Source organism: Luteimonas salinisoli (assembly GCF_013425525.1).
Taxonomy (GTDB): Bacteria; Pseudomonadota; Gammaproteobacteria; order Xanthomonadales; family Xanthomonadaceae; genus Luteimonas; species Luteimonas salinisoli.
Window position 1 is genome coordinate 1 of sequence record NZ_JACCKA010000062.1, and the last position, 55462, is coordinate 55462.

The 55462-nt window shown below is 71.0% G+C and carries 53 protein-coding genes and 1 pseudogene (1 of these 54 cut by a window edge); 27 read left to right on the forward strand and 27 right to left on the reverse strand.

The window, feature by feature from the left end:
* The 4 genes and pseudogenes from H0E84_RS10310 to H0E84_RS10325 all read right to left on the reverse strand — a co-directional run.
* Window positions 1-300: pseudogene (locus H0E84_RS10310) on the reverse strand (hypothetical protein); the annotation flags it as partial.
* Between the two features lie 13 nt (window positions 301-313).
* The gene (gene sctQ / locus H0E84_RS10315) at window positions 314-1435 is read right to left on the reverse strand and encodes a type III secretion system cytoplasmic ring protein SctQ (RefSeq protein WP_180678566.1); all 1122 of its coding nucleotides are present in this window, start codon (window positions 1433-1435) and stop codon (window positions 314-316) included.
* Window positions 1428-2030: a response regulator transcription factor gene (locus H0E84_RS20670; RefSeq protein WP_180678567.1), complete on the reverse strand. Its 603-nt coding sequence runs from the start codon at window positions 2028-2030 to the stop codon at window positions 1428-1430. The genes sctQ and H0E84_RS20670 overlap by 8 nt, the downstream gene beginning before the upstream one ends.
* Before the next feature lies 1 nt (window position 2031).
* The gene (locus tag H0E84_RS10325; protein WP_180678568.1) at window positions 2032-3129 is read right to left on the reverse strand and encodes a sensor histidine kinase; all 1098 of its coding nucleotides are present in this window, start codon (window positions 3127-3129) and stop codon (window positions 2032-2034) included.
* A 218-nt stretch (window positions 3130-3347) separates the two neighbouring features.
* Here H0E84_RS10325 and H0E84_RS10330 point away from each other — a divergent pair, with 218 nt between their 5' ends.
* The 16 genes from H0E84_RS10330 (at window position 3348) to H0E84_RS10405 (ending at window position 15478) form a co-directional block, all read left to right on the forward strand.
* Window positions 3348-3719, forward strand: a complete 372-nt coding sequence (locus H0E84_RS10330; RefSeq protein WP_180678569.1) for a flagellar biosynthetic protein FliO — start codon at window positions 3348-3350, stop codon at window positions 3717-3719.
* Window positions 3720-3992: 273 nt separating this feature from the next.
* Complete coding sequence (sctV, locus tag H0E84_RS10335; RefSeq protein WP_219339690.1) at window positions 3993-6044, forward strand: type III secretion system export apparatus subunit SctV; 2052 nt, start codon at window positions 3993-3995, stop codon at window positions 6042-6044.
* A 73-nt stretch (window positions 6045-6117) separates the two neighbouring features.
* The gene (locus H0E84_RS10340; RefSeq protein WP_180678570.1) at window positions 6118-7350 is read left to right on the forward strand and encodes an FHA domain-containing protein; all 1233 of its coding nucleotides are present in this window, start codon (window positions 6118-6120) and stop codon (window positions 7348-7350) included.
* 119 nt (window positions 7351-7469) lie between these two features.
* On the forward strand, window positions 7470-7799 hold the full coding sequence (locus H0E84_RS10345; protein WP_219339691.1) for a hypothetical protein: 330 nt from the start codon (window positions 7470-7472) through the stop codon (window positions 7797-7799).
* A gap of 90 nt (window positions 7800-7889) precedes the next feature.
* Window positions 7890-8318, forward strand: a complete 429-nt coding sequence (locus H0E84_RS10350) for a hypothetical protein (protein WP_180678571.1) — start codon at window positions 7890-7892, stop codon at window positions 8316-8318.
* Between the two features lie 16 nt (window positions 8319-8334).
* A complete protein-coding gene (sctJ, locus tag H0E84_RS10355; protein ID WP_180678572.1) occupies window positions 8335-9123 on the forward strand; it encodes a type III secretion system inner membrane ring lipoprotein SctJ in 789 nt (262 codons plus the stop codon).
* Window positions 9124-9132: 9 nt separating this feature from the next.
* Window positions 9133-9759, forward strand: a complete 627-nt coding sequence (locus H0E84_RS10360; protein ID WP_180678573.1) for a hypothetical protein — start codon at window positions 9133-9135, stop codon at window positions 9757-9759.
* A 19-nt stretch (window positions 9760-9778) separates the two neighbouring features.
* Window positions 9779-10456, forward strand: coding sequence for a FliH/SctL family protein (locus tag H0E84_RS10365; RefSeq protein WP_180678574.1), 678 nt, complete (start codon window positions 9779-9781; stop codon window positions 10454-10456).
* A complete protein-coding gene (locus H0E84_RS10370) occupies window positions 10453-11778 on the forward strand; it encodes a FliI/YscN family ATPase (RefSeq protein ID WP_180678575.1) in 1326 nt (441 codons plus the stop codon). Before H0E84_RS10365 ends, H0E84_RS10370 begins: the two co-directional genes overlap by 4 nt.
* Window positions 11775-12263, forward strand: a complete 489-nt coding sequence (locus H0E84_RS10375; protein ID WP_180678576.1) for a hypothetical protein — start codon at window positions 11775-11777, stop codon at window positions 12261-12263. Before H0E84_RS10370 ends, H0E84_RS10375 begins: the two co-directional genes overlap by 4 nt.
* A 9-nt stretch (window positions 12264-12272) precedes the next feature.
* Window positions 12273-12959 (forward strand): hypothetical protein, encoded by a 687-nt coding sequence (locus H0E84_RS10380; protein ID WP_180678577.1) that lies wholly within the window; start codon window positions 12273-12275, stop codon window positions 12957-12959.
* A gap of 126 nt (window positions 12960-13085) precedes the next feature.
* Window positions 13086-13313, forward strand: a complete 228-nt coding sequence (locus H0E84_RS10385; protein ID WP_180678578.1) for a hypothetical protein — start codon at window positions 13086-13088, stop codon at window positions 13311-13313.
* A 12-nt stretch (window positions 13314-13325) separates the two neighbouring features.
* Entirely contained in the window at window positions 13326-13616 is a 291-nt protein-coding gene (locus H0E84_RS10390) for a hypothetical protein (protein ID WP_180678579.1), read from the forward strand.
* Between the two features lie 199 nt (window positions 13617-13815).
* Entirely contained in the window at window positions 13816-14337 is a 522-nt protein-coding gene (locus tag H0E84_RS10395) for a hypothetical protein (RefSeq protein ID WP_180678580.1), read from the forward strand.
* 69 nt (window positions 14338-14406) lie between these two features.
* On the forward strand, window positions 14407-14763 hold the full coding sequence (locus tag H0E84_RS10400) for a hypothetical protein (protein WP_180678581.1): 357 nt from the start codon (window positions 14407-14409) through the stop codon (window positions 14761-14763).
* Window positions 14764-14839: 76 nt separating this feature from the next.
* Window positions 14840-15478 carry a hypothetical protein gene (locus H0E84_RS10405; RefSeq protein ID WP_180678582.1) on the forward strand — a complete coding sequence of 213 codons (639 nt, stop codon included), beginning with the start codon at window positions 14840-14842 and terminating at the stop codon, window positions 15476-15478.
* Window positions 15479-15571: 93 nt separating this feature from the next.
* Here the strand turns inward: H0E84_RS10405 and H0E84_RS10410 are convergent, their stop codons facing one another.
* The 3 genes from H0E84_RS10410 to H0E84_RS10420 all read right to left on the reverse strand — a co-directional run bounded on the left by H0E84_RS10410 (window position 15572) and on the right by H0E84_RS10420 (window position 20300).
* On the reverse strand, window positions 15572-16426 hold the full coding sequence (locus tag H0E84_RS10410) for a hypothetical protein (RefSeq protein ID WP_180678583.1): 855 nt from the start codon (window positions 16424-16426) through the stop codon (window positions 15572-15574).
* Between the two features lie 858 nt (window positions 16427-17284).
* The gene (locus H0E84_RS10415) at window positions 17285-18163 is read right to left on the reverse strand and encodes a 5'-nucleotidase, lipoprotein e(P4) family (RefSeq protein WP_180678584.1); all 879 of its coding nucleotides are present in this window, start codon (window positions 18161-18163) and stop codon (window positions 17285-17287) included.
* A gap of 160 nt (window positions 18164-18323) precedes the next feature.
* Window positions 18324-20300 carry a UvrD-helicase domain-containing protein gene (locus H0E84_RS10420; protein WP_180678585.1) on the reverse strand — a complete coding sequence of 659 codons (1977 nt, stop codon included), beginning with the start codon at window positions 20298-20300 and terminating at the stop codon, window positions 18324-18326.
* Between the two features lie 154 nt (window positions 20301-20454).
* On the opposite strand from H0E84_RS10420, the gene H0E84_RS10425 reads away from it, so the two are divergent.
* On the forward strand, window positions 20455-21078 hold the full coding sequence (locus H0E84_RS10425) for a thymidine kinase (RefSeq protein WP_180678586.1): 624 nt from the start codon (window positions 20455-20457) through the stop codon (window positions 21076-21078).
* A 94-nt stretch (window positions 21079-21172) separates the two neighbouring features.
* Here H0E84_RS10425 and H0E84_RS10430 read toward each other — a convergent pair whose 3' ends face one another.
* The 3 genes from H0E84_RS10430 to mutM all read right to left on the reverse strand — a co-directional run bounded on the left by H0E84_RS10430 (window position 21173) and on the right by mutM (window position 25512).
* On the reverse strand, window positions 21173-23983 hold the full coding sequence (locus H0E84_RS10430) for a serine/threonine-protein kinase (protein WP_180678587.1): 2811 nt from the start codon (window positions 23981-23983) through the stop codon (window positions 21173-21175).
* 106 nt (window positions 23984-24089) lie between these two features.
* On the reverse strand, window positions 24090-24662 hold the full coding sequence (locus tag H0E84_RS10435; RefSeq protein ID WP_180678588.1) for an ECF-type sigma factor: 573 nt from the start codon (window positions 24660-24662) through the stop codon (window positions 24090-24092).
* A gap of 37 nt (window positions 24663-24699) precedes the next feature.
* The gene (mutM, locus tag H0E84_RS10440) at window positions 24700-25512 is read right to left on the reverse strand and encodes a bifunctional DNA-formamidopyrimidine glycosylase/DNA-(apurinic or apyrimidinic site) lyase (protein WP_180678589.1); all 813 of its coding nucleotides are present in this window, start codon (window positions 25510-25512) and stop codon (window positions 24700-24702) included.
* 137 nt (window positions 25513-25649) lie between these two features.
* Here mutM and H0E84_RS10445 point away from each other — a divergent pair, with 137 nt between their 5' ends.
* Entirely contained in the window at window positions 25650-26858 is a 1209-nt protein-coding gene (locus H0E84_RS10445; RefSeq protein WP_180678590.1) for a DesA family fatty acid desaturase, read from the forward strand.
* A 22-nt stretch (window positions 26859-26880) separates the two neighbouring features.
* Entirely contained in the window at window positions 26881-27255 is a 375-nt protein-coding gene (locus tag H0E84_RS10450) for an EF-hand domain-containing protein (protein ID WP_425600480.1), read from the forward strand.
* A 66-nt stretch (window positions 27256-27321) separates the two neighbouring features.
* Here the strand turns inward: H0E84_RS10450 and H0E84_RS10455 are convergent, their stop codons facing one another.
* The 6 genes from H0E84_RS10455 to H0E84_RS10480 form a co-directional block, all read right to left on the reverse strand.
* Complete coding sequence (locus H0E84_RS10455) at window positions 27322-27948, reverse strand: exonuclease domain-containing protein (RefSeq protein WP_180678591.1); 627 nt, start codon at window positions 27946-27948, stop codon at window positions 27322-27324.
* An 8-nt stretch (window positions 27949-27956) separates the two neighbouring features.
* Window positions 27957-29777, reverse strand: coding sequence for a putative nucleotidyltransferase substrate binding domain-containing protein (locus H0E84_RS10460; protein WP_180678592.1), 1821 nt, complete (start codon window positions 29775-29777; stop codon window positions 27957-27959).
* 111 nt (window positions 29778-29888) lie between these two features.
* The gene (locus H0E84_RS10465) at window positions 29889-30407 is read right to left on the reverse strand and encodes a hypothetical protein (RefSeq protein ID WP_180678593.1); all 519 of its coding nucleotides are present in this window, start codon (window positions 30405-30407) and stop codon (window positions 29889-29891) included.
* Between the two features lie 273 nt (window positions 30408-30680).
* Window positions 30681-32459 (reverse strand): sodium:solute symporter family protein, encoded by a 1779-nt coding sequence (locus H0E84_RS10470; RefSeq protein ID WP_180678594.1) that lies wholly within the window; start codon window positions 32457-32459, stop codon window positions 30681-30683.
* Window positions 32460-32469: 10 nt separating this feature from the next.
* Window positions 32470-32730 carry a DUF4212 domain-containing protein gene (locus H0E84_RS10475; RefSeq protein WP_180678595.1) on the reverse strand — a complete coding sequence of 87 codons (261 nt, stop codon included), beginning with the start codon at window positions 32728-32730 and terminating at the stop codon, window positions 32470-32472.
* A gap of 127 nt (window positions 32731-32857) precedes the next feature.
* Entirely contained in the window at window positions 32858-34261 is a 1404-nt protein-coding gene (locus tag H0E84_RS10480; RefSeq protein WP_180678596.1) for a DcaP family trimeric outer membrane transporter, read from the reverse strand.
* A 193-nt stretch (window positions 34262-34454) separates the two neighbouring features.
* Here H0E84_RS10480 and acs point away from each other — a divergent pair, with 193 nt between their 5' ends.
* Together acs and H0E84_RS10490 are read left to right on the forward strand one after the other, a co-directional pair.
* On the forward strand, window positions 34455-36413 hold the full coding sequence (gene acs / locus H0E84_RS10485) for an acetate--CoA ligase (protein WP_257644172.1): 1959 nt from the start codon (window positions 34455-34457) through the stop codon (window positions 36411-36413).
* Between the two features lie 357 nt (window positions 36414-36770).
* Entirely contained in the window at window positions 36771-37445 is a 675-nt protein-coding gene (locus tag H0E84_RS10490) for a response regulator transcription factor (protein WP_180678597.1), read from the forward strand.
* A gap of 162 nt (window positions 37446-37607) precedes the next feature.
* Here the strand turns inward: H0E84_RS10490 and H0E84_RS10495 are convergent, their stop codons facing one another.
* Window positions 37608-41072: a hybrid sensor histidine kinase/response regulator gene (locus tag H0E84_RS10495; RefSeq protein ID WP_180678598.1), complete on the reverse strand. Its 3465-nt coding sequence runs from the start codon at window positions 41070-41072 to the stop codon at window positions 37608-37610.
* A gap of 302 nt (window positions 41073-41374) precedes the next feature.
* Here H0E84_RS10495 and H0E84_RS10500 point away from each other — a divergent pair, with 302 nt between their 5' ends.
* Together H0E84_RS10500 and H0E84_RS10505 are read left to right on the forward strand one after the other, a co-directional pair.
* Window positions 41375-43519, forward strand: coding sequence for a TonB-dependent siderophore receptor (locus H0E84_RS10500; protein WP_180678599.1), 2145 nt, complete (start codon window positions 41375-41377; stop codon window positions 43517-43519).
* A gap of 8 nt (window positions 43520-43527) precedes the next feature.
* Window positions 43528-44817, forward strand: a complete 1290-nt coding sequence (locus H0E84_RS10505) for a PepSY-associated TM helix domain-containing protein (protein WP_180678600.1) — start codon at window positions 43528-43530, stop codon at window positions 44815-44817.
* A 47-nt stretch (window positions 44818-44864) separates the two neighbouring features.
* Here the strand turns inward: H0E84_RS10505 and H0E84_RS10510 are convergent, their stop codons facing one another.
* The 4 genes from H0E84_RS10510 to H0E84_RS10525 form a co-directional block, all read right to left on the reverse strand.
* Entirely contained in the window at window positions 44865-45323 is a 459-nt protein-coding gene (locus H0E84_RS10510) for a hypothetical protein (protein ID WP_180678601.1), read from the reverse strand.
* Between the two features lie 171 nt (window positions 45324-45494).
* Window positions 45495-45878, reverse strand: coding sequence for a hypothetical protein (locus H0E84_RS10515; RefSeq protein ID WP_180678602.1), 384 nt, complete (start codon window positions 45876-45878; stop codon window positions 45495-45497).
* Between the two features lie 28 nt (window positions 45879-45906).
* The gene (locus tag H0E84_RS10520) at window positions 45907-46332 is read right to left on the reverse strand and encodes a hypothetical protein (RefSeq protein ID WP_180678603.1); all 426 of its coding nucleotides are present in this window, start codon (window positions 46330-46332) and stop codon (window positions 45907-45909) included.
* Window positions 46333-46519: 187 nt separating this feature from the next.
* Window positions 46520-47452, reverse strand: coding sequence for a LysR family transcriptional regulator (locus H0E84_RS10525; protein ID WP_180678604.1), 933 nt, complete (start codon window positions 47450-47452; stop codon window positions 46520-46522).
* Between the two features lie 93 nt (window positions 47453-47545).
* Here H0E84_RS10525 and H0E84_RS10530 point away from each other — a divergent pair, with 93 nt between their 5' ends.
* The gene (locus tag H0E84_RS10530) at window positions 47546-48343 is read left to right on the forward strand and encodes an NAD(P)H-dependent oxidoreductase (RefSeq protein ID WP_180678605.1); all 798 of its coding nucleotides are present in this window, start codon (window positions 47546-47548) and stop codon (window positions 48341-48343) included.
* A 57-nt stretch (window positions 48344-48400) separates the two neighbouring features.
* Here the strand turns inward: H0E84_RS10530 and H0E84_RS10535 are convergent, their stop codons facing one another.
* Window positions 48401-48889: a GNAT family N-acetyltransferase gene (locus tag H0E84_RS10535; protein WP_180678606.1), complete on the reverse strand. Its 489-nt coding sequence runs from the start codon at window positions 48887-48889 to the stop codon at window positions 48401-48403.
* Window positions 48886-49275, reverse strand: a complete 390-nt coding sequence (locus tag H0E84_RS10540; RefSeq protein WP_180678607.1) for a VOC family protein — start codon at window positions 49273-49275, stop codon at window positions 48886-48888. Before H0E84_RS10540 ends, H0E84_RS10535 begins: the two co-directional genes overlap by 4 nt.
* A gap of 331 nt (window positions 49276-49606) precedes the next feature.
* On the opposite strand from H0E84_RS10540, the gene H0E84_RS10545 reads away from it, so the two are divergent.
* Genes H0E84_RS10545 through H0E84_RS10555 form a run of 3 tightly spaced genes read left to right on the forward strand, consistent with a single transcriptional unit; the run spans window position 49607 to window position 53797 of the window.
* Window positions 49607-50281 (forward strand): ABC transporter ATP-binding protein, encoded by a 675-nt coding sequence (locus H0E84_RS10545; RefSeq protein WP_180678608.1) that lies wholly within the window; start codon window positions 49607-49609, stop codon window positions 50279-50281.
* The gene (locus H0E84_RS10550; protein WP_180678609.1) at window positions 50278-52740 is read left to right on the forward strand and encodes an FtsX-like permease family protein; all 2463 of its coding nucleotides are present in this window, start codon (window positions 50278-50280) and stop codon (window positions 52738-52740) included. The genes H0E84_RS10545 and H0E84_RS10550 overlap by 4 nt, the downstream gene beginning before the upstream one ends.
* Window positions 52730-53797 (forward strand): lipocalin-like domain-containing protein, encoded by a 1068-nt coding sequence (locus H0E84_RS10555; RefSeq protein ID WP_180678610.1) that lies wholly within the window; start codon window positions 52730-52732, stop codon window positions 53795-53797. The genes H0E84_RS10550 and H0E84_RS10555 overlap by 11 nt, the downstream gene beginning before the upstream one ends.
* Here the strand turns inward: H0E84_RS10555 and H0E84_RS10560 are convergent.
* From H0E84_RS10560 to H0E84_RS10575, 4 genes are all read right to left on the reverse strand, one after another.
* Window positions 53791-54267, reverse strand: a complete 477-nt coding sequence (locus H0E84_RS10560; RefSeq protein WP_219339692.1) for a DUF305 domain-containing protein — start codon at window positions 54265-54267, stop codon at window positions 53791-53793. The genes H0E84_RS10555 and H0E84_RS10560 overlap by 7 nt on opposite strands.
* Window positions 54268-54506: 239 nt before the next feature.
* Window positions 54507-54974, reverse strand: coding sequence for a hypothetical protein (locus H0E84_RS10565; RefSeq protein ID WP_180678612.1), 468 nt, complete (start codon window positions 54972-54974; stop codon window positions 54507-54509).
* Between the two features lie 23 nt (window positions 54975-54997).
* A complete protein-coding gene (locus H0E84_RS10570; RefSeq protein ID WP_180678613.1) occupies window positions 54998-55189 on the reverse strand; it encodes a hypothetical protein in 192 nt (63 codons plus the stop codon).
* A gap of 245 nt (window positions 55190-55434) precedes the next feature.
* A protein-coding gene (locus H0E84_RS10575) for a class I SAM-dependent methyltransferase (protein WP_180678614.1) crosses the window boundary here: on the reverse strand, window positions 55435-55462 show its final stretch. It continues 584 nt past the right edge of the window; only the last 28 of its 612 coding nucleotides appear in the window; the start codon falls outside the window, past its right edge — the gene reads right to left on this strand; its stop codon occupies window positions 55435-55437.

A 55462-nucleotide genomic window follows, 5' to 3' on the forward strand; every position in this document is an offset into this window, starting at 1 on the left:
GGCACGCGCGTCGATCTGCGCCTGCACCGACGCCGGCGGCGGCCGGCCTTCCAGGCGGGCGTTGATCGAGTCGTGGGTATCCAGGATCACCGGGTACATCACGTAGATCGACAGCACGATCGCCAGGCCGTTGATGACCACGTTCGGCGGCACCTGCTGCAGGCCGAGCGCATTGCGCAACAGGCTCAGCACCACCACGATCTTGGTGAACGAGGTCACCATCACCGCCACGAACGGCGCCAGCGCCAGGCTGACGACGATGACGAGGACGAGGGCCGGGGAATAGTTGCTGAAATCCATCGCGCCCGCGCTCCTATTTCCAGTTCAGCAGCCGCACGCCAAGGGTGTCGCCGACCGCGACCACTTCGCCCTGCCCGACCGCCTCGCCGTTGGCCCGGATGAGGACGTTGGCGCCCTCCAGGTGCGCAGGCAACCCGAACACGTAGCCCGGCTGCAGCGCCGAGAGCTCGCCCACGGGCATTTCCAGCTGGCCGATCTCGAAGGCCACCTGCACCGGCAGCCGGCGCGCGCCGGCGTCCGGGTCGCTGTCCGTGCGGCCGGCTTCGGCGACGGCTTCGGCTGGGGTTTCGCTCATGGCGGCTGTCTCCTGGGGACGGGGGTGATGTTGCGGCGGGCCCTCGACGCGCCAGCCCTTGGCGGTGGCGGCCAGCGGCCAGAGCCGGCCGCAGGCGTGGGCCTGGAACTGCGGGGGACGGGTGCGCCGCCCGGCGACGATCACGTCGCCGGGGCGCAGCGCGGCCCACTGTTCGGCGCCCATGGGCGGCAACGCCAGGCGCAGCGCGACCGTGGCGGGGAGCTCGCGCCAGCGTCCCAGCGGCGGCGGCGGTTCGCCCTCGACCGGCGGTTCGGCACGCGCGAGCAGGCGCTCCAGCCAGGCGGCGGGGAGCCGCAACGAGCCTTGCGTGGCGGGAGGGAGGCGGGCGGCGTCGCCGTCGGCGCCGTCGTCGACCACGAAGTCCAGCCACAGCGGATCGCCATCGTCCGGGTCGGCGGGGTCGGACTCGGCCAGCGGCGCCAGCGCGACGCCGAGCACCTCGCTCAGCCGGACCAGGTGGCGTTCGTGGGCGAGGCTCCAGGCCAGCACGCGCGCGCGTCCGGTGTAGTCGCTCCAGTGCAGCCCGTCGGCGGCCAGCACCTCGCCCACCTGCAGGCGCAGGCCGAGCCGCGACCCCTCGGCCTCGATCTCGAAGGTGGCCGCCTCGGTCGCGGCGCCGCCGCGCATGAAATGCAGCAGCCCTCCGTCCTGCAGATACCAGTTCTGCGGCGCCGAGAAGAACGCGCGCAGCGCTTCGGCCTGGGCCGGCCGCAGTGCTTCGATTCGTCCGCGCAGCGGCGCCGCTTCCAGCGGCGCCGGCGAGCCGGTCGCGATCCGGCGCCTGGCCGGGCGTTTCGCCCGCTTCGCTGTTTCAGCCATGCCCGAGCGCCACCTTCATCAGTTCGGGCAGCGAGCGTACACCGAGTTTGTTCATCATGTTCGCGCGATGCAGTTCGACGGTCTTGATGCTGATGCCGAGGATGTCGGCGATGATCTTGTTCGGTTTGCTGGCCACCACCAGGTCCAGCACCTGCCGCTCGCGCGGGCTCAGCCGCGCCAGCGCCTGGCTGTTGACGGCGCCCTCGCCGCGGTTGCGGGCGCTGGCCAGGGCGGCGCGGATCGCCTCGACGAGGGTCTCGTCGCCGAAGGGCTTCTCCAGGAAGTTCGACGCACCCTTGCGCATCGCCTCGACCGCCAGCGGCACGTCGCCATGCGCGGTGACGAACACGATCGGCAGGGTGCTGCCGCGCCGCAGCAGCTCCTCCTGCAGCTGCAGGCCGCTCATCTGCGGCATGCGGATGTCCGAAATCAGGCATTCCTCGACCGCGCCGTGGCGCTGCGCCGCGTAGGCGTCGAGGAACTCGCGCCCGGAGGCGTGCGCCAGCACTTCGAATCCGGCGGTCTCCAGCAGCCAGGCGGTGGAGTCGCGGAAACCGTCGTTGTCGTCCACCAGCCAGACCCGGGTCCGTTCCATGTCACACCCTCCCTTCGGCGCGGGGCAGGGTGAAGCCGAACACGCTGCCGCCGCCGTCGCGCGGCTCGAAGAACAGCCGCCCCTCGTGGTACTCGATGATCGAGCGGCAGATCGCCAGGCCGATCCCCAGGCCATCGGCCTTGGTGGTGTAGAAGGGCGAGAACAGCTGCTCGCTCTCGGCCTGGCTCAGGCCCTTGCCGCGATCGCAGACCCGCACCTCGATTTCGTCGTCCAGGTTCACCCGCGCCTCTATCCGCAGCCCGCGCTGCGCCGGCGGCACCTCGCGCATCGCCTCGATCGCGTTCTTGACCAGGTTCAGCAACACCTGTTCGACCATGACCCGGTCGGCGTAGACCTCCGGCAGCAACGACGCCAGCGCCACGTCGATGCGCAGCTGCTGGCGCTCGGCTTCCAGGCGCAGCAGCTCCAGCACCGTCGCCGAAATCGCCGCCAGGTCCTGGGCGTCGCGGCGCGGCTCGCGGGCGCGAACGAACTCGCGCACGCGCGAGATCACCGCGGCGGCGTGCTCGGCCTGGGTCCGCGCGGCGTGCAGCGCGCGCTCCACCTGCACCGGCCCGCCGGCCTGGTCGACCAGGCGCAGGCTGCCGTTGAGGTAGTTGACGATCGCTGCCAGGGGCTGATTGAGTTCGTGCGCGAGGGTCGCCGCCATCTCGCCCACCGACATCAGCCGCGAGGTGAACAGCAGCTTCTCCTGGCGGCTCTTGTGCGAATCGAGCGCCTCGATGCGTTCGCTGATGTCGACCGCGGTGAGCAGCGACAGCGCCCGCCCCTCGTGTTCGGTGTCGCGCCAGTACAGGGAGTACCAGCGCTGGTTGTGCGGGGCGCGGACCTCGCTGCCCGGATCGATGTCGACGTCGCTGCCGTGCAAGGCCTGCAGCAGGCTCTCGCGGCGGTCGTGGCCCGCGAGCGCGGCGAACTCCTCGTGGTAGAGGCAGTTGGCCGCCAGCAGCGCGCCGTCGCTGCGCGCGAACGCCGCGCAGGCGAACGGCAGCGCCTGCAGCAGCGTCTGCAGCGCCGGCATGGGATCGGCTGGGTGGGGTGGAGCGGCGGCCGGGGCGCGGCGGCGGGCGGCGCTCATCGGGGTCCTCCGGATCCGCGGCGTGCGGGCGGCAAGACGGACATTGGCGCGGTCCCGTGACAGCTCCGCGGCAGCAGCGGCGCATGCACCCCCGCGGCCTTGCGGTACCCTGCAGCGGTGCCCGCCGGCCCGCGCGCGGCCCTCATCCGAAGCCCTTGCATATGCGATTCCGCCTCCCCGTCGTTGCCCCGCCAGCCGCGTCGCCGCTGGTCGCGGGCGTGTCGCTGCTGCTCTGTTGCGGTGCCGCAGCGGCGGCGGCCGCCGATCCAGTGCCGGTCGCGCCCTCGGCCTGGCGCGAACTGCTGGGGATCGTGGTACCGCTGGCTTTCGTCATCTTTGCGCTGTTCCTGGTGTGGCGGCTGGCGCGCCGTCGCTACGGCCTGACCGGCAAGGACGCGCCGCTCTCGGTCCTGCAGATCCTTCCGGTCGGGCCGCGCGAGCGCGTGGTGCTGCTGCGAACCCGGGCCGGGAGGATCTTCGCCGTCGGCGTCAGCACTCAATCTGTGAACCTGATCACAAATCTCGACCAGGCCGACATTGAAGGAAGCGCTGAACTTCCAACCGAGGCGGCGGCGCCCCGCCGCCATTGATACCGTCCGGCTGCGTTAACCGACTGTGAGCCCGCCAGGGCCGGAATGTGAACTGATTCACACGCCCCGGTGGAACGATGACGGCGTTCGCATGGTTGAAACATTATTTTTACCTGCGAATCACTTTACATCGCTATCGTAACTTGGCACAAAGTGACGCATGAGGTCAGGGGCGATGCGGCGAACGGCTCGAGCAGGGCGCCAGGGAACAGCGGTTGACGCTTGGGTGCCGAAGGCTGCGTGCCAGCCGGCACGAGCCGCAGGAGGCCCGGCGTGCGCGCCCTGATCGGTAATCTCTTCGCCGCCCCCGCCGGCATGGCGCCGCGGCGCGGGCTCGGCTACAGCGACGTCCTGCTGGCGTTCGGCGCGGTGACGATCATCAGCGTGATGATCCTGCCGCTGCCGCTGGTGCTGATCGATTCGCTGGTGGCGGTCAACATCTCGATCGGTTTCGGCCTGCTGCTGCTCGGCATCTACATCCCCAATCCCGTCGCCTTCTCCAGCTTCCCCAGCGTGCTGCTGCTGACCACGCTGTTCCGGCTGGCGATCTCGATCGCCATCACCCGCTCGATCCTGCTCAACGCCGAGGGCGGCCACATCGTCGAGACCTTCGGATCGCTGGTGGCGGGCGGCAACCTGGTGGTGGGCCTGGTGGTGTTCCTGATCATCACCGTGGTCCAGTTCATCGTCATCGCCAAGGGCGCCGAGCGGGTGGCCGAGGTGGCCGCGCGTTTCACCCTCGACGCGATGCCGGGCAAGCAGCTGTCGATCGATTCCGATCTGCGCGCCGGCCTGATCGACAAGGACGAGGCGCGCAAGAAGCGCCGCCTGCTCGAGACCGAAAGCCAGCTGCACGGCTCGCTCGACGGCGCGATGAAGTTCGTCAAGGGCGACGCCATCGCCGGCATCGTCATCATCATCATCAACCTGCTCGGCGGCCTGGCCATCGGCGTGCTGCAGAAGGGCATGGAGCTGGGCGAAGCCACCCGCGTCTACAGCATCCTCACCATCGGCGATGGCCTGGTGTCGCAGATCCCGGCGATCCTGGGCACCATCGCCGCAGGTCTGGTAGTGACCCGCACCACCGGCGAGATCGAGGACCGCCACCTGGGCGATGCCATCACCCGCCAGGTCTCGGGACAGCCGCGGGTGTTGCTGATCACCGGGCTGCTGGCGCTGCTGATGATGCTGGTACCGGGCTTCCCGGCCGGGGTGTTCGGGGTGCTCGGACTCACCCTGCTGGGCATCAGCGCCTGGCGCTATCGCCACAGCTTCGAGACCTTGCGCCGCCTGTTCCGCATTTCCGACGAAGAGATGGCCGCCAGCCAGACGCAGGTCGACACCGACGATCTGGCGCCGCCGCCGCCGCTGCAGCTGGACCTGGCGCCCTCCCTGGCCGATCGGCTGGGCCAGGAGCCGGTGCGCGCGCGCATCGGCGAGCTGTCGCAGCAGCTGCGCGAGGAATATGGCGTACCGGTACCGGCGCCGACGCTGCGCATCAACCCGGCGTTGGGCGAGGGCGAGTACCGGCTCAGCGCGTTCGGCGCCCGGGTCGCCTCGGGCCGCCTGCGCGCCGATGCGCAGCTGCGTCCGGCCTCGCCGGGCGCGGACGCCAGCGCCCGGCTGCCCGGGTTCTTCCCGCCGCTGTCGGGCGAGTGGGTGACCGCGCCGGCCGACGACGCGCGCGCGCCGCTGGACGTGATCGACGCCCATTGCCGCGCCGCGCTGCAGCGCCGGCTCGGCGGCTTCCTCGGCATCCAGGAAACCTCCAACCTGTTCGGGCGCATGCAGCGCGACTATCCGGACCTGGTCAAGGAAATGCTGCGAGTGGTGGCGCCGCAACGGGTCGCCGACGTGCTGCGGCGGCTGGCCGAGGAAGGCGTGCCGATCCGCAACCTGCGCGACGCGTTCGAGGCGATCACCGACGTCGGCGGACGCGAGAAGGACGTGGTGCTCTTGACCGAGTACGTGCGCGTGGCGCTCAAGCGCGAGATCGCCGACCGCTACTCCGACGCCGAGCGCACCCTGCACGTGCTGCTGATCCATCCCGAGCTGGAGGACAAGCTGCGCCAGTCCGTGCGCGTGGCCGGCGGCGCCAGCCAGCTGGCGATCTCGCCGGAACTGGCCGCCCGGCTCGGCAACGAGGTGCGCGGACATCTGGGCCGCCAGCAACCCGGCGTGCGTCCGGTCCTGCTGTGCTCGCTGGATGTGCGCCGCCATCTGCGCAAGCTGATGGAGGTGGACTTCTTCGAGCTGCCCGTCCTCTCCTACCAGGAACTCGCTCCCGACCTGCGGATCGTGCAGGCGGGCCAGATCAACGCCTGACCGATCCGACCCAAGATCCAAGAAGACCCAAAACGCAAAACGCAAACGCCAGCCGTTCGCAAGGAGCCAACCGATGTCTTCCGCCAAAACCACCAGTCACGCCCCCGGCAGCGGCCAGCTGCTGCGCATCGTCGCGGGCCTGCACGCCGGCGCCAGCCGCGAACTCGCCGAGCGCGAGATGATCCTGGTCGGCAGCGGCGACGATTGCGACATCGTGCTGGCCGACAGCGGCGTCGCCAGCCACCACGCCCTGATCAGCCTGGTCGATGGCCATTTCAACCTGCGCGCGCTCGACGCGCCGCTGCGGCTGGAGGGCAGGATCCTGCACCCGGGCGATCCGGTCGAGCTGGGCAAGGTCGAGCGCGTGGGCCTGGGCGATGCCGCGCTGGCGTTCGGCCACGTCGACGATCCGGCCTGGCTGGCGCTGGCGCCCGAGGGCTCCGGGTTCGCGCACGCGCCGGTGCGCCCGGGCGTGCCGTTCGCGCGTCGCCTGCCGATGATCGCCGCCATCGCCGTGCTCTCGCTGGCCTCGCTGGCGATCTTCGCCGCGGTGATGCCGGCCGACGAGGCCCCCTTCGACGTCGAGGCGCGGCTGCAGAGCCTGGCGCGGGAATACCGCGTGGCGGAGGCGCGCGTCGAGCGCGACGTGGAGGGCGTGGCGGTGCTGTCCGGCACGGTGAAGGACGTCGTCACCCGCCAGCGCATGCGCCAGCAGCTCGACAGCGAGCGCATCGACGCCAGTCTGTCGCTGCGCACCGGCGAGGACATGGCGCAGGACGTCGCCGACGTGCTGCGCGGACACTTCCCCGCCGAGAAGACCCGGTACCTGGGCAACAACGACGTCGAGGTGACCGGTTATTTCGACGACATGGCGGCGCTGGAGGCCTTCGCCACGTCGCGGGCCATGCGCGAGACCGGCGTGCGCCGCGTCATCCCGATCAATCTGGCGACGCCGGCCGATGACGCCGCCGCCGCGGCCGACGTCGAGGAGGTGCGCATCGTCGCCATCGAGCGCGGCGAGAACGCCCACGTGGTCGACGCCGACGGCGTCCGCTACGCGGTCGGCGCCGAGCTTCCCGGCAAGGGCACGCTGCTGGCGATCGGCGAGCACGCCCAGGTGCTGCGCGAGGACGGGTCGTTGGCCAAGCTGCGAGCGGAGCCGCTGGAAGCGGGCGACACCGCCACCGCCGAGAGCCCAGGCGAGGCCGAGGCGGAGGGCGCAGACGCGCTGAGCGCGGTGGCGAGCGCGCCGAAATCCCGCGCCTACGCGACTGAACAGGCGCGGGCGGCGGCGCAACGCAAATGAACGGGCGCTTCGGGACATTTCCTGTCCTGGGGCGTACCCGAGGTTTCGCAATTCCGACGTACGAATGCATTAGAGTCGATCGATCAGGCACCACCCACCAAGGTTGAGGAGGAGACATCATGAGCACCGTCGACGGTTCCGGCTTGAACAACTACATCGGCATGGCAGCGTTCGCGAACGGGCCGGGCCCCAATCGCGGCGGCAGCGTCTCGTCGGGCAGCAGCAGCAGCTGGTACGAGGCCATGTCGCGCGCCTGGGGCCAGACCCTGGACGGCCAGGCCGCCAGGATCACCACCATGTCCGATGCGATCAGCACCGGCAGCGACAAGCCCTCGGACATGGTCCAGCTGACCGCCGCCAGCCTGAAGATGCAGTTCATGTCCAACAACGCCGCGACCTCGCAGAACAGCGTGGGCCAGGCGCTGGAAACGCTGGGCAAGCGCAACTGATCGCGGTGAACCGCGAAGGCCGGGGCCGTTGCGCATCCTCGCCGGATGCGCCGCGCCTCGTCCATGACATCACCGTTCGGGAGACCAGACATGATTGAAGCCATCCAGGTTGCCGCCATGGAGCCGCAGGCCGCCACCGGCGCCGGCGCCAGCGCCGCGGCGCAGCCCCAGGCATCGGCCATCGAGGTGCGGGACTTCGCGCAGGCGATGCAGCGCACCGGAGGCGCGAACCAGGGGCAGCAGGCGGCGGCGCCCGAGGCGGTCGCCGGCACCAGCGCCACGGACCCGTCGCAGGGCACTCGCATGATGATCTCGGCATTCGACAGCCTCAACGGCAGCGCCAAGAACATCGAGGCCATGTCTCAGGCGATGAGCGGCAGCGTCGCGGACCTGTCGCCCGGGCAGATGCTGGAAATGACCATGAAGTGCCATGAGTTCCTGTTCCAGTCGCAGCTCACCTCCAACGTGGCCAACCGCACTTCCGACGGCGTGCAGCAGCTGTTCCGCCAGCAGTCCTGAGGAACGGGGGATCGTGATGAGCACCTCGAAAGCCAACCGCGGCATCCTGCGGATCGCGCTGGTCCTGGCGGCGGCGCTGCTGCTCGCCGCCTGTGGCCGGACCACGCTCTATAGCAACCTCGACGAGCGCCAGGCCAACGAGGTTCTGGCCGCGCTGCTGTCGACCGGGGTCAACGCCGACAAGCGGCTGGCGGTCAGCAAGAGCGGTTGGGAGATCCGCGTCGACGACGCCGACTTCCCCTACGCGATGCAGGTGCTGCAATCGCGCGGGCTGCCGCGCCAGCAATACAGTTCGCTCGGCGACATCTTCAAGAAGGAAGGATTCGCCTCCTCCTCGCTCGAGGAAATGGCGCGGCTGAAGCATGGCCTGCAGCAGGAGATGGCGCGCACCCTGTCGAGCTACCCCGGGGTGGTCGACGCGCGGGTGCACATCAACCTGCCCGAGCGCGATCCGCTCGGCGGCACGTCCAGCGACGCCTCGGCGTCCGTGGTCATCTTCGAACAGTCGGGCGCCAATCTGCGCGACAAGGAAACGGAGATGAAGGTCGTCGTGAAGGACGGCGTGCCCGGCCTGAACGACGTCAACAAGGTCACGGTGAAGTTCACCACCGTGCCGGGGCCGTCCGAGAACCGCCAGGGCCAGCGCGGGACCACCGCGATCGCGATGTCCGCCGTCAGCCCGATGGCGATCGCCCTCGTGGCGGCTGTGGTCGGGCTGATCGGACTGCTGCTGGCTTTTGGCGGTCGCCTGCGCCAGCGCCTGCAGGGCCAGCCCAAGCAGACTCCGCGGGTCTGGAACGGGTAACCCGCCGGCATGCCGCTGCAGGCGCTGCTCGCCGAGGTGCATCCGAGCTGGTACGCCGCCGAGGGCGAACCCGCGCCATCTCCGGGCCTGCTCGAGGCCGCGTTGCGCAGCGGACTGGGCCGGCGCATGCTCGCCCGCGTCCTGCTGCAGGGCGGCATCGGCGATGCGCTGCTGGCGCCCCGCCCCGGCAGCGGCCCGCCGACCGCGGTGACCCGTTGGCCGCGCGCACGTCTGGCGCTGCTGGTCCGCGATCTCGGGGTGCTGGCGTACGCGCCGGCCATCCGCGGCGAAGTGCGCCGGGAGCCGGTGCGGCGCCTGCGCCGGGCGCTCGGCAACAGCTATCTGCTGGCGCTGGACCCCACCGTTTGGGACGCCGCCGTCGAGCGCGGCGTGCTCGCAAGACTCGCCGCGGGTTTGGAGCGGGCGCTCGTGGAGGACGACGAGGCGCTGTTCGCCATGTTCGAGCGGCAGGGCCGCAACGAGCTGCGCGCCTGGGCCGCGGTGCGCGACCCCGCGCTCGCAGACTGGACCGCATTGCTGCATGAGCGTGCCGGCGCCGGCCCCGCCCACCTGCCGGAGAAGCCGGTCCTGCTGCTGTGCACCCACCACGAATCGCGCGCCGCTGCGGCCGCCTGACAGCGAGAGACGACACCTGATGCAGCGCCCGTCACCCACCCCAGCCGGCCCCGCCACCGCGACCGACGCGGGCGTGGCGCTGTTCGAGCGCCGCGAGTTCGAGCGCGCGGTCGCCGCGCGCATCGTGCCGGCGCGGCAGTGGTCCTCGCTCGAGGAGATCGACGTCCTGCTCGAACGGCTCAACGCCCTCTATGCCGAGGCCGAGGCCGAGATCGACCAGGCGCGCCAGCAGGGCCAGGCGGCGGGCTTCGCCGAAGGCCTGGCGCGTGCGCAGCAGCAGATGACCGAGAAGCTGGCCGCGCTCAACGAGCGCCGCGCGCGGGTGCTGGCCGAGGCGACCGGCCGCATCACCGACCTGGCCTGCGCCATCGTCGCGCGACTCGCCCCCGGGTTCGACGCCGCCACCGTGGTGCCGCCGCTGGTGATGCAGGCGGTGGAGGCGGCGCAGGCCGAGCAGTTCCTGCTGATCCGCGTGCACCCTTCGGTCCGGACCTCGGTGGAGTCGGGGCTGGGCGCGGTGCGCCAGGCCCACCCGGCCGTCGGCGTGATCGAGCTGGTCGACGACGAGAGCCTGGACCCGCTGAGCTGCGTTGTGGTGTCCGAGGCCGGCGAGGTGCGCGCCGGTGTCGCCCAGCAGATCGAGGCGATCCGTACGGCACTGGCCGGAGCCAGCGCCAGCGAGGCAGCGAAGAAGTGAACGCCTCGGCCTCCGATCCGCTGCTGGACGCGCTCACGGGAGTCAAGCCGATCCAGCGCGTCGGCCGCGTCGCCGATGCCTACGGCACCCTGATCCGCGCCACCGGGCTCAAGGCCTCGATCGGCGAGCTCTGCCACCTGCGGCATCCCCGCGGCGAGGGCGATCCCGACTTCGAGCTGGCTGCCGAGGTGGTCGGCGTCTCCAAGCAGCACACCCTGCTCACCCCGCTGGGGGCGCTGGACGGGATCTCCGCCACCACCGAGGTCTATGCCAGCGGCCGCCAGGCCTCGGTGCGCGCCGGCGACGGGTTGCTCGGCCGCGTGCTCGACGCCCACGGCGAGCCGATCGACGATCGCGGCCCGCTCGGCGCCACCGAAGCGGTGCCGATCTACGCCGCCTCTCCCAACCCGCTCACCCGCAATCTCATCGAGCGCCCCTTCTCCACCGGCGTCCGCGCGATCGACACGGTGATGACCGCGGGCGAGGGCCAGCGTGTGGGCATCTTCGCCGTGGCCGGCGGCGGCAAGAGCACCCTGCTGGGCATGCTCGCCCGCGGCGGCGACGCCGACGTCAACGTGATCGTGCTGGTCGGCGAGCGCGGCCGCGAGGTCAACGAATTCATTCACGACAACCTCGGCGAGCAGGGCCTGGCGCGTTCGGTGATCGTGGTCGCCACTTCCGACCGGCCCGCGCTGGAACGCAGCCGCGCCGCCTGGGTGGGCACGGCCATCGCCGAGCACTTCCGCGATCGCGGCAAGCGGGTGCTGCTGCTGCTCGATTCGGTGACCCGATTCGCCCGCGCGCTGCGCGACGTCGGGCTCGCCATCGGCGAGCCGCCGGCGCGGCGCGGGTTCCCGCCGTCGGTGTTCAGCGCGCTTCCGCGGCTGTTCGAGCGCGCGGGCAACAACGAGCGCGGCAGCATCACCGCGTTCTACACAGTTCTGGCCGAGGACGAGGACGGCGGCGACCCCATCGTCGAGGAGGTGCGCTCGATCCTGGACGGCCACATCGTGCTCTCGCGCAAGCTGGCCGCCGCCTATCACTATCCCGCCATCGACGTGCTGACCAGCCTCAGCCGCACCATGCCGCGGGTGGTCGACGAAGCGCACATGCGCGCCGCCGGCCAGCTGCGCAAATACCTGGCCAAGCACCAGGACATCGAGCTGCTGCTGCAGCTGGGCGAGTACAAGCGCGGCAGCGATCCCGAGGCCGACGTGGCGATCGAGAAGATCGGCCCGATCCGCAAGCTGCTGCAGCAGGCCTCCGGCGAGCTGGTGCCCTTCCAGCAGTCGTCCGATGCGCTCAGGAAGCTGTTCAGATGAAGCGCTACCCGTTGCAGACGCTGCTCAAGCTGCGCGCCCACCGCACCGAGAACGCGCGGCTGACGGTAATGGAGAAGCAGCGCGCGGCGATCGCCTGCCGCGAGGAGTGCGCGCGTATCCAGGGCGAGCTGCAGACGCTGCGCGATCAGCGGGCCAGCCATCGGCTGCGATTGCTGGATCCGCCACCGCCGGGCATGCCGTGGCCGCCGGTGCTCGAGCAGCGGCAGGCGCATATCGACCTGCTGGGCGAGCAGGCCGATGCCGCACAACAGAACCTGCAGCAGGCCCAGCAGCGCCTGCAGGCCGCGGAGCGGGCGCTGGAGGAAGCGAAGCAGGCCTACTTCCGCGCCAAGGCGCGCGAGGACGCGCTGCACAAGCGCAAGGGCATGTGGCACGACGAGCAGAACGCACTGGAGGCGCGCAAGGAAGAGGACGCCGCCGCCGACCTGCAGCTGGCGCGCCACCTCGCCCGCGGACAACCCTGAGAGGTCCACATGAGCATCGAACGCAGCAACCCGTCGGCGCAGGCGCCCGAGCAGCCCCGCGACGTGGAGGGAAAGCCGAAGACCGACGCCAAGCGCGAGCCGCCGCCGAAGGAGACCGTGGACCGCTTCCGACAGGTCCTGCAGAGCAAGCAGGAAGCCAAGCAGGAGTTCATGACCGCCCGCGCGAAGGGCGGCGGCGAGCTGAGCGGCCAGCAGCGCGCCGAGGCCGAGGCGTCCGCGCGCCAGGCGGCGACCCAGGATGCGGTGCAGGCCGGGCGGCAGGCGCCGGGCGACGGCTCGGAACCGCTCCCCCAGAACCTGATGGATTCTTCGGAGATCATGGCGATGATGCAGGCGCAGTCGGCGCTGCGCGACGGGGCGAATGCCCCGGCCGCCCCGGCGCCGGTCAACACCTCCGCCTTCGCCGACCTCGTCGAGCGGCACGTGCGCCAGCTCGCGGTGGGCGGCGGCACCCAGGGCGATGGCGACGGCCAGGTCCTGCTGCGCATGGCCGACAGCACCCTGCCCGGCACCGACCTGCTGCTCAGCAAGACCGCCGACGGCTGGCTGCTGCGCGCCGACGCGCGCTCGCGCGGCAGCTACGACGCGATCCGCGAGGCCGCCCCCGAGCTGGTACGCCGCTTCGCCGAGCGCAACCTGGGCACCCTCAGCATCGACCCGCAGTTCCATGGTTGAGGGAACGCGCATTACAGCTGGGGTTACCCCCAGGGTCGGGCACGCCCTAGCTTGGGTTGTGGCGGACAGTCGGCAATAGTCCCAGACGGGTCGACCCGACCCGCAATCAACGCACAGGAGACTGTCATGTTCGATGGTATCGGTGATCTCGTCAGTGCCGCCGCGAAAGCGATCGGCGGTGCGATCGGTGGCCCCGTCGGCGCAATGATCGGCGGCATGCTCGCGGACTTCGCAGTACAGGCCATCGAGGGCCAGCTCGGCGAGTCGCTCTCCAGCTCCGGTCTGCCCTTCGACGCCCAGAGCCTGTTCAGCGGCAACTTCATGCAGGCCTTCCAGAGTGCCCTGCGCGGCTGAGGAGAGATGGCGATGAACGCTCAGTGGATGGAACGGATCGAGGAGATGCGTGCTGCGGGCGTGCTGAACGCCGAAGACGAAAACACCCTCATCCGTCACGTCCGGGAGTGCGAAGAGCGGATCCAGAGCGAGTTGGCCGGGATCGCACCGGCGTACCAGACCAAGCTTGCGGCAGAAGGAAAGGAGTCGGCCGACGCTTGGCTGGCCGAGATGGCCGCCAGTCTGGGGCGGGAGGAGGGCGAGAAGATGCGCCGCATCTTCGATCAGTTCTCCTGCGCCGACCAGATGGCGGATACCGCCTAGGGTCCCCCCCAGCTTGTTGCGGGTCTTCGCCTTCCTATACTGATTTCGAGTCTCTCGCTCCATCCACCCGGCGACGGTCTTCGGACCAAGGCGGGATCCAACGGAGTTCATGGAACCCATCCAGATGGCCCGGCGCCCCTCCATCCGCAAGCGCAACGCTCCCCAGCCGGCTGCAGGCGCGGCCCCGCTGGGAGCTTCGGTGGTCGACATGCCGCGCCCGGCGGCCGACCGTCCCGTTCCCGGGACCGGCATGGAGCAGCTGCAGCAGGAATTCGAAACCATCCTGCGCCAGGAGTCCGGCCTCGACCCCGAGTCCTGCGAAGAGCTCGGGCAGATGTTCCAGCAGGCTTTGGAGGATGCTGCCGCCTCACCCGATCCGGGTGCGATGCCGGATCGTGCCAGCTGGATGCAGGCGGTCGAGGCGCTGCAACGCAGCGGCGATGTCGATGGCGATGAAGTCAACGACCTGATCCGCCGCCTCAATGAAGCGCTGGAGCCCCTGGAGCGGCGCGAGTCGCGCCTGGCGATCGAGTTCAGCCGGAAGATGGCTGCCGAGGGCGAAGCAGCGGCGCTGGCCTGGCTGCGGCAACAGACCGACAGGGAAAAGGAAGACAAGGCGCAGGAGCCCGCGCCGTTCCCCCGGAACGATCATCCCTCGCTTCGCGACGAAGTCGTCAACTCCCGTTCGCGCCGCCTGCGCGGCCCGCCGCGAAACGCCTGACCGATTGACCCAGGCGCCGCCCGGCGGCGCGCGTAGCAATCTTCAGGATCAACACACGGGAGTATCAACATGTCTAGCGAAGTTTGGAGCTTCTCCTACGTCGGTACCGTTCAGGCCGAGCGGGCCGCCGAGGCCAAATCCGCAGCAGGCGCCAAGGGCGGCGGCTGGCTGCTTGCCATTGCCCTCACGCTCGGCAAGATCGCCGATGCCATGGGCGAGCGTCTTCTGGCGAAGGCGCAGGATATCGACACCCTGCAGAAGATGCAGAAGGACGACCCCGACGCCACGCTGGGCGGCAAGGGCCTGACCGAGCTGAATGCCGAAATGCAGGTCCTGCAGCAGCAGCTTTCGCAGATGATCCAGGCGCTGAACACCATCGTGAAGGCGCTGGGCGAAGGCAACCGCGATCTCGCCCGCAAGCAGTAATCGCGACGCGAAGTGGTACCGAGCGCCCCCGACTTTCGGGGGCGCTCTTTTTGGTGGTCGATGCCGGAGAGACGCGATGCGACGATCGATGGCTCTATTGGCGCTGGTGTTCCTGGCTGCCTGCGGCACCAGCATTGGCAGCGAGACCCTCGGGCCATACGCCGGGGATCCGTACATCGGCGCGGTGCAAGTCCGGATCGTCCCGCCGGACGGTTCGCCCATCCGGGATACGGGAACGGCCAGCGCGCAGATCGTCGACGAAGGCGAAGGCCGCGCTCGCCTGATCCTGGTCGGAAACATCAAGGAGAACGCCGACGCCGGCTTCGCGATCGACGGGGTCTACGACGCGAGCGGCTGGCGGGCGGAAGCGGATGGGGTCCAGCTGCGGATCGGCGCAGACGGCGCGATTTCGGGTGGTGGTGCAGCGCCGCCGCAACGGTTCCGGTTCGAGGGCGCGGTGACTCGGGGCGTCTTCGAGCTGGAGACCGAGCTCGAGTTGCTGGAGAGAAACGGCAACCTGCCGGCCGGAACGAAGTTCGTCTTCAGTTATCGCCTCCAGCGCGCCGCGGCCGGCGAGCAGGATGCAGCGTCCGCTCCCCGTACGAGTGCTGGCAGGGAGGACTGCAAGCGCATCGTGTGGCGCACCCGCCACATTGCCGGCTTCGGGGGCGGACCGATGCAGATGATCCAGGTGCCGGAGTGCGTGCGTCGCTGAGTCCGCACCCGGGGGTCGCCGGGAGTCGAGCCCTTGCGCGGCACTGCAATGACGCCTGGGGAGAGATGCGGGGATCCGGCCTGCGCGTAGCGCTCATTTGAGCCGGCGCGCCAGCATCCAGGCTCCGAAACCGGCGATCAGGCCGAGGGTTGCGAACCCGCCGACCCATGGGCCCGGCGCCGGCAGCGCCGAGCGGGCGACATCGGCGTCGAACACCGGCAGGAAGATCAGGATCGCCATGGCCAGGCAGCCGTAGGCGGTGATCGCCAGCACCCAGTACAGCCACTGGAAGATCCGTTCGACCAGGCGTTGCTGCGCCAGCTCGGCCTGATGGCGCTCACGCAGCGCCGCGTCGCGCATCCCCAGCGCGGCGATCAGGCCGCCGAGGCCCAGGGACAGCCGCGGCCGGCGCTCCGCAAGCGTTACGGTATGGCCATGGGCGACGCCGTCTACGCGACCCTGGGCGCGCTGCTCGCCGCCGGCCAGCAGGGTCACGCCCTTGGCCTCGCCGGGCGATTGCGAAGCCGGCACCGCAACGTGGGTCAACGCGATCGCGGCAGCAGCCTGGGTGGCGCCCGGCGCCGCGGCGGTGGTCGTGGCCGGCGCGCCGGGGAGCATGGTCGCGCCACGGTCCGCCATCGCGCCTTCGGCGCGCGCGGGGACGGTCAAGGCCGGATTGACCGGCACCGACTGCTGCGCCGGAGTCGTGCCGGACGGCTGGCCCGGTGCTCCCGGGATCGACACCGCCTCGCCCCTGGCGCCCGGTGCCGCCTGGGCGACGGCCTGCTGCGACAGTGCAGCGGCTTGCCCGGGCAGCGCCTGGGGATGGGCGGCCTGCGATTGCGCTGCATGCGCCACGGCTGTCGCTGCCGGCGCAGCCGCCGCGGCCTGGGACAGCGTCGCCGTCGCCGGGGCGGCGCCTGGAACCTGCGCGGTCGGGGTCTGCAACGGTAATGGCAATGATGCGGCCTGGCCGGGAGCAGCGGGCGGTTGCGCCGTCGGCGCCAGCTGGCGCGCCAATCCCGGCGCGAGCGCCTGCAGGACAGTGCCCAGCACCGTGCCGGCGGCATTGGCCACTGCCGGCAGCAGCGCAGTCGGCGATGTCGGCCCGGTGCCGGCAGGCGGACCGAATGGGCTGGATACCTGGACCGGCGGGGCCGAGGTGTGGGCGGCAGGGCCGGCGTGGGCGGGCGCGCCCGCATGGGCCGGAGGTCCGGCATGCGAAGGCGGCCCGGCATGCATGGGCGGCGTGGGATGCGAAGGTGCACTGGGGTTCAATGCAGCTGGCGGGCCCGGTAGCGACGGTCCCGGCATGCCCTGGTGAACGGGCCCGGGCTGGCTGCCGGGCAGCGGCAGGTTCGGCGTCGACGGCCCATTGGGCTGTGGTACGCCGCCTGGCATGCCCTGCGACGGCCCCGCCGGACGCCCGTGCTGGCCACCGTGAGGGCCGTGGGGTCCGCCATGGAAGCCGTGCGGGCCGCCCCCACGCGCCAGCGGCGACTGCAGGCTGGCCAGGAGCTGCCTGAGTCCGCCGCCTCCCGGCTCGGCGAGGTTGTTGAGCAGGCCGGACGGGCCGGAAGCCGAGAAGATGGACATGGCGAACCCCCCTGAGCTTCGGGTGGCAAGGTGGGGCCCCGGATCATCGTGGGGGTCGCCACCACGCTAAGGGCTGGCGACGCGGCTGGCACCCTGGGGGGCGCCCTAGGTATGCCGATAGTGTGACTTGTGCATCTCGGCGCCGCGACGGCGGCGGCATTCTGGCCCGGGTGGCGGCCGCCGGCGCGTGGTCATCGGTGGCCCCCGGGGTTATTCCGGCCCGGTGCGCAGCGCGGCGTGCTTGGCGGCACGCCGCCGCTCCCGCGGCTGGCTCCAGTCGCCGTCGAACGTGGCCGCCTCCCAGCCGCCGTAGGTGGGGTTGGGCAGCATCCACCAGCGTTCGCCGAACCAGTCGGCATGCCGGACGAGCAGCCGGTCGCGCGCCTGCCGGGCCGTGTCGCGGTCGGCGACGAAGTCGCCGAGCTGGTCGCCGAACTGCATCAGCACCCGGTATCGCGACCCCGCCAGCAGCCGTCGGCAGTGCTTGTCGCTGCCGGTTCCGGCGCAGCCTTCAACCACCGTCCCCTTGCCGAGGAAGGCGTCCTCGTTGGCGACCGGGAAGCCGGCTTCGCGCAGGTTGGCCAGGGTGTCGGCGGCGGACGCGCGGGTGCGGTTGGACAGGTACACCACGGTCACGCCTCGGCTGTCGGCGAGACGCGCGAACGCCAGTGCGCCGGGGACCGGCGCGGCGCTGCGCTCAGCCACCCAGGCCTCCCAGTCGTCGTCGTGGTACTCGGCGCCGTCGCGGATCAGCCGCGCCTGGTAGGGCGAGTTGTCCAGCACGGTCTCGTCGATGTCGACGATCACCGCCGGCGGCAGTCCCGCGGCGCTGCCGGCCAGGGCACGCTCTTCCGGGTCCAGGGCGTCCCATTCGGGATCGGCCAGCGCCTGGTCCAGGCGTGCGCCGGCCGCCTGGAAGACCGACAGCGCCACCGCGCGGTACTCGGCCGAGGACTGGATCCACAGCACGGCGTTGAGGTTGTCGTCGGCCGCGGCCGCGGCCGGCGTCGTGGACGGCGCCGTCGGCAGCGACTGGCAGGCGCCCAGCGCGAGCGCGAGCAGGCAGGCGGCGAGCAGGTTCTTGCGCATCGCGGGCTCCGCGGGATCGGGGCGCCGAGTGTAGCGGACGTCGCCGGGAGCTCCGTAGAGCCGAGCTTGCTCGGCTGCGCGGACTCCGGAGCCAAGAGCAGCGGAGCAAGCTCCGCTCTACGAAGCGGACCAGGCCGCGCCGCGTTGCCGGCCGCGCCGGTCAGGCGTCCAGCAGCGCCTTGATCGCGGCGAATCCGGCGTCGGCGCGCTCGCGCTTGTGCTCGGCGTCGGCCACCGGGTCGGCACCGTCGCGCTGCAGCTCGGCCGCCGGCAGTTCGTCGAGGAAGCGGCTCGGCGCCAGCCGCAGGCGGCTGCCCCATTTCTGCGCTTCGCGCGCGTACGACAGCCACAGCCGCTCCTTGGCGCGGGTAATCCCGACATAGAGCAGGCGCCGCTCCTCGTCGATGCGGCCCTCGTCGACGCTGGCCTCGTGCGGGAGGGTGTGGTCGTCGACGCCGACGATGAACACGTACCGGAACTCCAAACCCTTGGCGCCGTGCAGGCTCATCAGCCGCACCTGGTTGCCGCCGTCGTCGCGGTCGGCGTGGGTCAGCAGCGCCAGCTGCGCCGCCAGCTCGCCGGGCCCGGCGCCGCGCGGCCCGTCGAACCAGTCGGCCAGCTCGTCGAGGTTGCCGCGCCGCATCGCGAACTGCTGCTCCGACTTGCACTGCGCGCGCACCGCGGCGAGCAGGCCGGAGCGCTCGTTGAGATTGCGCACCAGCTCCGCCGGCGGCAGCCGCGCCGCATCGGCGCGCAGCCCGCGCACGATGTCGGCGAAGCCGCCGAGCGCGTTGCCGGCCCGCGCCGGCAGCTGCTTGAGCAGGCCGATCGATTCGGCGGCGCGCGACAGCGGCAGCTGCGCGTGCTGCGCCAGTTCCGACAGACGCGCCAGGGTAGTGGCGCCGACCTCGCGCTTGGGCGACTGCACCGCGCGCAGGAACGCCGAGTCGTCCTCCGGATTGGCGATCAGCCGCAGCCACGACAGCGCGTCCTTGACCTCGGCGCGCTCCAGGAAGGCGGTTCCGCCGGACAGGTGATAGGGCACCCGCAGCAGCTGCATCGCCTTCTCCAGCGCGCGCGACTGGTGGTTGCCGCGGAACAGCACGCAGAACTCGTTCCACTGTGCCTGCCGCGAGGTCTGCAGGAACTGGATCTCGGCGGCCACGCGTTCGGCCTCATGCACCGCGTCGCGACATTCCCACACGCGGATGCGTTCGCCATCGGCCTGCGCGCTCCACAGCGTTTTCGGGTGCTCGTGCGGGTTGTTGGCGATCAGCGCGTTGGCGGTGCGCAGCACCCGGCTGGAACAGCGGTAGTTCTGCTCCAGCTTGATCACCGTCAGCGCCGGATAATCCTGCGCCAGCTGCGAGAGGTTCTCGGGATTGGCGCCGCGCCAGGCATAGATGCTCTGGTCGTCGTCGCCGACGCAGGTGAACGCGCCGCGCTCGCCCGCCAGCGCCTTGAGCAGCCGGTACTGGGCGTCGTTGGTGTCCTGGCATTCGTCCACCAGCAGGTAGCCGATGCGCTCGCGCCAGCCCAGGCGCAGTTCGGCCTCCGCCTCCAGCAGCTGCACCGGCAGCCGGATCAGGTCGTCGAAATCGACCGCGTTGAACGCCGCCAGCCGCGCCTGGTAGCGCGCGTAGAGCGCCGCCGCCTCGTGCTCGCGGGTGCTGCGCGCGGCGGCGGCGGCCTCGTCCGGCGACAGCCCGCCGTTCTTGGCCCGCGACACCAGCTGCTGCATCGCTTGCACCACGTCGGGCTTGGCCCCGGGCAGCAGGTCCTTGAACTGCGCCAGGCTGTCGTCGGCGTCGAACACCGAGAAACCGCGCCGCAGCCCGGCGCGGGCGTGCTCGATCTGCAGCAGCTTCAGGCCCAGCGCGTGGAAGGTGCACACGGTCAGGCCGTCGGCGGCGTCGCCGCGGATCCGCTTGGCGACGCGCTCGCGCATCTCCTTCGCCGATTTGTTGGTGAAGGTGATCGCGGCGATGCGCCTGGCCGGATAGCGGCCCGAGGCGACCAGGTGCGCGATCTTCTCGACGATCACCCGGGTCTTGCCGCTGCCGGCGCCGGCGAGCACCAGCAGCGGGCCGTCGCAGTGCGCGACCGCCGCCGATTGTTGGGGATTGAGACCGTGCATGGGCGGGCGATTGTAGCCTGCCGGCAGGCGCGCCCCGGTCTTCCCGATGCCCCTGCCGCCCCGGTGCCGGCGTGGGCCGGCGTGGCGACACCGGATCGCGACGGGAACACAGAAGCCAGGAGCAGCGGAGCGAGCTCCGCTCTACACTGCGCCGATGGCCAAGCTCTACTTCTACTACTCCGCGATGAATGCGGGGAAGACCACCACCCTGCTGCAGTCGGCGCACAACTACCGCGAGCGCGGCATGCGGGTGGCGATCCTGACCCCGCGGCTGGACGATCGCGCCGGCAGCGGCCGGGTCGCCTCGCGGATCGGATTGGAGTCCGATGCGGTCGCGTTCGATCACGGCGACGACCTGCAGCGCTGGGCGGAGCGCGACATCGCCGCGCATGGGCGCCTGCACTGCGTGCTGGTCGACGAGGCGCAGTTCCTGACCCGAGCGCAGGTGTGGCAGCTGTCCGAGGTGGTCGACGCGCTGCGCATCCCGGTGCTCTGCTACGGCCTGCGCACCGACTTCCGCGGCGAGCTGTTCGAGGGCAGCCAGTCGCTGCTGGCCTGGGCCGACGAACTGAGCGAGATCAAGACCATCTGCCACACCGGCAGCAAGGCCACCATGACCGTGCGCGTGGACGGCAACGGCTCCGCGGTGCACGAGGGGCCGCAGGTGGAGATCGGCGGCAACGAGCGCTACGTTTCGGTCAGCCGCGCCGAATTCAAGAAAATCACCCGCGGCGAGGGCCGCATCGACCCGCTGCAGCCGGACCTGCCGCTGGGCTGATCGGGGGCTGCACCGGCCGGACGCGGATGCCCGCCGGCGTCGCGACCGCCCGAACGGCGACCTCCGGCCATCGTCCTGACGGCTCCGGGGGGCCTCAGGCGTCCTCCGCGGCCGGCTGGCGCTCGCGGCAGGCGCTCGACAGGGCCTGGATCTCGCGCATTGCGCTGCCGCCTTCCGGCAGCGCCCGGCGCACGAGCAGCGCGAGCTCCTGCAGCTCCGAGGCCTGCGGTCCCGGGTCGTCGCGGCAGCGCACGGCCGCCGCGTGCGCACGGGCCAGCCAGGCCAGCTCGCGCTCGCCGCGATCGCCCCGCGCGAGCCGGCCGAGCCGGTCGAGCCGCTCCAGGGCCCCTCGATCCCCCTGGTCGGCCTCGAACACCGCCAGCGCCAGCGCGCTCCGGCGAGCGGCGGCGCCGTCGTCGCTCACGGGCAACGCGGCGGCCCGGCGCAGGTGCTCGTGCGCCCGGGCCTGGTCGCCGAGCATGGCGTCGGTGCGGCCGAGCAGGACGAGCGCGTGCGCCAGAGGTGGCGCCGGGGACGGGGAGTCCGCCGACCGCACCGCCTCCTCCAGCAGCGGCCGGGCGAGATCGGCGCGGCCCTCTTCGAGCAGCACCATGGCCTGGTCGGACAGCGCCGACGCCAGTCGCGGGCGATCGTCTTCGTGGCGCCAGATCGCGATCGCGCGGCGCAGCGCGCGCAGCGCCTGCGCGTGCTCGCCGCGCTCCCACGCGATCAGCCCGAGGCTTTGGTAGGCCTGCGCCACCTCGCCATGGCCGGGGCCGAAGCGCGAGACCAGCCAGGCCAGCAGCTGGCGCTGGCCCGCCTCGGCTTCGGCATGGCGACCCTGTTCGACGTGCAGCGCGGTCAGCTGCCGCTGCGCATCGACGGTGACGTGGTGCTGGCTGCCGCGCAGCGCGGTCGCCAGCGCGACCGCGCGCGCGCAGGCGCGCTCGGCGGCATCGACACCGCGTTCGGACCGCTCCAGCGCGCAGACCTCGCGCAGGATCGCGATGGCCAGCGGGTGGCGCTCGCCGACGGTGGCGCGCAGCTGCTCCAGCGCGGCGCCGAACCCGCGCAGCGCATCCGCGCCCTCGCCGGCATCGGCGTGCAGGCCGGCCAGGTCGGCCAGGCTCTCGGCGATCCCGGCGCCGCTGCCCAGCGGGTCCCGCCGCAGGCTCAACGCGCGCTGGAACAGCGCGCCGGCCATTTCGCGCTCGCCGACCGCGCGCTGGCAGCGGCCGAGCTGGGAGTAGAACTCCGCCGCCTGCAGCGGCAGGCGCCGCTCCTGCCGGCGCGCCAGGGGGCGCAGGTCGCGCATGGCCGACACGCACTCCTCCGGCCGCCGCAGCAGCCGCAGCACATGGCCGCGGTCGGTGGCGGCTTCCAGGCGCATGCTGGGGGGCACCTCGTCCAGTCCGGCCAGCACCGCCGCCTGCCGCTGCAACAGCGCCAGCGCCTGCGGATGGTCGCCCAGGCCCATCCGCAGCCGCGCGATCACGCCGAGCAGGCCGGCGTGGGCCAGCGGCTGGCGCGCCAGTTCGATGTCGCCGCGGTCGACGCCCGCGGCCAGGAGCTGGCGGACGTCCAGCGGCGCGCCCTCGGGCAGACTGCCGGCGTTCTCGAACAGGCCGACGATGAAGTCCTGCATCGCCTGCGCGCGCGCTGCCTCCTGCAGCGAGAGCCGCGCCTGCCAGGCCACCATGCCCAGCGCCGCCAGCAGCACCGCGGCGACCAGGGTGGCGGTCGACAGCGGCCAGCGGTGGCGGCGCACGTACTTGCGCAGCCGGTAGCCCAGCCGTTGCGGCCGCGCCATCACTGGCCTGCCGTCGAGATAGCGTTGCAGGTCGAGCGCCAGCGCCTCCACCGATGGATAGCGCTGCTCGTGGCGCTTGGCCAGCGCCTTGAGCACGATGTTGTCCAGGTCGCCGGCGACCGCGCGCGCGCGCCGCCGCAGGGCGGCAGCCGCGGCGGGCTCGCCGTCGGCACGGCGCAGCAGGATCTGCGACGGCCGTGCCGGGTCCGCCTCGAGGATCGCCTGCTCCCACTGGGCGTCGCTGGCGCGCTCGAGCTCGTACGGCCTGGCGTCGGTGAGCAGTTCGTACAGCACCACGCCCAGGGCGTAGACATCGGTGAGGGTGGTCACCGGCTCGCCGCGGATCTGCTCGGGTGCCGCGTAGTGGAGAGTGAAGGCGCGGGTCCCGGTGCGGGTCTGGTCGGGCAGCTCGGCGCTGTCGAGCAGCTTGGCGATGCCGAAATCGAGCAGCCGCACTTCGTCGAGCGGAGTGACCAGGATGTTGGACGGCTTGAGGTCGCGATGCACGATCAGGTTCGAGTGTGCGTGGCTGACCGCGTCGCAGACCTGCAGGAACAGGCGCAGTCGCGCGCGCATCTCCAGCGCCCGGCTCAGGCACCAGTCGGTCAGCGGTTCGCCGTCGACGTAGTCGAGGGCCAGATAGGGTTGGTTGTCGGCGCTGATGCCGGCGTCGAGCAGGCGCGCGATGTGGGCATGCTCGAGACGGGCCAGGATCTCCCGCTCGCGGGTGAAGCGCAGGCGCAGGCCGGGGTCGGCCAGGCCCGGGCGGAGGAGCTTGAGCGCGACCCGGCGCTGGTAGAGACCATCGGCGCGGCTGGCCAGCCAGACCTGTCCCATGCCGCCCTCGCCGAGCAGGCGCTCGAGCCGGTACGGGCCGACCTCGGTGCCGGTGCGCGCGCCGGGCAGCGGCGCCACCAGCGGGGTATCGAGGAAATCGCCATGGTCCTGTTCCAGCGCCAGCAGGCGCTCCAGCTCGTCGGCCAGCGCCGGATCCTCGCCGCGCAGGGAGGCCAGGCTGGCGGCGCGGTCGGCGGCGGACGCATCGAGTAGTGCGTCGAGCAGCGGCGAGAGCCGGCTCCAGCGGTCGGCGTCCATGGCCGGTCAGCCCCGGGCGTCGCCGGCGGAGAGTGGCGCGTCGACCACCACCCGCGGGACGCGCCGGCCGCCGGCCGGGGCGCCTCGGCATCGCCGCAGACGCGGCTCAGCTCGCCGGCTCATCCCGCAGCGCCGCCAGCAGGAACAGCCGCGCCTTCTGCCAGTCGCGGCGCACGCTGCGCTCCGAGCGCTGCAGCACGCCGGCGATTTCCAGCTCCGACAGGCCGGCGAAGTAGCGCAACTCCACCACCCGCGCCAGGCGCTCGTCGGCGCGCGCCAGCTGGGTCAGCGCGGTGTCCAGACTCAGCATTTCCTCGTCCAGGCGCAGGCCGCCGGCGAGGTCCTCCGGCAGGTCGGTGACCCTGTGCTGGTCGCCGCCGCGCTTGCGCGCCAGACGCTGGCGCGCGTAGTCCACCACCACGCTGCGCATCGCCGAGGCGGCATAGGCGAAGAAGTGGGCGCGGTCCTCGAAGCGGGCGCCGCTGCCGCCGATGAGCTTGAGATAGGCCTCGTGCACCAGCGCGGTCGCGTCCAGGGTCTGGCCGTACTGGCCGGCCAGCTGTCGGCGCGCCATCGTGTGCAGCTCCTGGTAGAGCGTGGACAGCACGTGATCGAGCGCACCGCGGTCGCCGCCGCGCGCCGCGTCCAGGAGTTGTGTGATGTCAGTGGAGGTGCCCATCGCCGTCCCCATGCGACAGGCGCCACTATATACCCGCCTAGCGCTGGCAGTGCCCGCACCACACCGTGGTGCGCTGGCCGAGCCAGGCCTGCCTGAGCGCCCGGCCGCAGCGTCGGCAGGGTGCGCCGCCGCGCCCGTAGACCGCGAGCTCCTGCTCGAAGTACCCGGGGGCGCCGTCGGCACCGAGGAAGTCGCGCAGGGTGGTGCCGCCGCGGCGGATCGCGCGCGCGAGGATCGTCTTGATCTCCGCGGCGAGCGCCGCGTAGCGCTCGCGGGACACCCGGCCGGCGGCGCGCAGCGGCGAGATCCCGGCCGCGAACAGCGCTTCGGCGGCATAGATGTTGCCCACCCCGACCACCACCCGCTGGTCCATCAGCAGGGTCTTGACCGCGGCCTTGCGGCCGCGGCCCGCGGCATGCAGACGATCGCCGTCGAAATCCGCCGACAGCGGCTCCGGCCCGAGGCCGCGCAGCAGCGGATGCAGCTCTCCCGGCGCCTGCCACAGCAGGCAGCCGAAGCGGCGGGGATCGTTGAAGCGCAGCAGCCGGCCGTCGTCCAGCGCGATGTCGACGTGGTCGTGGGGCTGCGGCGGCGTGTCCTCCGGCAACACCCGCAGATTGCCCGACATGCCCAGGTGCAGCAGCGCGCTGCCGGCCGCCGTGTCCAGCAGCAGGTACTTGGCGCGCCTGCGCACCGCGTCGACGCGCTGCCCGGGCAGGCACTCGGACACCGCCCCGGGGATCGGCCAGCGCAGGTCGGCCCGGCGCAGCAGCACGGCCTGAATGCGCCGCCCCTCGACGTGCGGCGCGAGGCCGCGGCGGGTGGTCTCGACTTCGGGAAGTTCCGGCATCCGGGCAAGGTGGCGGCACCGGCGCCGGTCCGCAAGCGGCAGCAGCTGAACGTCCCCCGCCCCGTACGCCGGCGCAGGGATGACATTCACGGGCGCGGCGCGCCATGATGGCCCAGTCACTTCGTTTCGGCGTTCCCATGCCCGCTTCCATGCTCGATTTCCTTTCCGGCGGACTGCTGCAGTTTGGCTTCTGGCCGCTCGTGCTGCTGCTGCTGGTGGCCACCCAGCTGACGATCCTCTCGGTCACCCTGTACCTGCACCGCAGCCAGGCGCACCGCGGCGTCGATTTCCATCCGGTGCTGGCGCACGTCTTCCGCTTCTGGACCTGGCTGACCACCTCGATGATCACCCGCGAGTGGGTGGCCATCCACCGCAAGCACCACGCCAAGTGCGAGACCGAAGAGGATCCGCACAGCCCGCAGTTCAAGGGCATCCGCCAGGTCTTCTGGCGCGGCGTGGAGCTCTACCGCGAGGCCCGGGCCCAGCGCAACGACATCGAGCAGTACGGCAAGGGCTGCCCCGACGACTGGATCGAGCGCCGCCTGTACACCCCGTACGCCACGCTCGGCCCGACCGTGCTGCTGTTCGTGATGTTCGGGCTGTTCGGTTTCGCCGGCGTCGCGGTCTGGGCGATCCAGATGGCGTGGATCCCGTTCTGGGCCGCTGGCGTGGTCAACGGCCTCGGCCACTGGTGGGGCTACCGCAACTTCGAGACCACCGACACCGCCACCAATCTCACCCCGTGGGGCGTGTGGATCGGCGGCGAGGAGCTGCACAACAACCACCACGCGTTCCCGAGTTCGGCCAAGTTCGCCCTGCGTCGCTGGGAGTTCGACATCGGTTGGGCCACCATCCAGGCCCTGCAGAAGGTCGGCCTGGCGAAAGTGCTGCGGGTCGCGCCGTCGCTCGACGTCCGCCCCAACATCCAGGCCCCGGACACCGACACCATGCGCGCCCTGCTGGCGCTGCGCTTCCAGGCCATGACCGACTACCAGCGCAAGGTGATCAAGCCGGCGCTGCGCGAGGAGGCGCGGGCCGCGGGCGCAAGGCTGCGCGCGCTGCTGCCGCGCCGGCTGCGCAAGGCGCTGGCCGACGACGGCCGCTGGCTCAAGCCCGATGCGCGCCAGGAACTGCAGCAGTGGGTCGAGCAGCGTCCGCGCATCCGCACCCTGGTCGAGTACCGCGCGCGTCTGGCCGCGGTGCTGGAGGCGCGCAGCAACGACGCCTCCGAGCGCCTTCGCCAGCTGCAGGCCTGGTGCCACGAGGCCGAGGCGAGCGGCATCCGCGCGCTGCAGGAATACTCCGAGCGACTCAAGGGGTATTCGCTGCAACCCGCGCGGGCGTGAGCCCCGCGCCATGGCGCAGGCGATGGAAAACGGGCCCGGCCGGCGACGGCCGGGCCTTTTCGCGGCAGTGGCGATGGCCGCGGCGGTGCTGTCCGTCGCGATCGCCCTGCCGGCCGCCGCGCAGATGGCGGCCACCGCCGACTATCTCGAGCGGATGGACACCGACGGCGACGGCCGGGTATCGCTGGGCGAATACCAGGACTGGATGAGCTACGCCTTCGACGCGATGGACGCAGACGGCGATGGAACCCTGGGACCTGCAGAACAGCCCGGCAGCCGCGGCCGGCCCATTACCCGGGCCGCCCACCAGGCCCGGCTGACCGATCGCTTCAACCGCCAGGATCTGAACCGCGACGGGTTTCTCGACGCCCGCGAACTCGCCGCCCCACCGCAGTAGGCGCGCACCACTACCGTCTGGCGGCCGTCGCAATGCGGGAGAGCGCAGGCATCCCGGCGGCGGCGTTCAGCGCGGGCGCGAGGGCGCGTTCCGCGCGACGCCCTGCAGTGCCAGCCAGCACAGCGCCACCGTGGTGGCATCCCCCAGGGCGCTGTGGCGCGCCAGCACCGGCACGCCCAGCGCGTCGGCGATATGGCCGAAGTCGAGGTTGGGGGGGACATCGGGCCGGGCACGGCGCGCCCTTGCAGCGTACGTATCGGCGAGCTCGACGCGGGGATTGGGAAGCGCGAAGCCGGTGAGCGCCTTCACGTGCGGGGCCAGCATCGCCAGGTCGAACACCAGGTGATAGCCCAGCAGCCGGCGGGGGCCCAGCCAGCGCAGGAACTCGCGTACCGCCGGGGTCACCGAGATGCCGCCCGCCGCCTCGTCGGGGGTGATGCGGTGATGGCGAATCGATTCGATGTCGAAACCGCGGTCCGGGCGGATCCGCCGCTCGAAGCGTTCCGACAGCAGCGCCCGGCCATCGCGAACCGGCACCGCGGCCAGGCTCAGGATGTGATCGCGCTGCGGGTCCAGGCCGGTGGTCTCGACGTCCAAGCTGACCCATTCGCCGGCCGGTGCGGGCTGCAGCAGCGCCGCCCATTCCCCACCGCCATGCCGGCCACGCCACCACCACCGGCGCAGGGCGTCCATCGGCGGCATCAGTCCACCAGGTGGAAGGCGCGGCGCACGTGTTCGCGGAACTCCTTCACCACGTGCAGCGCATCGCGCAGCAGTTCCCGGTCCAGCCGGCGCAGGGCCTGGGTATCGACATGGTTGTCGGGAACCCGGCCGGCCTCGAGCGCGGCCAGCTGCGCCTCCAGCCGCATCCGCTGGAACACGTTGAGGGCCTGGGGCAGGTCGCGTCCGAGTTCGCGCGGCAGGGCCGCGAGCGCGGTGAGCGCCTCGCACCGTTCGATGCTGCCCGTGGCGGCGATGCCATGGCGCAGCGCCAGGCAGCGCACGCCGTGCACGATCGGGAAGATCGCGCCTTTCTTCAGATCGATGCCGCGTGGGTCGCCGCGCACGCGGCCGAAGAAGGTCAGCGGCGTGTTGAAGTTGAGCGTGGCCGAGGCCAGGTGGTGCAGCAGGATCTCGTCCTGCCCCAGCGTCGCGAGGCCAGCCTTGACCGGCGCGAACAGCGCCGCGTTGCCGGCGATCGGGCGCGCATCGAGCGCGATCGACAGGTCCAGCGCCGCCTCGCCGCCGTGGCGCTGCTGCCAGTGGCCGATGCGCGCCTGCCACTGCGCGGCGGTCATCCGCCAGTGCGGGTTGTCGACCATCACCCTGCCGGGGCAGGGCGGGTAGCCGACCTGGCTGAGCGAGGTACTGAAGCGATCCATGGCCTCGGCCAGGCCCGGCCAGTCCAGGTCGTCGGCAACCACCAGCGCATTGTCCTGGTCGGTCTTGAGCAGCTGCTCGCGGCGGCCCTCGCTGCCCATCACCAGCAGGCAAATGCGGTCGCGGTGTTCGGATGGCACCAGCAGGTCGAAGATCTGCGCCATCACCCGGCCGTTGAGCGCGCTGACCAGCCCCATCAGGTAGGGCATGCGCGCGCCGTGGGCGGCAAGGCTGCGGACCAGTTCGGTCATCCCCGCGGCGGCGCTGGCGATGTCCTCCAGGGTGTGGGCGCGTGCCAGCCGCAGGCTGATGAGGTGGGAGTGAGCGGCGAAATGCGACAGGACTTCGGCGATGCCGAGGGTCCCGGCGATCGTGCCGCGGTCGCGGACCACGACCCGCTCGACCCGGTGCTCGGTCATGCCGATCAGGGCCTGGAACAGCACGTCGTCGGAACCGACGCAGACCAGCGGCCGGCTGGCCAGCGGCCCGACCGGCGCCTCCAGCGGCAGCCGCTGCAGCGCCACGGCGTCGAGCAGGTCGGTACGGGTGAGGATGCCGGGTTCCGGATGATCGGCATCGTCCACCAGCAGGCAGTCCACGCGTCGTTCGCGCAGCCGCGCGGTGGCGTCGGCGATGGAGGTCGCGGCGGTTACGTGCTCGGCCGGCGCCAGTTGTGCCTCGCCGACCCGGGTCACCATCAGTTCGGCCGCTTCGCGGCGATCCGCGCCCGAGACCGAGAGCTGCCCCTTGGTCGCGAGACCCTCGTTGAAATAGGCGGCGAAGCGCGGGTTGTCCTGGATCAGGCGCCGGAAGACCTCGGCCGGGATCAGGAAGCTGAGGCATTCGCCGTCCGCGCGATAGCTCAGCCGGGCGCGGCCGGCCATCGCCGCCCAGGCGCCGAAGACATCGCCAGGGCCGTAGTCGGCGAACCGTTGCTCTCCGCCGCGCCCATCGGCCTGGTAGGCGTGGACCAGCCCTTTCAGGATCACGTGCACGTGCGGCGAGGCCTTGCCGGCTTCGATCAGGGTGGTGCCGGCGGCATGGAACCCCAGGTCCACGCTGGCCTGCAGGCGCGCACGTCCGGCATCGTCCAACAGATCGAACGGCGGTTGGCTCAGGTCGAGTCCGGGAACGCTGTCCATGGCGCTATTGTGGCGCGCTGCCGCAGCGCCCGCCTCCCGGGTCCGGAGGCGAGGGCTCGGCCCGCCGAGGCGGCGCGGTGGTTTCGGTACGCCGCGATGGACGATGCCCGATCATCGGGAGCAGGCGGCGCGCAGCAGGCTGTCGTCTTCGGCCAGCGCGATCCAGCGGGCGTTGCGGGGAGCGCCGTCCTCGTCGAACACCACCTCGTCGACCAGATCCGCGCGCCGCCCGCCCGCGCAATCGAACACCGCGCCGAACTGGCGCGCCGGCTCCCAGCGGCCCATCAACAGCACCTGGGTCAACACCTGGTCGGGCATCGCCGCGTTGTGCCGGTCGAAGCGGTGATCGATCGCGATCAGCCGACTGGTCTGCGGCACCACGAACGTCCACGGGCGATACCAGACCCGCAGCTCGTTGGTGGAAGCGACCTCGACCTCGTCCGGGAAGGTGGCGGTGACGCGGTCCAGCCAGGAGTACTCCAGCCAGACCGCCATCGCCAACATGCCGCCGCCCGCCGCGGCGGGAACCGCCCAGCCGGGCAGCCGCTTGCGGACCAGGAAGTTCAGCGCCAGCACCAGGCCCGCCAGCCCGAAACCGGCGGCGATGATCGCTATGAATTCCAACAGCATGCCGTTCCCCCGTTGTGGCCCGGCGTTCGCTCGCCGCGCTCCATCATGACAAATTCGGCCGCGACGTTGTCGCGCGCGGTGCGGGCCTGCCCGCGACGCCCGCTCGCCAGCGAGTCGGCGTACGAATCGCGTGTGTCGGGCTCGGCGCGACTCCATCGCTCCCACAAGGGGGCGACCGGCGGACACGCATCTGTTTCCCCTCCCGGTTTGCGGAAGAACCAAAAAAAGACCCGCCCCCCGCGTTGCCGGGGGCGGGTCCTGGAGAGACGCGACTCAGTGCGCGATGTGGACCGCGCTGCCCGCGCCGCGCGGCACGCGGATCCCCTCCACCAGCTCCTGGATCCGATCCGGGGCCGGCTTGGTCATCGACAGCACCAGGTAGGCCGCGATGAAGTTGAGCATCGCACCCACCGCACCGAACGACAGCGGCGAGATGCCGAACAGCCAGTTCTCGGCCACGTTCTCGAGCATGTTGGTCTCCGGAATGAAGAACCAGCCCAGGTAGGTGAAGATGTAGATGCACGTGGTCACCAGGCCGACCAGCATGCCGACGATCGCCCCTCTGGCATTCATCTTCTTCGAGAAGATGCCCATCATGATCGCCGGGAACAGCGACGACGCGGCCAGTCCGAACGCCAGTGCCACCGTCTGCGCCGCGAACCCTGGTGGATTCAACCCCAGCCAGGTGGCCAGGACGATGGCCGCCGCCATCGAGAAGCGTGCCGCCAGCAGTTCCCCCTTCTCCGAGATGTCCGGTTTGAAGGTCGACTTGATCAGGTCGTGGCTGACCGCGGACGAGATCGCCAGCAGCAGGCCTGCCGCCGTCGACAGCGCGGCCGCAAGACCACCCGCCGCGATCAGGCCGAGGACCCAGGCGGGCAGCTGCGCGATCTCCGGGTTGGCCAGCACCAGGATGTCCTGGTTGAAGGTGACGACCTCGTTGCCTTCCCAGCCGCGCTCCGCGGCCGTCGTGGCGAACTCCTCGTTGGTGGCGTTGTAGTACTGGATCCTGCCATCGCCGTTGAGGTCCTCGAACGCCAGCAGCCCGGTCTGTTCCCAGTTGCGCATCCAGTCCGGACGGGACTCGTACTCGATCGCCTCGGCGGCGGTCCCGGCGGGGTAGATGGTGTTGATGATGTTCAGCCGCGCCATCGAGCCCACCGCGGGCGCCACCGTGTAGAGCAGGGCGATGAAGACCAGCGCCCAGCCCGCCGACCTGCGCGCATCCGAGACCTTGGGCACGGTGAAGAAGCGGATGATCACGTGCGGCAGTCCCGCGGTGCCGACCATCAGCGACAGGGTGAACAGCACCATGTTGAGGGTCGAGCCGTGATGGCCGGTGTAGTCCTGGAAGCCCAGTTCGACCAGCACCTGATCGAGCTTGGTCAGCAGCGGCAGGCCGGACTCGGTGTGGGTCGAGAACAGCCCGAGCTGCGGCACCGGATTGCCGGTGAGCTGCATCGAGATGAAGATCGCCGGGATCGTGTAGGCGATGATCAACACCACGTACTGCGCGACCTGGGTGTAGGTGATGCCCTTCATGCCGCCGAGCACCGCATACACGAACACCACGGCCGAGGCGATGAGCAGGCCGGTCGTCGCATCGACTTCGAGGAAACGCGAGAACGCCACGCCGGCACCGGTCATCTGCCCGATCACGTAGGTGAGCGAGATGATCAGCAGCGCCGCCACCGCGACCATCCGCGCGGTGCGGCTGTAGAAGCGGTCGCCGATGAAGTCGGGCACGGTGAAGCGCCCGAACTTGCGCAGGTACGGCGCCAGCAGCAGCGCCAGCAACACGTAGCCCCCGGTCCAGCCCATCAGATAGGTGGAATTGCCGTAGCCGACGAAGGCGATCAGGCCCGCCATCGAGATGAACGACGCCGCCGACATCCAGTCGGCCGCGGTGGCCATGCCGTTGAGCACCGGGTGGACACCGCGGTTGGCGGCGTAGAACTCGGCGGTGGTGCCGGCGCGGGCCCAGATGGCGATCGCGATGTAGAGCAGGAACGAGCCGCCGACGAAGATGAGGTTGATCGTGAATTGATCCATGTGCGCAGCCCTATTGTTCGTCCACGTCGTACTCGCGATCGAGCCGGTTCATGTACCAGGTGTAGAAGAAGATCAGGGCGATGAAGACCAGAATCGAACCCTGCTGCGCGAACCAGAAACCCAGGTCGGTGCCGCCGATGCGGATGCCCGACAGCAGCGGGCGCAGCAGGATGCCGAATCCCACCGACACCAGCGCCCAGACCGACATGCAGATCCAGATGATGCGCAGGTTGGCTTTCCAATACCTGGCTGCGGTTTTGTCGAGCGTCATGCGGCGTCCCCCTCTTGGTCGGATGGATGGTCCACCCACGCGCGGTGGGCCGTGGCGTGCGAGCGGATCGCGCAGCGCCGGGATTGCCGGCGCGGCGCGGCCTTGTCGGTTGCGTTCATGTGTCCCCCTAGAAGGTGTACCGGACGTGGGTGTGCAGGCGGGTCAGGTCGCCCTCGCGCTCGTCCTCGAGGAAGCGCTGGCCGAAGATCAGCTCGGCGCCGACATCGAGTTTCGGAAACGGCGAATAGATGACGTTGGCGTGCAGCGAGTGCGAGCGCTCGGTGACGCCGAACCCGATCAGCGACTTGTCGTTGTCGTAGTGGGCCGCGGCGTACATCAGGTTGGTGCGCACCTGCGGCGAGAACACGTGCCGCCAGGCGACGAAGCCGCCGTAGCCGTCGAGGGCGTGGATGTCGCCGCTGGCGTCCTGCATCACGTCGCTGCCCATGCCGAAGGCCAGATAACGGCCGATGCCCTGGCCGGCATTGACGGCGTAGCGGATGTCGTCGCTGGCGCCGAGGTTGAACTTGCCGGAGGCGCTGACCGCGGCCCCTGTCTCGGTCTCGTCGCCCGCCTTGAACTGCCGCACCAGGCCGGCCACGGTGAAGTGGCCCCAGTCGCCGCGGGTGATCCAGCGCGCGGTGACGTCCGGAAGCACGTTGTCGCCGGTGTTGAAGCGCGCCCCGGCCGCCGGACTGAACGGCGCGTACGACTGCACCGTGGTCTGCGGGTTCTCCACCGAGACCGACCACGGGCCGTTGGTGTAGCGCAGCTGGGCCTGGCGCACGAACACGGTGCCGTCGGTGACGCCGACGAAATCGACCGCGTCGGGCAGGGCGCCCACGTCCATGAAGTTGGACCAGGTCTGGCCGGCCAGCCAGCGGTTCCAGCTGACGTAGGCGTGGCGCAGCGAAACGCCGTAGGTGTTGGTGGCGGTCTCGTTGCCGAGCAGGGCGTTGCTGCCGCCGCCGAACATGTCGGCCTCGATGTAGGCCTTGAACTTGTCGCCGCCGTCGGTGGCATGGTCGGCACTGAACCAGAATCGCGAGAACTGGGCGTGCTGATCGGTGTAGGCGTCGCCGCCGTCGGCGCCGTCGTCGCCGACCGGGATGGTGCTGGGCACGTAGAACAGCCGCCCCGCCGAGCCGTCGGCGATGCGCCCGTCGCTGGTGTCGGTGACCATGGCGTCGAACTTGATCATGCCGCCGTAGGAGAAAGTGGTCCCCGGGTTGGCCGCGGTCATGATGGTGCCGGGCTGGATCCCCTTGCCGTCGGCTGCCGCGGCCGCAGGCGCCCGGGCTTGCGCGGTGCGCACCTCGGTCACCTGGGTCCGGGTCTCGGCGATCTCGGTCTGCTGCTGTTGCTGCTGCGAGAGCAGCGCCTGGACCTGGGCCTCGAGCTGCGCGATCCGCGCCTCGAGCTCCTGTTCCTTGGCGGTCTGGCCGAAGGCCATTCCTGGCGCCGCCAGGGCAGCCAGCAGCGCCACCGCGAGCACCCGCGGCCGCGCCTTCGCTACGACGTGTCGATTCATCTGGTTCCCCTCCCGAAGGGTGCATGAAGGCGGGCCGGTGGGCCCACGCGTCTCCGAGACTGCGCGCTGGCCGGGTGAGCGCCAATACACCATTGGTCGAATGCCGCGCGCCGGCCTAGACGAAGGTCTAAGACGGGGGATGGGTGGATGCGGCACACTAGCCGGGAACGCTTTTCGATCCGGGAATGCCAGCATGTCCAGCAGCCAAGCCCTGTATCCGGTGCCCGAGGACGTCGCCGCCGGGGCGGCGATCCGCAAGGACGACTACGAGCGGATGTACGCCGAGTCGGTCGCCGACCCCGACGCCTTCTGGGCCGGGGTAGCCGATCGCCTGCAGTGGGATCGCAAGCCCACCAGCATCCGCGATGTCAGCTTCGACCTGGAGGACTTCCGCATCCGCTGGTACGCCGACGGCGAGCTCAACGCCAGCGTCAACTGCCTCGACCGCCATCTCGAGACCCGCGGCGACAAGACCGCCCTCGTCTGGGAGGCCGACGACCCGGCCACGGACCCCCGGCATGTCAGCTATCGCGAGCTGCATGCGCGGGTGTGCCGGCTGGCCAACGCCCTGCGCAGCCTCGGCGTGCGCAAGGGCGACCGCGTCACCATCTACCTGCCGATGATCGTCGAGGCGGCGGTGGCGATGCTGGCCTGCGCGCGCATCGGCGCGATCCATACCGTGGTGTTCGGCGGGTTCTCGCCCAATTCGATCGCCGACCGCATCGCCGATTGCGGCAGCCGGCTGGTGATCACCGCCGACGAGGGCGTGCGCGGCGGGAAGAAGGTCCCGCTCAAGGCCAACGTCGACGCCGCGCTCAAGCTGCCGGGCACCACCAGCGTCGAGACCGTGCTGGTGGTGCGCCATACCGGCGGGGCGGTGGACATGCAGATGCCGCGCGACCGCTGGTACGACGCCGTGGTGGACGACCAGCCCGACACCTGCGTGCCGGAGCGGATGAACGCCGAGGACCCGCTGTTCATCCTCTACACCTCGGGCAGCACCGGCAAGCCCAAGGGCGTGCTGCACACCACCGGCGGCTACCTGGTGTTCGCCAGCTACACGCACGAATGCGCGTTCGACCTCAAGGAGGACGACGTCTTCTGGTGCACCGCCGACGTCGGCTGGGTCACCGGGCACAGTTACATCGTCTACGGGCCGCTGGCCAACGGCGCCACCGCGCTGATGTTCGAGGGCGTGCCCAACTACCCGGACAGCTCGCGCTTCTGGCAGGTGGTCGACCGCCACAAGGTGACGCTGTTCTACACCGCGCCCACCGCGATCCGCGCGCTGATGCGCGAGGGCGACGGGCCGGTGAAGAAGACCGACCGTTCCTCGCTGCGCATCCTCGGCACGGTCGGCGAGCCGATCAATCCCGAGGCCTGGCGCTGGTACTTCGACGTGGTGGGCGATTCGCGCTGCCCGATCGTCGACACCTGGTGGCAGACCGAGACCGGCGGCCACCTGATCACCCCGCTGCCCGGCGCCATCGCCGCCAAGCCGGGCTCGGCGACGCTGCCGTTCTTCGGCGTGCGCCCTGCGATCGTCGACGCCAACGGCAAGGTGCTCGAGGGCGAGGCCGAGGGCAACCTGGTGATCCTCGATTCCTGGCCGGGCCAGATGCGCACCGTGTACGGCGACGACCAGCGCTTCATCGACACCTACTTCAAGACCTATCCGGGCATGTACTTCACCGGCGACGGCTGCCGGCGCGATGCCGACGGCTATTACTGGATCACCGGCCGCGTCGACGACGTGATCAACGTCAGCGGCCACCGGATCGGCACAGCGGAAGTGGAGAGCGCGCTGGTCTCGCATCCGAAGGTGGCCGAGGCCGCGGTGGTCGGCTTCCCGCACGACGTCAAGGGCCAGGGCATCTACGCCTACGTCACCCTGGTGGCCGGCGAGCAGGGCGACGACGCGCTGCGCAAGGAGCTGGTCACGCACGTGCGCAAGGAGATCGGGCCGATCGCCTCTCCGGACCACCTGCAGTGGGCGCCGGGCCTGCCGAAGACGCGCTCGGGCAAGATCATGCGCCGGATCCTGCGCAAGATCGCCGAGAACGCGCCGGAGCAGCTGGGCGACACCTCGACCCTCGCCGATCCGTCGGTGGTCGACGCGCTGGTGCAGAACCGGCGAGTGCCGGACGGGTGAGCCCCCAAGGATCAGGGCGCTGCGGCCTTGCGCCTTCGCCGAATGCCGGTTGCGCCCCGTGTGGCGCGGCCGGCGGCGTCGGATGCGGCCGGCCGGCGGGTCTGGAAGAAGGAGGCCGAGACGCCCGAAGCACGCGCCGGACGCGAAGGCTCAGCCAGCGTGGGCCTGCCGCGCCCGGCCAAGGGCGTCGGGCCGCATGCGCCGAGCCGCCGCAACGCCGCCTCGCTGCGCTGCCGCTCCGGCTCGAACGGCGACGCCGCGGCGTGAGCGCGTGCGCGATCGGGCTACGAGGAGGCCGGCGAGCAGGCCCGCAATGACGCACACTCGACGCTTGCCCCGCATTGCCCACCCGTGTCCATGACCACCCTGCTCATCGCCGACGACCACCCGCTGTTCCGCGAGGCCCTGCGTGGCGTCGTGGCGCGGATCCTGCCGCAGGCGGTGCTGCGCGAGGCCCACGACACCGAAGCCCTGTACGCGCTGGTCGAAGCCGACCCCGACGCCGACCTGCTGCTGCTCGATCTCAACATGCCCGGCGCGCAGGGCTTCAGCGCCCTGGTGCACCTGCGCGCGCAACATCCGCAACTGCCGATCGTGGTGGTGTCGGCGCGCGAGGAGCCCACGGTGATGCGGCGCGCGCTGGACCACGGCGCGATGGGCTTCATCCCCAAGTCCGTCGATGCCCAGACCCTGGCCAGTGCGCTGCAGCAGGTGCTCGACGGCGACCACTGGGCCCCGCCTGCCGCGCACGCCGCGCCGGCCGCCAGCGCCGACGAACAGGACGTTGCCGCGCGGGTGCGCGAACTCACCCCGCAGCAGTTCCGGGTGCTGCAGATGCTCGGCGCCGGCATGCTCAACAAGCAGATCGGCTACGAGCTCGGCGTCTCCGAGGCCACCGTCAAGGCGCACATGAGCGCGATCCTGCGCAAGCTCGGCGCCACCAACCGGACCCAGGCGGTATTGATCGCCGGCCGCCTGGCGCTCGATCCGGGCGCGGTGACCGCGCCGCCCGAGGAGCCTTCCACCGGCTGAGGCGCAGGCGTCCGCAAATGCCGGTTTCCCGTAGGAGCGTGCCATGCACGCGAAAGCCGGCGCGCTCGGCAGCGCCCGCGATCACCGCGAACCCGGCCGGCGCCACCCGCGGCCTTCGCGGCCATGGGCCACTCCTGCGGGCCACACGGCGGGAAACCCGCCTCACCCCTCCCCGGGCGGCTCCGACGCCGGCAGGCGCCGCGCCGGATGGTGGTGCGCGGCCAGGAACGCGCGCAGCGAGGCCGGCTTGATCGGCTTGGTCAGCACCCGGTAGCCGCGCGCCCGCGCCGCCTGCTTGAGCGCGTCGCTGCCGTCGGCGGTCACCAGCGCGCCGGGCAGGTGCGGGGCGTCGGCGCGCAGCGCCTCCAGTGTCTGCAGGCCGTCCAGGCGGTCGTGCAGGTGGTAGTCCACCAGCAGCACGTCGGGCCGTTCGGCCATCCGCGCCAGCGCCTCGTCGACGGTGGTGGCGCACAGCGGCTCCACGCCCCAGCGCCGCAGCAGCGCGGTCATGCCGGCGATGATGTCCGGGTCGTTGTCGACGCACAGCACCCGCAGCCCGGCGAGCGAGGCGGCCAGCTCCAGCCGCGGCGGAGCGGCGGTTTGCAGCGCATGCTCGGCCCGCGGCACCAGGATCGAGAACATGCTGCCGTGGCCGACGCGCGAGCGCGCGTCCAGGCGGTGCCCGAGCAGGCGCGAGATCCGCTGGCAGATCGACAGGCCCAGGCCCAGGCCGCGCTCGTCCCAGTCGAACGGCTGCTGGTAGCGGTGGAACTCGTCGTAGATCTGCCGCATGTGGTGTTCGGGGATGCCCGGCCCGGTGTCCCAGACCTGCAGCGCCACCTCGCCGCCGCAGGGCCGCGCCGCCAGCACGATGCGGCCTTCGCGGGTGTAGCGCAGCGCGTTGGCGAGGAAGTTCTGCAGCACCCGGCGCAGCAGCCGGCGATCGCTGTGCACCGGCAGCGCCTGGGCGTGCAGGCGCAGGGCGATGCCGCGGCTGGCCGCCATCGGCGCGTACTGCGCGGCCAGCTGCCGCAGCAGCTCGCCGGCATCGAAATCGCTCAACTCAGGCTTCAGCGCCCCGGCGTCCAGGCGCGAGACGTCGAGCAGGCCGTCGAGCAACTCCTCGGCGGCGCGCAGCGAGGTGTCGACGCGTTCGGCCAGGCGCTGCTGCTCGCCGGACTCCTCGCTCTCGCGCAGCGCCGAGGTGAACAGCCGCGCCGCGTTGAGCGGCTGCAGCACGTCGTGGCTGAGCGCCGCCAGGAAGCGCGTGCGCGACTGCTGCGCCGCCTCGGCCTCTCGGGTGCGTACGGTCACCCGCTGCTCCAGGGTCTCGTTGATCTCGCGCAGCGCCCGCTCCACCCGCTTGTGCTCGGTGACGTCGCTGTAGCTGGTGACGTAGCCGCCGCCCGGCAGCGGCTGGCCGCGTACCTCGATCACCAGGCCGCTGGCGAGCACCCGTTCGGACACGTGCGCCGAGCCGGCGCGCATGTAGCCGATGCGCTTGGCGATCTCGGTCTCGATCTCCACCTTGGACAGCAGGCCCAGCTCGCCGCGCTCGGCGTTGTAGCGGATCAGGTCGGCGACCGGGCGGCCGACGAACAGCATCCCGTCGGGGAAGCCGAACAGTTGCTGGTAGCGGCGGTTCCAGGCCACCAGCCGCATCTCCGGGTCGACCACGCTGACGCCCTGGTCGATGTTCTCCAGGGTGGTGGAGAGGATCTCGCGGTTGAAGCGCAGCTCCTGGCCCGCCTCGTCGAGCACCGCGACCACCTCGGCCAGGTCCATGCCCGAACCGCGCAGGGTGCTGGTCAGCACCAGCCGCGCCGAGGCCGCGCCGATCGCCGAGGCCAGCAGGCGTTCGGTGAACTGCACCCAGGCGCGGTCGGCCGGGGTGTTGGGCTGCAGCTCCTGGCCGAGCGCCTGGGCCTGTTCGGCGAAGGCGCGCTGGGCATTGCGCGCGCCGACGATGCGCCGCGCCAGCACCAGCAGGTCGGCCACGTTCAATCCACCACGCCAATCGCTGCCGGTCAGCGCGCGGCGCTCGGTGTACGGGTTGAGGAACGGCGAGGCGCGCAGGCGTTCGTCCAGCCCCGGCCGCCAGCGCGCCGAGACCACCATCAGCGCGCCGATGTTGAGCAGCAGCGACCAGAACGTGCCGTGGGTCAGCGCGTCCCAGCCCTCCAGCCCGAACAGCTGCCGCGGCCGCAGCCAGTCGATGCCGAGCGGGCCGTGCAGCAGCCAGCCCGGGTCGAACCAGCCGGCATCGGTGAGGGTGGGCAGCAGCAGGGTATAGCCCCATACGCAGAAGCCGATCAGCAGCCCGGCCTCGGCGCCCTGGCGGCTGGCGCCGCGCCAGTACAGCCCGCCGATCAGCGCCGGCGCGAACTGCGCCACCGCGGCGAAGGCCATCAGCCCGAACGCGGCCAGCGTGGTTTCGGTATTGCTGGCGCGGTAATAGCCATAGGCCAGCGCGGCGAAACCGACGATCGCCACACGCCGGATCCACAGCACGGTCGCGGCGACGTCGCCGCTGTGGCGCTGCGCCCAGCCGCGGCGCAGCAGCAGCGGCATCACCAGGTCGTTGCTGACCATGGTGGCCAGCGCCACGCTGGCCACGATCACCATCCCGGTGGCGGCGGAGAAGCCGCCGATGTAGGCGAACAGCGCCAGCGCATTCTGGTTCTCGGCCAGGGGCAGCGCCAGCACGTAGGTGTCGGCGATCGCCGCGCCGTCGCCGAACAGGGCGATGCCGGCGCTGGCGATCGGCAGCACCATCAGGCAGATCAGCACCAGGTAGGCGCCGAACATCCAGCGCGCGCGGCGGATGTCGGCCACGTCGATGCACTCCACCACCGCCACGTGGAACTGCCGCGGCAGGCAGACGATCGCGGTGAACGCCAGCAGGGTCTGGCCGACGAAGCCCACCGGCGGCGCGTTCGACAGCAGCTCGCGGGTCGCCGGCACCAGGTCCAGTTCGTGGTCGCCGAACCAGAAGACCGCGAACAGCCCCACCGCCACCAGCGCCATCAGCTTGACCAGCGACTCCAGCGCGATCGCCAGCATCATCCCTGGCCGATGCTCGGTGGCGTCGACCTGGCGGGTGCCGAACAGGATCGCGAACAGCGCCATCAGCGCCGCCATGTACAGCGCCGGGTCGCCGAGGGTGGTGGTGGCGGCCGGGCTGGCGCTCAGCACCTGCAGGCTCAGCGCCACCGCCTTGTATTGCAGCGCCAGGTACGGCACCGCCGCGATCAGCGCGATCAGCGCCACCATCGCCGCCAGCCGCTGCGAGCGCCCGTAGCGCGCGGCGATGAAATCGGCGATCGAGACCGTGCTCTGCGACTGCGCGATCAGCGCCAGCCGCTCGAGGATGCGCCAGCCGAACAGCAGCAACAGCAGCGGGCCGAGGTAGATCGGCAGGTAGCCGATGCCGTTGCGCGCGGCGCTGCCCACCGCGCCGTAGAACGTCCACGAGGAGCAGTACACCGCCAGCGCCAGGCTGTAGATCACCGGCCGCAGCCCCGGCCGCTGCGGGAATTCCGGGTGGCGGTCGCCCCACCACGCCACCGCGAACAGCACCGCGGCATAGCCCACCGACACCAGCAGCAAGACCCAGTCCGACAGCATTCCCATCCCCGAGTGGCCGTTGAAGTGTACGCGCCGCCGCCCCGGCCGCCCCGGTGCGAAGCCCCCACCGCCCGCAGGAGGGCTTCACCCCGTAGGAGCGTGCCATGCACGCGAAGGCCGGCGCGGCCGGCCATGCCCGGAATGGCCGCCCGGTCGGACAGAGACCCGCATCACCGTCATCGGAGGTACCCGCGGCCGTCGCGGCCATGGGCCGCTCCTGCAGGGCCGGGCGCTGGCAGCGGTGAAATGAGAATCGACATCATGTGATAATGAGTCGCATTACCTCTGGAGCATCGTCCCGCATGTCCCCCCTCCGGCGCCGCGTCACCAGCCACCGCTCGCTCCTGTCCGCCGCCTACCTGCTCGGGCTGGCCCTGCCGCCGCTCGCGTTCGCCCAGGCGCCCCCGTCGTCGGTCACCGACCTCGACGCCGTGCAGGTGATCGGCCGCGCCCAGACCCTCTACAAGGTGGAGGACTCCACCACGGCCACCCGGACCGCCACGCCGCTGGAATGGGTGCCGCAGTCAGTGCAGGTGCTGCCGCGCGAGCTGATCGACGACCAGGCCGCGCGCCAGGTGACCGACCTGTACCGCAGCATCAGCGGCATCAGCTTCTTCAGCTACGCCGGCGTCACCCTGCGCGGCTTCCGCCAGGAGAACGTGCTCTACGACGGCCTGCGCGGCGATCCGTATGCCGGCTTCTCGGTGCCGCAACTGTTCGACATCGAGCGGGTCGAGGTGCTGAAGGGCCCGGCCGGCGCGCTGTACGGCGGCGGCGACCCGGGCGGGGTGATCAACTACATCACCCGCAAGCCGCAGCGCGACCCGCAGACCAGCGTGGAACTGCAGCTGGGCAACGACGATTTCGCCGCCGCCTCGTTCCAGTCGACCGGGCCGCTGGCCGGCAACGACCGCTTGCGCTACCGCATCGGCGTGCACGGCGAGCGCGAGGAGCCGTTCCGCTGGAACACCGACAACGAGTTGCGCATGGGCGACGCGGCCGTGGCCCTCGACGTCGGCGCCACCGGCGAGCTCACCCTCAAGCTCACCGACATCACCCAGGAGCAGGCCGGCAACCGCCTGCGCGGGGTGCCGGTGGACGACAACGGCGCGTTCCTCACCGACCGCCGCTGGAACCACAACGAGGCCACCGACTTCCTCGACATGGACGCGCGCATCGCCCTGGCCACCTACACCGCGTCCCCCACCCCCGCGCTCGATGTCGACGTCTCCGCGCGCTGGTTCGAGAACCAGGAGCACCAGCAGTACCACGAACCGTGGGGCCTGATCGACCGCGACGGCGACGGCACCGCCGAATGGATGACGCGTCAGTTCCGCGACCAGGCGCGCGACGTCGAGGGCCTGGCCGCCAATGCCAACGGGGTCTGGCGCGCGCGCGCCGGCGGCGTCGGGCACACCCTGCTGTTCGGCGTCGACGGCTACCGCGAGGACAGCGACTTCATGGGCCGCACCGCGCACAGCGATGCCGCGGGAGGCGGCGTGCCCGGCGTCGACCTGTTCGCGCCGGTGTACGGCCTGACCTCCGGCGCCGACTACACGTTCGACCCCTGGCGCGTCACCCGCAGCCGCGGCACCCGCTACGGCGCCTACCTGCAGGACCAGGTGGAACTGACACCCCGCTGGCAGTTGCTCGCCGGGCTGCGCTGGGACGGCTTCGAGGACGAGGACCGGGTGGGCGGCGCCACGGTGGACGGGCACGACATCAGCTGGCGCGTGGGCAGCACCTATGCGCTCGCCGAAGGCGTGAATGCCTACGCCAACGTCGCCAGCGGCTTCGTGCCGCAGTCGACCGGCAACCAGCGCGCGGAGGTGGGCGGCCCGTTCGATCCCGAGCGCGGCCGGCAGTGGGAGGTCGGCCTGAAGACCGCCCTGGCCGGCGGCCGCGTCACCCTCAACTCGGCGCTGTACCGGATCGAACGCAGCAACGTGCTGCAGGCCACCGGCGAGGTGGTCGACGGCGTCAACCAGATCGCGCCGTTGGGCCTGGTGCGCAGCGAAGGGCTGGAACTGGACCTGCTGGCCGACGTGACCAGCCGCTGGGTCGTCAGCGCCGCCTACGCCTACAACGACACGCGGGTGATCGACGCCGGCACCAACGGAATCACCAATTCGGTCGGCGACGAATTCGCCAATGCCCCGCAGAACACCTTCGGCCTGTGGACCCGCTACGAGCTGCCGGCGCTGCGATCCTCGGTAGGCTTCGGCGCCGACTACGTGGACGAGCGGCTGAGCATCGGCGGCCAGCGGGTCAAGCCGTACACCATCTACGATCTCAGCTGGCAGACCCACTGGGACGGCTGGCACTTCCAGGCCAACATCAAGAACCTGTTCGACAAGGTGTACGCCGCAAGCGGCTTCATCGAGCGCACCGGGCATTTCCCCGGCGAGCCGCGGCGGCTGTACCTCCAGGCGCGCTACGCGTTCTGACCAGCCGCATGGGCCAGCCGCCGCCAGCCCTCGCCGCCGCGCCGCGCAAGCCGCGCGGCCGGCGCCTGTGGTTCGACCTGCACAGCTGGGTCGGGCTCAAGCTGTGCCTGTTCATGGGTTTCGTCTGCTTCACCGGCACCCTGGCGGTGCTGGCGCACGAGATCGACTGGCTGCTCCACCCCGAGATCCGCGTCGCGCCCGGCCCCGAGCGGGCCAGCTGGGGCACGATGCTCGCCGCCGCGCGCTACACCTACCCGGACTGGTCGCTGACCGCCATCGAGGCGCCGGAAGGCAGCCGCTTCGCCGCGCGGGTACGCGCCCGCACCGCGGAAGGGCGGCTGCGCTTCGTCTGGGTGGACCCGTACCGCGGCGCCGTCACCGGCGACACCCACTGGTTCAACGCCCACCGCTTCCTGCGCAACACCCATCGCCACCTGATGCTGCCGGTGCGCTACGGGGTGCCGCTGGTGGCGGCTCTGAGCATTCCGCTCGCGATCAGCCTGGTCAGCAGCCTCTACATCTACCGCCACTGGTGGCGCGGATTCTTCGCCGGGCCCCGCCGGGAACGCCCCCGCAGGTTCTGGGGCGACGTGCACCGCCTGGCCGGCGTGTGGAGCCTGGGGTTCGTCGCGCTGATGGCGCTCACCGGCGGCTGGTACCTGGTGGAATCGCTGGGCGGCGGCGCCGGTCCGCCGCAGAAGCTGCAGGCCGCCCCGGCCGGCATGGAACGCGTGCCGAACCCCGCCGGTGCCAGCGCCGCCGTGATCGACCGCGCGGTGGCCGAGGCGCGCGCCCGCTGGCCGGCATTCGAGGTTCGCGCGGTCACCCCCGGCACCGGCGACGAGACCCTGCTGCTGCAGGGCGAGGCCGAGGCGATCCTGGTGCGTCCGCGCGCCAACGCGATGGCCTTCACCGCCAGCGACGGTGCCTGGATCGGCCGCCGCGACGGCCGCCACATGAGCGTGCACCAGCGCATCGCCGAGATGGCCGACCCGCTGCACTTCGGCAACTTCGCCGGCCTGCCGGTCAAGCTGCTGTGGTTCCTCTTCGGCGTGCTGCTCACCGGCCTGTGCGTCACCGGCGTGTATCTCTATGGCCTGCGCGTCGCCGAAGCCCTGCGCTCGGCGACGCGCCGCGGCCGCGGGTCGGGTGTCACTGCAGCAGCGGCGACAGGCGCCGCTGCTGCGGAGATGGGCAGCTGGCGGTCCGCCTGGCGGGGCATGGGGCGGTGGCGCTGGCTATGGGTCGCCCTGCTGCTGACGTGGTTGGCGCTGCTGCCGCTGGAGGCGGTCAAGTAGGGTGGGCCGCGCGGGTCGGTGGGCCGGTCGATGCCTGGGCCGGCCACTCAATCGGAAAAGCCGCATGCCCGGGCCACCCATCGGTAGTTCTCTTCGCTATCGAACGGTTGCGTTGGCGCCGCACGAGCCCGCCACGCGCGCTCGAGCAGCGACCTGACCAGGACGGGATCGTCGACGAAGCGCAGCTCCTGCGAGTCCGGCAACGAAACGCTACCGGTGGAATCGCTCCGCACGGCGCCGTCGCCCTGCGGATACGAGCCCGAACGCAGCGAGAGGGCGACGGCGTCGAAGTCGAAAGTGCCCGGGGCGACACGGACCCGCCTGGGCGCGGCGCCGTAGTGGATCGAGGCCTGTCCATCCTCCAGGATGGTGAGCCGGCATCCGCCATGCGGCAGGTCGACACTGAGAGCACGTACCGGCTTCGTGCCCGCAGTCGCATCATCGCCAGCAAGAAGAAGCAGGAGGGCGAATCCCGCGCCAAACGCTCGGCCCAATCGGGTTTGCATGGTGCGGACGGTCTCCGGGGGCTGGACTGCCGCAGGCCGATCCGCGAAGCGATCAAGCCCGAATCCACTGGCCGCGTATGTACCATGCAGACAGCCACGTGAGAAGGATCAAGGCGTGCGCAGGCCGGGCGGCTGCCGCCACCGGTCTCGGCCTCTTCCGATACTCCGCCGTCACCGACTCCGGAGCAGGAGGACCAAGTGCCAAACCAGCGGGGCAGCAATGTCCATCGCTGTGCTGGCAGCAAACCGAAGCCCCCCGACGCGGTAGAGGTCGAGGAAGTCGACCGAGCCCCCGGCCGCGACGGCCACGGAATGGGTGATGGCAGCGATGGCGGCGTGGGCGAGTAGAACCGCGGCCAGGGTCGCCAGGAAAAGTCCGCCGATGCGCATCTCGCCCAGGCGCTGGCCCAAGGCGACCGCCGGAAACGCCGCCACCCAGGGGATCAACCAGATGGCCTCGACCGGTGCGCCCATCAAGTCGAGGAGACCGCCCAGCAGAAGGCTCGCAACCAGGTAGGTTGCGGCAAACGCGAAGTAGGGGAGAACTCGCCGCATACCGAGGTTCCGTAGTCCTGGCGATCAGTCAAGCCGTGCCACGAAGCTGCATCGGCTCGGACGAACTGCTTGGGCGCGTGCCGAGTATGGAGCTGCACCGCACACGAACGAACGGTTCTCCATTCGCGCCGGAGTTTTGAGTCAGTTGATTGCCGTCCGGTGAAAGCAGGAATGTCGATGCATCGAGCCAGGTCTCGCCTTCGCTCGCGAGCTCAGCGACTAGCGCCACCTCTTTTGCTCCCCGTACAACAACGGCATGCAATGGGCCGGAGCTCTCATGATACGAAATATGCCTCTCGCCGATATGTAGCGCCGTGTCATCCGCTTCCGTTCCACAGTCCGTCAAGCTGGTACCCCATTCGCCCAGGAACTGTTCTGGAACTGCATGAGTCGAGTTGCCCGCTGAGAGCGAGGCGGATAGGAAAAACACAGCTAAGGCATGCTGGGATTTCATGATCTTTCCATGACGACGCAACGCCGGACCAAAGCCGTACCGCGAAGCGGCATCCCGCTCGAGTGACTTCCCAGGCAGCATCTGAGCTGTCGGCATTACCATACCGCGAAACCGATGCGACTACGGCGGCGGAGCTCGTACTGTGGCCGGCGCCCTTGCAGGGCTGGACTGACGGCGCGCTCGCGAATCAGCGCGCCGCCGTCGCCCGCTCGATGCCCGGGATGCCGGCGATCCGATCGGCCAGGAAATCCACCAGCAGCCGCACGCGCGCGATGCGGGCGCGCTCCGGGACGATCAGCATGCTCAGCGGCACGGATGGGAGCGCATAGTCGGGCAGGATCGCCTTCAGCCGGCCGGTGGCGAGCAGATCGCCGACCAGCCATTGGTGGGCAGGGGCGATGCCGCGCCCGGCGGCCAGGGCCTCGCGTGCGGCGAGCCCGTGGTCGACGCGGATGCGCCCGCCGAAGGGCACCGCGTGGCGTGCGCCGTCCGGGCCCTGCAGGACAAGGGTGTTGCTGCCCGGCACGTTCGACATGCGGATGCCCTCGTGGCCGGGCAGGTCCCGGGGGTCCTTCGGCGTGCCGCGTGCCGCCAGGTATTCCGGCGCCGCCACCAGCAGGCGCCTGGACTGGCCTAGGCTCCGCAGTTTCAGGGAGCTGTCGGTGAGCGAACCCAGGCGCAGGGCGACGTCCACGCCCTCGCGCACCAGGTCCACGCGCGCGTCGGTGAGGTTGAGGTCGATGCCGATGTCGGGATAACGGTCCTGGAACGCGTACACCAGGCGGCTGGCGTGCAGCACGCCGAACGCGGCCGTGCAGGAGACCCGGACCGTGCCGGCGGGCGCCCCGCGCGCACCCCGCGCCTCGTCGCCGGCCTGTTCCACCAGCCGCAGGATCAGCACGCAGTGGGCGTGGTAGCGGCTGCCTTCTTCGGTCACGGTGACCCGCCGGGTGCTCCGGCTGAGCAGGGGCACGCCGAGGGCCTGCTCGAGTTCGCGCAGGTGGCGGGTGACCGTCGACTGTCCGATCCCGAGTTCGCGCGCGACCGCCGACAGGTTCCCGCGCTCGGCGACGCGCACGAAGGTACGCATGCGTTCGAGCGTGATGTCCGACTTATCCATTATTCGGAATGATCATATGCATCGATACATCTAGCGGATCGCCCCGGCGCTGTCTAGCGTACGCATCCCCTCACTTGATTGCCGATGCCTCCCATGAACGTCCTGCTCGTCTTCGCGCATCCCGAACCGCGCTCGCTCAACGGCGCGCTCCGCGACGTCGCCGTCCAGGCGCTCGAGGCCGAGGGCCACGAGGTGCGGGTGTCCGATCTCTACGCCGGCGGCTGGAAATCCGAGGTCGACCGTGCCGACTTCACCCAGCTGGCGCCGGACGTGCGGCTGCACGTCGCCGCCGCGTCCGGCGAGGCCTTCGCGGCCGGCGCGCTGACCGCCGACGTTCGGGAAGAACACGACAAGCTGCTGTGGGCCGACGCCCTGATCCTGCAGTTCCCCCTGTGGTGGTACACGATGCCGGCGATCCTCAAGGGTTGGGTCGACCGGGTGTACGCGTACGGCTTCGCCTACGGTGTCGGTGAACACAGCGACCACCACTGGGGCGACCGGTTCGGCGAAGGGACCCTCGCCGGCAAGCGCGCGATGCTGGTCGTGACCACCGGCGGCTGGGAGGAGCACTACGCTGCGCGTGGGATCAACGGGCCGATCGACGACCTGCTGTTCCCGATCAATCACGGCATCCTCTACTACCCGGGCTATACGGTGCTGCCGCCGTTCGTGGCCTACCGCGTCGACCGCCTCGACGCAGCCGGCTTCACGCGCGTGGCCGACCGCCTGCGCGAGCGCATGCGCACGCTCGCCACCACCGCGCCCATCCCCTATCGCCGGCAGAACGGCGGCGACTATCTGATCCCCAGCCTGCAGCTGCGCCCCGGTCTGGGTGGTCCGACAGCGCCCGGCTTCGCGTTGCACTTGGCGGGCCCAGCGGCCGGAGACTGAGCGGATGCGCCGCCGGCCGCGTTGCGTCCCTTCGAACGGCAGCTGGAAAGCGGACGATCACGTGCCAGGCCGGTCCGCCAAGGTCTTCTCGTAGCGCCAGACCTCCAGCAGGAACGGGCCGTCCGGCGTCGGCAGCTCGCTGGTCATGTTGCCGGCCCGCACCCAGCCGTGCTTCTCGTAGAAGCGCGCCGCGCGCTGGTTGCCGATGCCGCACGCCAGCCATGCGCTGCGGAACCCGCGGCCGGCGATGCGCGCCTCCCCGTCCGCCAGGAGGGCAGCGGCAGCTCCGGTTCCCCGGGCCTCGGCAGAGGCGTACAGCTGGTACAGCTCGTCGCCGGTGGCGATGCAGAACGCGCTCGGACACCCGGCTGGACCGGTCACCCGCACCTCATCGAGCGCCGCTCGCAGTCGCTGCGAGAAGCTCTCTCGCGTGCGGTGCCGCGCGAGTTCCGCCGGCAGGATTCGCGCATGTGCGTCCTGCCAGCCGTCGTACCAGATGCCGGACAGCCGATCCAGGTCCTGCGCTTCGGCCATGCGGATCTTCATCGTTGGGGCGTGCCGTCGTCCGCCGCGGCAGCCGCCGCCTCCGACCACACCGCGAACTCGTTGCCGCTGGGTTCGATGAAGTGGAACCTGCGGCCGCCGGGGAAGGAGAAGACCGGTTTCACCACCTCGCCACCCGCCGTGGTGACCTTGGTCAGGGTGTCCTCCAGGCGCTCGCTGTAGAAGACCACCAGCGCGCTGCCGTCGCTGGTGCGGGCCGCCAGTTCGGACCTGAAGAAGCCGCCATCCAGGCCTTGGCCCGAGAAGGCCGCATAGTCCGGCCCGTAGTCCTTGAACGCCCAGCCGAACGCATCCTGGAAGAACCGCTTCGTCGCCTCCAGGTCCCGCGCGGGGTACTCGACGTAGTTGATCTTCTCGTGTGCGGGCATGTTGCCTCCTGGGCGTATGGCGCCGGCGCGAAGAAGCCGGCTGGAACGAAGTGTCGAGCCGCAGGCCGGCGCGGTCGCGGGCTTCTACGGCAACCGGATCAGCCAGCGCGCGCAGCTCAGCTCCAACGGATCGCCAGAACCCGGTCCTCGCGAGTCTAGACCGTCCTTCAGAACCGATGCGCGGGCTCGCGTGCGGGGAGCTGCTGCGCCCCGGTCCTGCAAGCGACCGCGGCAAGCACCGCGTAGCGGTGAAGCGCGCTGGACGCAGCTCCTGCGCATGGCGATGGGCAGTGGTCTGGGCGATCATGCAGGCACGCGCCGGAGGCCGTCGATGCTCGCCGTGGAAGACCTGCACAAGAGTTACCCGACCCCGCAAGGGCCGCTGCCCGTGCTGCGGGGCGTGGACCTGCAGCTGGAGCGCGGTGGCAGCCTGGCGCTGATGGGCGAATCGGGCAGTGGCAAGAGCACCCTGCTGCATCTGGTGGCCGGCCTGGACAGCGCCGACCGCGGCCGCATCCACGCCGATGGCCAGCCCCTGCACGAGATGGGCGAGCGCCGGCTGGCCGAGTGGCGGCGCTGCGGCGTGGGGCTGCTGTTCCAACAGTTCAACCTGGTCGGCAGCCTCACGGTGGCCGACAACCTGGCGTTCCAGGCGCGGCTGGCGGGGCGGCACGACCTGGCCTGGCAGGCGCGCTTGGTCGAACGGCTGGGGCTGGGCGACCTGCTGCATCGTCATCCCGAGCAGTTGTCCGGTGGGCAGCAGCAACGCGTGGCGCTGGGGCGCGCACTGGCCGCCCGTCCTGCACTGGTGCTGGCCGACGAGCCCACCGGCAACCTCGACGAGGCCACGGCCGAACAGGTGCTGCAGTTGCTGCTGGAGCTGGTGGCCGGCAGCGGCAGCACGCTGTTGATGGTGACCCACAGCCCGCAGGTGGCGGCGCGGGTGCAGCGCACCGTGACCCTGCGCAAGGGGCGGCTGCATCCGGGGCCGGACGCGCCGGCATGAACGTCGTGCGCTGGACCCTGCGCGCGCTGGCCAGCCACTGGCGACGGCATCCGGTGCAGTTCTTCAGTCTGTTCACCGGACTCTGGCTGGCGACTGCGCTGCTGACCGCGGTGCAGGCGATCAACGCACAGGCGCGCGAAAGTTATGCGATGGCCAGCGGGCTGATCGGCGGCGCGCCGCACGCCAGCCTGCAGCCGGTCGACGGACAGCCGCTGCCGCAGGCGGCTTTCAGCGCGCTGCGGCGGCAGGGCTGGCCGGTATCGCCGGTGCTGGAAGGCACGGCGGGGCTGGCCGACGGCAGCGGCCGCGTGCGCATCATGGGGATCGAGCCGCTGAGCCTGCCGTCGGGCAGCCGCATCGCCGGGGAGCCCACCGCCGCGGACGGGCTGATCGACTTCATCAGCCCGCCCGGCAGGGGGTGGATCGCCGCGCAGACCCTCGCAGCGATGGGCTGGTCCGAGGGCGCGACCCCGGCGCTGGCCAACGGAGAACGGCTGCCGCCGCTGCAGGCGCGCGACGGCATGGCCCCGGGCGTGGTGATGACCGACATCGGCGTGGCGCAGCGCGTGCTGCAGATGACCGGGGACATCAGCTGGCTGGTGTTGCCGGCCGCGGCCTACGGCGCACTCCCGTCACCGTGGGACGCCCGCCTGCGCCGCGACGACGGCGACGACAGCGGCCTGGACGGGCTGACCGACAGTTTCCACCTCAACCTCACCGCACTCGGACTGCTGGCGTTCGCGGTCGGGTTGTTCATCGTGCACGCGGCGATCGGCCTGGCCCTGGAGCAGCGGCGGCCACTGCTGCGCACCTTGCGCGCCAGCGGCGTCGGGGTGCGCGCGCTGCTGCTGGCCCTGGCGATCGAGCTGGGGATGCTGGCGCTGCTGGGCGGGGCCGCCGGCGTGGCCAGCGGCTACCTGCTCGCCAGCCTGCTGTTGCCCGATGTGGCCGCCAGCCTGCGCGGCCTGTACGGCGCGGAGATCGGCGGGCAGCTGACGCTCAGCCCCGCGTGGTGGCTCAGCGGGCTCGGCCTGGCGCTGGTGGGCGCGTTGCTCGCCGGCGCCGGCAGTCTCTGGCGGGCGGCCCGGCTGCCGCTGCTCGCGGTGACGGGCGGCGAGGCCTGGATGCAGGCGCATCGGCTCTGGCTGCGGCGGCAGGGCGTGGTCGCAGCGCTCGCCGTTGCGGTGGCCATGGCGGCATGGCGATGGGGCGACAGCCTGGTCAGCGGTTTCGTCATGCTCGGCGGCATGCTGCTGGGCGCCGCGCTCGGGCTGCCGCTGCTGCTCAGCAGCGTGCTGCGCCTGATCCCCACCGCCGGCCGCTCGCCGCTGGCCGGCTGGTTCATTGCCGACGCGCGCCAGCAGCTGCCGGCGCTGAGCCTTGCGTTGATGGCGCTGCTGCTGGCGCTGGCCGCCAACGTCGGCGCCGGCAGCATGACCGAGGGCTTCCGGCAGACGTTCACGGACTGGATCGAGCAGCGCCTGGCCGCCGAACTGTACGTGCGGCCGCGCGACGACGCGCAGGCGCGCGCGCTGCAGGCATGGCTGGTGCATCAGCCCGAAACCCAAAGCCAGGTCGCGGTACGCGGGCTCGATATCGAGCTCGCCGGCCACCCGGTCCAGCTCTCCGGTATCGTCGACGACCCGCTGTATCGGCTGCACTGGCCGCTCCTGCAATCGGTGAACGCGCCCTGGGATGCGCTGTTCGCCGGCGATGCGCTGATGGTGAGCGAGCAGCTGGCGCGCCGGCTCGGTGTGGACATCGGCGATACCGTGGCGCTGCCCACCACCCGTGCGGGCTGGCAGCCACGGGTCGCGGCGATCTACGCCGACTACGGCAATCCGCGCGGGCACGCGCTGCTCGCCGGCGACGCGCTGTTGCGGCACTGGCCCGAGGCGCCGGTGCACAGCGTGGCGGTGCGTGCCGCGCCGGCCGAGGTCGATGCCCTGGCCATTCGGCTCCAGGACAGGTTCGCCCTGGGCAGCGATCGCGTCGTCGACCAGGCGCGCCTGAAGGGCTGGGCCGGCCAGGTGTTCGAACGCACCTTCAGCGCCACGGCCGCGCTCAACAGCCTGACGCTCGGCGTGGCGGGCGTGGCCTTGTTCATCGCGCTGCTGACCCAGGGCCAAGGGCGGCTGGGACAGCTTGCGCCCCTCTGGGCGATGGGCGTCGGCCGGGCCCGGCTGATGCAGCTCAACGCCGCGCAGGCATGGCTGCTGTCGGGGCTGACCCTGCTGCTGGCGCTGCCGTTGGGCATCCTGCTGGCTTGGGCGCTGGTGGCGGTGATCAACGTGCAGGCATTCGGCTGGCGTTTGCCGCTGCGGGTATTCCCCGGGCAGCTGCTGCAGCTGGCGGGCTGGGCGATGGCCGCGACCGCGCTGGCCTCCGCCTGGCCGCTGTGGAAACTCTGGCACAGCCGTCCGGTCGACCTGCTGGGGGCGCTCGCCGATGAGCGCTAGGCGAACGGCGCTGTTGCTGGCGCTTGCGCTGCTCGCAGGCGGCTGCGCGGACCGGGCGCCGGCCCCGGCGGAGGGCTTCGCCGGCCTCGGGGGCGAGCGCGAGGGCTTCGCGCGGGTGGTCCCCGGCAAGGCCTTCGCGTTCCCGGCCGATCATGGCGCGCACCCGGATTTCCGCATCGAGTGGTGGTATCTCACCGCCAACCTGCGCGACGCCGACGGCCGCGACTACGGCGTGCAGTGGACGCTGTTCCGCAATGCCCTGCGGCCCGCCGCCGATGCGCCCGGCTGGGGCAACGGCAACCTGTGGATGGGCCATGCCGGCATGACCACGCGCGACCGGCACTGGTCGGCGCAGCGGATGGCGCGCGGCGGAGTGGGCCAGGCGGGCGTGGTGGCCGTACCCTTCCAGGCGTGGATCGACGACTGGTCGCTGCAGGGCGATCCGGCCGGCGAACTGCGCGCCCGTGCACGCGGTGACGGGTTCGGCTATCGCCTTCGCCTCCAGGCCGACGGGCCGCTGGTGCTGCAGGGCGAGCAGGGCTTCAGCCGCAAGTCCGGCGGCGGGCAGGCCTCCTACTACTACAGCCAGCCGTTCTTCCGCGCCGACGGGGTGCTCGATATCGATGGCCGAGAAGTCGAGGTCACCGGCATGGCATGGATGGACCGGGAATGGAGCAGCCAGCCGCTGGCCGCCGACCAGGTCGGTTGGGACTGGTTCTCGCTGCACTTCGACGACGGCCGCCGGCTGATGCTGTTCCGCCTGCGCCACGCCGACGGCGGCGACTACCTCAGCGGCAACTGGATCGCGCCGGACGGCCGCACCACGCCGCTGGGGGCAGGCGATATCCGGCTGAGGCCGCTCCGCACCACCCGCGTGGCGGACCGCGACGTGCCGACGCGGTGGGCGCTGGCGCTCCCCGGCCACGAGCTGCAGGTCCAGGTAGAGGCGATCAATCCCGATGCATGGATGGATCTCGATACCGCGTACTGGGAAGGCCCGGTCCGGGTGACCGGCAGCGCCGGCGGGGTCGGCTACCTGGAGATGACGGGCTACTGAGCGCGACCGTCGCGCTGCCCGCCCGCGCCAGACTCGAGGTCTGCGATGAGAGATTCCATCTCGGCGATTTCGCGGCGCTGCGCCTGGATGATCTCGTCGGCCAGTTCGCGCACGCGCGGGTCGCTGATGTTCGCCCTTGAGCTGGTCAGGATCGCGATCGAGTGATGCGGGATCATCGCCTTCATGTAGGCAGTGTCGTCGATGGTGGCCTGGCTGCGCACCAGCCACAGCGACACGGCGAACACCGCGGCGCTACCGGCGAAGATCGCAATGTTGACCGCGCGCTTGCTGTACATGCCGAGCATGAAGGCGAGCATCACGCACGCCATGGTCGCACCCATCATCAATGCCATCCACGCGCGGGTTTCGCTCCAGCGCACATGCTCGAGCGCGAAGGTATTGAGGTACATCAGGCCGAACATCACCAGCGTCGAGGTGGCGATCATCGCGGCAAAGCGCCAGTAGGACATCTGCATGCTTCCTCCTCGGCGCATCCACCAGAGGCTGCGCCTTCACCGGGTGGGGGAGCCACAAATCTACGGCCGGAAGCGGCACGTTCACATGAAGGATCCGCCAGCCACATATCGGGAACCCGTTCGACAAGAATCGGCCGCCGTCGCGTCATGTGATCCTCGCTCTTGGCGGCCTCGCGCCTGGGTTGAGCCGTACCGCGAAGCGACATCGGTCGGTGCCATCGGATTCGGCGGAGTCAGCGAACCCGGCGAAAGTACTCGCGCGTGTGCAGATCCGGCACCGCCGGGTCGGTGCCGCCGGCATAGATCCAGAACGTGTCATCGTCGATGAAGTTGAAGGTCGTTGCCGCGAGCTCCGTGCCGAAGGGTCGTTTTGCGGACCAAACGACCGCGAACCTGCTGCAGAACAGGATCTCGTAGGGCTTGTGCTCTTCGAAGCCGGCAAACATCGTGCGCTCGCCCGCAATGGGAACCTCAACATCCGGCATTGCGATGTGCAGCTCACCGTCGTCGAAGGAGAGCGTCATGTGCCCCAGCAGCGCCGCGAGAAACTCTTCCGTTCGCGGCTCCAACTTCGCATTGCCACGGGCAAACGCCACGGACGCTTCCCGATCGGATTTCCATGTTCCCGTCAGGTCTTGAGGACAGGCCACGGCAACGGTGGGTGCCAGAGTGATCGCCAAGGTCGCGAAGAACCGCTTCATGGGGTCCAGCACCTGACTTGGGCTCAATCGCGCCTGGGCTTCTTGAAAAAGTAGTACAGGCCGGCCACGAGCATCAGGGCACCGAACACCACTGCACCGGACTGGCCGCCCTGGTATGCGGCGGACCCGGACGCTGGTGGATCCGAAACGAGCCAGTTGAGCAGAATCGCGCCGCCCCAGACGATGCCGATGCCGCCGAAGATCCTGTTTCGCATGCTCGGCGCCTCCCCGCGCCTGGTGGAACGAACGATATCGACATGCCGCGCGGCGCTTCAGTTGATCAGGCTCGTCCCCTGTCGCACAGCCGGGTCATAGGCACAACGCACGGGGCTGGCTTGAACGATGCCCCGGCCTCGAAAGCTACCTTCGCGGCGCGCAGACGGCAAGGCATGCGCCATGCAGCCGGGTCAGCGTGCCCACTGATCAGTGGGACCTCCGCCAGGCGCGGGTCGAAGCACTGCTATGCCGCACTGCCCAGGCTGGCTGGC

Coding starts and splice junctions, on each gene's coding strand:
- mutM (WP_180678589.1), bottom strand. CDS start 25,512: ATGCCGGAACTTCCCGAAGTCGAGACCACCCGCCGCGGCCTCGCGCCG.
- H0E84_RS20670 (WP_180678567.1), bottom strand. CDS start 2,030: ATGGAACGGACCCGGGTCTGGCTGGTGGACGACAACGACGGTTTCCGC.
- H0E84_RS10530 (WP_180678605.1), top strand. CDS start 47,546: ATGAACGTCCTGCTCGTCTTCGCGCATCCCGAACCGCGCTCGCTCAAC.
- H0E84_RS10405 (WP_180678582.1), top strand. CDS start 14,840: ATGCGACGATCGATGGCTCTATTGGCGCTGGTGTTCCTGGCTGCCTGC.
- H0E84_RS10545 (WP_180678608.1), top strand. CDS start 49,607: ATGCTCGCCGTGGAAGACCTGCACAAGAGTTACCCGACCCCGCAAGGG.
- H0E84_RS10435 (WP_180678588.1), bottom strand. CDS start 24,662: ATGGGCACCTCCACTGACATCACACAACTCCTGGACGCGGCGCGCGGC.
- H0E84_RS10455 (WP_180678591.1), bottom strand. CDS start 27,948: ATGGACGCCCTGCGCCGGTGGTGGTGGCGTGGCCGGCATGGCGGTGGG.
- H0E84_RS10430 (WP_180678587.1), bottom strand. CDS start 23,983: ATGGACGCCGACCGCTGGAGCCGGCTCTCGCCGCTGCTCGACGCACTA.
- H0E84_RS10340 (WP_180678570.1), top strand. CDS start 6,118: ATGTCTTCCGCCAAAACCACCAGTCACGCCCCCGGCAGCGGCCAGCTG.
- H0E84_RS10385 (WP_180678578.1), top strand. CDS start 13,086: ATGTTCGATGGTATCGGTGATCTCGTCAGTGCCGCCGCGAAAGCGATC.
- H0E84_RS10450 (WP_425600480.1), top strand. CDS start 26,881: ATGGAAAACGGGCCCGGCCGGCGACGGCCGGGCCTTTTCGCGGCAGTG.
- H0E84_RS10480 (WP_180678596.1), bottom strand. CDS start 34,261: ATGAATCGACACGTCGTAGCGAAGGCGCGGCCGCGGGTGCTCGCGGTG.
- H0E84_RS10500 (WP_180678599.1), top strand. CDS start 41,375: ATGTCCCCCCTCCGGCGCCGCGTCACCAGCCACCGCTCGCTCCTGTCC.
- H0E84_RS10475 (WP_180678595.1), bottom strand. CDS start 32,730: ATGACGCTCGACAAAACCGCAGCCAGGTATTGGAAAGCCAACCTGCGC.
- H0E84_RS10460 (WP_180678592.1), bottom strand. CDS start 29,777: ATGGACAGCGTTCCCGGACTCGACCTGAGCCAACCGCCGTTCGATCTG.
- H0E84_RS10550 (WP_180678609.1), top strand. CDS start 50,278: ATGAACGTCGTGCGCTGGACCCTGCGCGCGCTGGCCAGCCACTGGCGA.
- H0E84_RS10565 (WP_180678612.1), bottom strand. CDS start 54,974: ATGAAGCGGTTCTTCGCGACCTTGGCGATCACTCTGGCACCCACCGTT.
- H0E84_RS10525 (WP_180678604.1), bottom strand. CDS start 47,452: ATGGATAAGTCGGACATCACGCTCGAACGCATGCGTACCTTCGTGCGC.
- H0E84_RS10445 (WP_180678590.1), top strand. CDS start 25,650: ATGCCCGCTTCCATGCTCGATTTCCTTTCCGGCGGACTGCTGCAGTTT.
- H0E84_RS10325 (WP_180678568.1), bottom strand. CDS start 3,129: ATGAGCGCCGCCCGCCGCCGCGCCCCGGCCGCCGCTCCACCCCACCCA.
- H0E84_RS10540 (WP_180678607.1), bottom strand. CDS start 49,275: ATGCCCGCACACGAGAAGATCAACTACGTCGAGTACCCCGCGCGGGAC.
- H0E84_RS10345 (WP_219339691.1), top strand. CDS start 7,470: ATGAGCACCGTCGACGGTTCCGGCTTGAACAACTACATCGGCATGGCA.
- H0E84_RS10390 (WP_180678579.1), top strand. CDS start 13,326: ATGAACGCTCAGTGGATGGAACGGATCGAGGAGATGCGTGCTGCGGGC.
- H0E84_RS10560 (WP_219339692.1), bottom strand. CDS start 54,267: ATGTCCTACTGGCGCTTTGCCGCGATGATCGCCACCTCGACGCTGGTG.
- H0E84_RS10510 (WP_180678601.1), bottom strand. CDS start 45,323: ATGCAAACCCGATTGGGCCGAGCGTTTGGCGCGGGATTCGCCCTCCTG.
- H0E84_RS10570 (WP_180678613.1), bottom strand. CDS start 55,189: ATGCGAAACAGGATCTTCGGCGGCATCGGCATCGTCTGGGGCGGCGCG.
- sctQ (WP_180678566.1), bottom strand. CDS start 1,435: ATGGCTGAAACAGCGAAGCGGGCGAAACGCCCGGCCAGGCGCCGGATC.
- H0E84_RS10505 (WP_180678600.1), top strand. CDS start 43,528: ATGGGCCAGCCGCCGCCAGCCCTCGCCGCCGCGCCGCGCAAGCCGCGC.
- H0E84_RS10415 (WP_180678584.1), bottom strand. CDS start 18,163: ATGCGCAAGAACCTGCTCGCCGCCTGCCTGCTCGCGCTCGCGCTGGGC.
- H0E84_RS10535 (WP_180678606.1), bottom strand. CDS start 48,889: ATGAAGATCCGCATGGCCGAAGCGCAGGACCTGGATCGGCTGTCCGGC.
- H0E84_RS10520 (WP_180678603.1), bottom strand. CDS start 46,332: ATGAAATCCCAGCATGCCTTAGCTGTGTTTTTCCTATCCGCCTCGCTC.
- H0E84_RS10375 (WP_180678576.1), top strand. CDS start 11,775: ATGAAGCGCTACCCGTTGCAGACGCTGCTCAAGCTGCGCGCCCACCGC.
- H0E84_RS10360 (WP_180678573.1), top strand. CDS start 9,133: ATGCCGCTGCAGGCGCTGCTCGCCGAGGTGCATCCGAGCTGGTACGCC.
- H0E84_RS10470 (WP_180678594.1), bottom strand. CDS start 32,459: ATGGATCAATTCACGATCAACCTCATCTTCGTCGGCGGCTCGTTCCTG.
- H0E84_RS10555 (WP_180678610.1), top strand. CDS start 52,730: ATGAGCGCTAGGCGAACGGCGCTGTTGCTGGCGCTTGCGCTGCTCGCA.
- H0E84_RS10350 (WP_180678571.1), top strand. CDS start 7,890: ATGATTGAAGCCATCCAGGTTGCCGCCATGGAGCCGCAGGCCGCCACC.
- H0E84_RS10365 (WP_180678574.1), top strand. CDS start 9,779: ATGCAGCGCCCGTCACCCACCCCAGCCGGCCCCGCCACCGCGACCGAC.
- sctJ (WP_180678572.1), top strand. CDS start 8,335: ATGAGCACCTCGAAAGCCAACCGCGGCATCCTGCGGATCGCGCTGGTC.
- H0E84_RS10400 (WP_180678581.1), top strand. CDS start 14,407: ATGTCTAGCGAAGTTTGGAGCTTCTCCTACGTCGGTACCGTTCAGGCC.
- H0E84_RS10515 (WP_180678602.1), bottom strand. CDS start 45,878: ATGCGGCGAGTTCTCCCCTACTTCGCGTTTGCCGCAACCTACCTGGTT.
- H0E84_RS10380 (WP_180678577.1), top strand. CDS start 12,273: ATGAGCATCGAACGCAGCAACCCGTCGGCGCAGGCGCCCGAGCAGCCC.
- H0E84_RS10420 (WP_180678585.1), bottom strand. CDS start 20,300: ATGCACGGTCTCAATCCCCAACAATCGGCGGCGGTCGCGCACTGCGAC.
- acs (WP_257644172.1), top strand. CDS start 34,455: ATGTCCAGCAGCCAAGCCCTGTATCCGGTGCCCGAGGACGTCGCCGCC.
- H0E84_RS10495 (WP_180678598.1), bottom strand. CDS start 41,072: ATGCTGTCGGACTGGGTCTTGCTGCTGGTGTCGGTGGGCTATGCCGCG.
- H0E84_RS10425 (WP_180678586.1), top strand. CDS start 20,455: ATGGCCAAGCTCTACTTCTACTACTCCGCGATGAATGCGGGGAAGACC.
- H0E84_RS10465 (WP_180678593.1), bottom strand. CDS start 30,407: ATGCTGTTGGAATTCATAGCGATCATCGCCGCCGGTTTCGGGCTGGCG.
- H0E84_RS10490 (WP_180678597.1), top strand. CDS start 36,771: ATGACCACCCTGCTCATCGCCGACGACCACCCGCTGTTCCGCGAGGCC.